The organism is Pseudomonas sp. 29, assembly GCF_002754355.1.
Taxonomy (GTDB): domain Bacteria; phylum Pseudomonadota; class Gammaproteobacteria; order Pseudomonadales; family Pseudomonadaceae; genus Aquipseudomonas; species Aquipseudomonas neuropathica.
This window is the reverse complement of record NZ_PEEY01000001.1, coordinates 4,468,010-4,522,987: the sequence shown is the minus strand read 5'-3', so window position 1 is coordinate 4,522,987 and position 54,978 is coordinate 4,468,010. Positions and strand designations below refer to the sequence as shown.

58 protein-coding genes and 1 tRNA gene (2 of these 59 only partly in view) are annotated in these 54,978 nt (G+C 59.1%); 21 read left to right on the top strand and 38 right to left on the bottom strand.

The genetic code is table 11. From position 1 onward, the window contains the following. Window positions 1–403: the beginning of a cysteine synthase A gene (gene cysK / locus CLU80_RS20990; protein WP_007911289.1), read on the bottom strand. It extends 572 nt beyond the left edge of the window; the window shows 403 of its 975 coding nt (coding positions 1–403); the start codon lies at window positions 401–403; the stop codon falls past the left edge of the window. A 127-nt stretch (window positions 404–530) separates the two neighbouring features. Here cysK and CLU80_RS20985 point away from each other — a divergent pair, with 127 nt between their 5' ends. Beyond that, the gene (locus CLU80_RS20985; protein ID WP_099758280.1) at window positions 531–1,607 is read left to right on the top strand and encodes a DUF748 domain-containing protein; all 1,077 of its coding nucleotides are present in this window, start codon (window positions 531–533) and stop codon (window positions 1,605–1,607) included. Here CLU80_RS20985 and CLU80_RS20980 read toward each other — a convergent pair. Next, window positions 1,567–1,863 carry a DUF2442 domain-containing protein gene (locus CLU80_RS20980; RefSeq protein ID WP_286079754.1) on the bottom strand — a complete coding sequence of 99 codons (297 nt, stop codon included), beginning with the start codon at window positions 1,861–1,863 and terminating at the stop codon, window positions 1,567–1,569. The genes CLU80_RS20985 and CLU80_RS20980 overlap by 41 nt on opposite strands. Window positions 1,864–2,151: 288 nt before the next feature. Between CLU80_RS20980 and CLU80_RS20975 the strand changes: the two genes are divergently transcribed. Continuing rightward, a complete protein-coding gene (locus CLU80_RS20975) occupies window positions 2,152–2,997 on the top strand; it encodes an AAA family ATPase (RefSeq protein ID WP_025110627.1) in 846 nt (281 codons plus the stop codon). 25 nt (window positions 2,998–3,022) lie between these two features. Then, a complete protein-coding gene (locus CLU80_RS20970; RefSeq protein ID WP_016771218.1) occupies window positions 3,023–4,201 on the top strand; it encodes a vWA domain-containing protein in 1,179 nt (392 codons plus the stop codon). Window positions 4,202–4,264: 63 nt separating this feature from the next. On the opposite strand, the gene CLU80_RS20965 is transcribed toward CLU80_RS20970, so the two are convergent. The 5 genes from CLU80_RS20965 to CLU80_RS20945 form a co-directional block, all read right to left on the bottom strand. Continuing rightward, entirely contained in the window at window positions 4,265–4,813 is a 549-nt protein-coding gene (locus tag CLU80_RS20965; RefSeq protein ID WP_099758278.1) for a hypothetical protein, read from the bottom strand. A gap of 118 nt (window positions 4,814–4,931) precedes the next feature. Beyond that, window positions 4,932–5,849, bottom strand: a complete 918-nt coding sequence (locus tag CLU80_RS20960; protein WP_093438188.1) for a 5-oxoprolinase subunit C family protein — start codon at window positions 5,847–5,849, stop codon at window positions 4,932–4,934. Then, window positions 5,846–6,550 (bottom strand): 5-oxoprolinase subunit B family protein, encoded by a 705-nt coding sequence (locus CLU80_RS20955; protein WP_099758277.1) that lies wholly within the window; start codon window positions 6,548–6,550, stop codon window positions 5,846–5,848. The genes CLU80_RS20960 and CLU80_RS20955 overlap by 4 nt, the downstream gene beginning before the upstream one ends. Beyond that, on the bottom strand, window positions 6,547–7,299 hold the full coding sequence (locus tag CLU80_RS20950; RefSeq protein ID WP_099758276.1) for a 5-oxoprolinase subunit PxpA: 753 nt from the start codon (window positions 7,297–7,299) through the stop codon (window positions 6,547–6,549). The genes CLU80_RS20955 and CLU80_RS20950 overlap by 4 nt, the downstream gene beginning before the upstream one ends. Before the next feature lie 62 nt (window positions 7,300–7,361). Then, window positions 7,362–8,648 carry an MFS transporter gene (locus tag CLU80_RS20945; RefSeq protein WP_099758275.1) on the bottom strand — a complete coding sequence of 429 codons (1,287 nt, stop codon included), beginning with the start codon at window positions 8,646–8,648 and terminating at the stop codon, window positions 7,362–7,364. Window positions 8,649–8,807: 159 nt separating this feature from the next. On the opposite strand from CLU80_RS20945, the gene CLU80_RS20940 reads away from it, so the two are divergent. After that, complete coding sequence (locus CLU80_RS20940) at window positions 8,808–9,722, top strand: LysR family transcriptional regulator (RefSeq protein WP_099758274.1); 915 nt, start codon at window positions 8,808–8,810, stop codon at window positions 9,720–9,722. 107 nt (window positions 9,723–9,829) lie between these two features. Here CLU80_RS20940 and CLU80_RS20935 read toward each other — a convergent pair whose 3' ends face one another. The 3 genes from CLU80_RS20935 to CLU80_RS20925 are packed head-to-tail and all read right to left on the bottom strand — an operon-like array spanning window position 9,830 to window position 11,674. Next, on the bottom strand, window positions 9,830–10,372 hold the full coding sequence (locus CLU80_RS20935; protein WP_007911321.1) for a DUF2937 family protein: 543 nt from the start codon (window positions 10,370–10,372) through the stop codon (window positions 9,830–9,832). 12 nt (window positions 10,373–10,384) lie between these two features. Continuing rightward, window positions 10,385–11,161, bottom strand: coding sequence for a class II glutamine amidotransferase (locus tag CLU80_RS20930; RefSeq protein WP_008085906.1), 777 nt, complete (start codon window positions 11,159–11,161; stop codon window positions 10,385–10,387). A 15-nt stretch (window positions 11,162–11,176) separates the two neighbouring features. After that, the gene (locus CLU80_RS20925; protein WP_034153176.1) at window positions 11,177–11,674 is read right to left on the bottom strand and encodes a hypothetical protein; all 498 of its coding nucleotides are present in this window, start codon (window positions 11,672–11,674) and stop codon (window positions 11,177–11,179) included. Between the two features lie 237 nt (window positions 11,675–11,911). Here CLU80_RS20925 and CLU80_RS20920 point away from each other — a divergent pair, with 237 nt between their 5' ends. Continuing rightward, window positions 11,912–13,966: a S9 family peptidase gene (locus CLU80_RS20920; protein ID WP_099758273.1), complete on the top strand. Its 2,055-nt coding sequence runs from the start codon at window positions 11,912–11,914 to the stop codon at window positions 13,964–13,966. Between the two features lie 202 nt (window positions 13,967–14,168). Continuing rightward, window positions 14,169–14,642 (top strand): Crp/Fnr family transcriptional regulator, encoded by a 474-nt coding sequence (locus CLU80_RS20915; protein WP_099758271.1) that lies wholly within the window; start codon window positions 14,169–14,171, stop codon window positions 14,640–14,642. On the opposite strand, the gene CLU80_RS20910 is transcribed toward CLU80_RS20915, so the two are convergent. Further along, the gene (locus CLU80_RS20910) at window positions 14,639–14,923 is read right to left on the bottom strand and encodes a hypothetical protein (protein ID WP_099758270.1); all 285 of its coding nucleotides are present in this window, start codon (window positions 14,921–14,923) and stop codon (window positions 14,639–14,641) included. The two genes, CLU80_RS20915 and CLU80_RS20910, sit on opposite strands and share 4 nt — an antisense overlap. A 79-nt stretch (window positions 14,924–15,002) precedes the next feature. On the opposite strand from CLU80_RS20910, the gene CLU80_RS20905 reads away from it, so the two are divergent. From CLU80_RS20905 to CLU80_RS20890, 4 genes are all read left to right on the top strand, one after another. After that, the gene (locus CLU80_RS20905) at window positions 15,003–15,689 is read left to right on the top strand and encodes a spermidine synthase (protein WP_099758268.1); all 687 of its coding nucleotides are present in this window, start codon (window positions 15,003–15,005) and stop codon (window positions 15,687–15,689) included. Window positions 15,690–15,737: 48 nt separating this feature from the next. Beyond that, a complete protein-coding gene (locus CLU80_RS20900) occupies window positions 15,738–16,109 on the top strand; it encodes a YajD family HNH nuclease (protein WP_007911336.1) in 372 nt (123 codons plus the stop codon). A gap of 192 nt (window positions 16,110–16,301) precedes the next feature. Next, entirely contained in the window at window positions 16,302–16,772 is a 471-nt protein-coding gene (locus tag CLU80_RS20895; RefSeq protein WP_007911337.1) for an RNA methyltransferase, read from the top strand. Window positions 16,773–16,853: 81 nt separating this feature from the next. Beyond that, on the top strand, window positions 16,854–17,231 hold the full coding sequence (locus CLU80_RS20890) for a YgaP family membrane protein (protein ID WP_093438222.1): 378 nt from the start codon (window positions 16,854–16,856) through the stop codon (window positions 17,229–17,231). A gap of 103 nt (window positions 17,232–17,334) precedes the next feature. Here CLU80_RS20890 and CLU80_RS20885 read toward each other — a convergent pair whose 3' ends face one another. Both CLU80_RS20885 and CLU80_RS20880 read right to left on the bottom strand, forming a co-directional pair. Then, window positions 17,335–18,564 carry a hypothetical protein gene (locus CLU80_RS20885; protein ID WP_099758267.1) on the bottom strand — a complete coding sequence of 410 codons (1,230 nt, stop codon included), beginning with the start codon at window positions 18,562–18,564 and terminating at the stop codon, window positions 17,335–17,337. Window positions 18,565–18,598: 34 nt separating this feature from the next. Continuing rightward, entirely contained in the window at window positions 18,599–19,048 is a 450-nt protein-coding gene (locus tag CLU80_RS20880; RefSeq protein ID WP_099758266.1) for a YcgN family cysteine cluster protein, read from the bottom strand. A gap of 279 nt (window positions 19,049–19,327) precedes the next feature. Between CLU80_RS20880 and CLU80_RS20875 the strand changes: the two genes are divergently transcribed. Beyond that, window positions 19,328–19,921 (top strand): nitroreductase family protein, encoded by a 594-nt coding sequence (locus tag CLU80_RS20875; RefSeq protein WP_093438234.1) that lies wholly within the window; start codon window positions 19,328–19,330, stop codon window positions 19,919–19,921. Between the two features lie 123 nt (window positions 19,922–20,044). On the opposite strand, the gene CLU80_RS20870 is transcribed toward CLU80_RS20875, so the two are convergent. The 4 genes from CLU80_RS20870 to CLU80_RS20855 all read right to left on the bottom strand — a co-directional run bounded on the left by CLU80_RS20870 (window position 20,045) and on the right by CLU80_RS20855 (window position 24,318). Continuing rightward, the gene (locus CLU80_RS20870) at window positions 20,045–20,977 is read right to left on the bottom strand and encodes a D-2-hydroxyacid dehydrogenase (RefSeq protein WP_034153168.1); all 933 of its coding nucleotides are present in this window, start codon (window positions 20,975–20,977) and stop codon (window positions 20,045–20,047) included. Between the two features lie 104 nt (window positions 20,978–21,081). Continuing rightward, window positions 21,082–21,375: a YcgL domain-containing protein gene (locus CLU80_RS20865; protein ID WP_093438239.1), complete on the bottom strand. Its 294-nt coding sequence runs from the start codon at window positions 21,373–21,375 to the stop codon at window positions 21,082–21,084. Beyond that, entirely contained in the window at window positions 21,372–22,505 is a 1,134-nt protein-coding gene (gene rnd, locus CLU80_RS20860; protein WP_093438244.1) for a ribonuclease D, read from the bottom strand. The genes CLU80_RS20865 and rnd overlap by 4 nt, the downstream gene beginning before the upstream one ends. 163 nt (window positions 22,506–22,668) lie before the next feature. Continuing rightward, window positions 22,669–24,318: a phosphoethanolamine transferase gene (locus tag CLU80_RS20855; protein ID WP_099758265.1), complete on the bottom strand. Its 1,650-nt coding sequence runs from the start codon at window positions 24,316–24,318 to the stop codon at window positions 22,669–22,671. Window positions 24,319–24,730: 412 nt separating this feature from the next. On the opposite strand from CLU80_RS20855, the gene CLU80_RS20845 reads away from it, so the two are divergent. Further along, window positions 24,731–25,915, top strand: a complete 1,185-nt coding sequence (locus CLU80_RS20845; RefSeq protein ID WP_099758263.1) for a cyanate transporter — start codon at window positions 24,731–24,733, stop codon at window positions 25,913–25,915. Between the two features lie 185 nt (window positions 25,916–26,100). Then, window positions 26,101–27,036, top strand: coding sequence for a LysR family transcriptional regulator (locus tag CLU80_RS20840; protein WP_093438259.1), 936 nt, complete (start codon window positions 26,101–26,103; stop codon window positions 27,034–27,036). Window positions 27,037–27,039: 3 nt separating this feature from the next. Here the strand turns inward: CLU80_RS20840 and CLU80_RS20835 are convergent, their stop codons facing one another. From CLU80_RS20835 to CLU80_RS20810, 6 genes are all read right to left on the bottom strand, one after another. Continuing rightward, window positions 27,040–27,405, bottom strand: a complete 366-nt coding sequence (locus CLU80_RS20835) for a 5-carboxymethyl-2-hydroxymuconate Delta-isomerase (protein ID WP_093438263.1) — start codon at window positions 27,403–27,405, stop codon at window positions 27,040–27,042. Window positions 27,406–27,592: 187 nt separating this feature from the next. After that, window positions 27,593–28,513 carry a LysR substrate-binding domain-containing protein gene (locus CLU80_RS20830; protein ID WP_093438267.1) on the bottom strand — a complete coding sequence of 307 codons (921 nt, stop codon included), beginning with the start codon at window positions 28,511–28,513 and terminating at the stop codon, window positions 27,593–27,595. A 73-nt stretch (window positions 28,514–28,586) separates the two neighbouring features. Beyond that, complete coding sequence (locus CLU80_RS20825) at window positions 28,587–30,683, bottom strand: DUF6311 domain-containing protein (protein WP_099758261.1); 2,097 nt, start codon at window positions 30,681–30,683, stop codon at window positions 28,587–28,589. Further along, on the bottom strand, window positions 30,680–31,066 hold the full coding sequence (locus tag CLU80_RS20820) for a GtrA family protein (RefSeq protein WP_093438275.1): 387 nt from the start codon (window positions 31,064–31,066) through the stop codon (window positions 30,680–30,682). The genes CLU80_RS20825 and CLU80_RS20820 overlap by 4 nt, the downstream gene beginning before the upstream one ends. Then, on the bottom strand, window positions 31,063–31,773 hold the full coding sequence (locus CLU80_RS20815) for a class I SAM-dependent methyltransferase (protein WP_093438280.1): 711 nt from the start codon (window positions 31,771–31,773) through the stop codon (window positions 31,063–31,065). The genes CLU80_RS20820 and CLU80_RS20815 overlap by 4 nt, the downstream gene beginning before the upstream one ends. 3 nt (window positions 31,774–31,776) lie before the next feature. After that, complete coding sequence (locus tag CLU80_RS20810) at window positions 31,777–32,742, bottom strand: glycosyltransferase family 2 protein (protein ID WP_099758260.1); 966 nt, start codon at window positions 32,740–32,742, stop codon at window positions 31,777–31,779. A 276-nt stretch (window positions 32,743–33,018) separates the two neighbouring features. On the opposite strand from CLU80_RS20810, the gene CLU80_RS20805 reads away from it, so the two are divergent. Beyond that, a complete protein-coding gene (locus CLU80_RS20805) occupies window positions 33,019–33,210 on the top strand; it encodes a YegP family protein (RefSeq protein ID WP_093438287.1) in 192 nt (63 codons plus the stop codon). Window positions 33,211–33,319: 109 nt separating this feature from the next. On the opposite strand, the gene CLU80_RS20800 is transcribed toward CLU80_RS20805, so the two are convergent. From CLU80_RS20800 to dapA, 6 genes are all read right to left on the bottom strand, one after another. Next, window positions 33,320–36,820: a glycosyltransferase gene (locus CLU80_RS20800; RefSeq protein ID WP_099758258.1), complete on the bottom strand. Its 3,501-nt coding sequence runs from the start codon at window positions 36,818–36,820 to the stop codon at window positions 33,320–33,322. A gap of 377 nt (window positions 36,821–37,197) precedes the next feature. Continuing rightward, window positions 37,198–37,287 (bottom strand) — tRNA-Ser (locus CLU80_RS20795). 83 nt (window positions 37,288–37,370) lie between these two features. Next, a complete protein-coding gene (gene purC / locus CLU80_RS20790) occupies window positions 37,371–38,084 on the bottom strand; it encodes a phosphoribosylaminoimidazolesuccinocarboxamide synthase (protein ID WP_093438296.1) in 714 nt (237 codons plus the stop codon). 28 nt (window positions 38,085–38,112) lie between these two features. Beyond that, the gene (locus CLU80_RS20785; protein ID WP_099758257.1) at window positions 38,113–38,874 is read right to left on the bottom strand and encodes an MBL fold metallo-hydrolase; all 762 of its coding nucleotides are present in this window, start codon (window positions 38,872–38,874) and stop codon (window positions 38,113–38,115) included. A 6-nt stretch (window positions 38,875–38,880) separates the two neighbouring features. Beyond that, window positions 38,881–39,996 carry an NlpB/DapX family lipoprotein gene (bamC, locus tag CLU80_RS20780; protein WP_093438304.1) on the bottom strand — a complete coding sequence of 372 codons (1,116 nt, stop codon included), beginning with the start codon at window positions 39,994–39,996 and terminating at the stop codon, window positions 38,881–38,883. Window positions 39,997–40,013: 17 nt separating this feature from the next. Continuing rightward, window positions 40,014–40,892 (bottom strand): 4-hydroxy-tetrahydrodipicolinate synthase, encoded by an 879-nt coding sequence (gene dapA, locus CLU80_RS20775; RefSeq protein ID WP_093438308.1) that lies wholly within the window; start codon window positions 40,890–40,892, stop codon window positions 40,014–40,016. A gap of 330 nt (window positions 40,893–41,222) precedes the next feature. On the opposite strand from dapA, the gene CLU80_RS20765 reads away from it, so the two are divergent. Both CLU80_RS20765 and CLU80_RS20760 read left to right on the top strand, forming a co-directional pair. Further along, window positions 41,223–41,783 (top strand): glycine cleavage system transcriptional repressor, encoded by a 561-nt coding sequence (locus CLU80_RS20765; RefSeq protein WP_034153153.1) that lies wholly within the window; start codon window positions 41,223–41,225, stop codon window positions 41,781–41,783. Window positions 41,784–41,793: 10 nt separating this feature from the next. Then, window positions 41,794–42,267, top strand: coding sequence for a peroxiredoxin (locus CLU80_RS20760; RefSeq protein ID WP_093438315.1), 474 nt, complete (start codon window positions 41,794–41,796; stop codon window positions 42,265–42,267). Between the two features lie 138 nt (window positions 42,268–42,405). On the opposite strand, the gene CLU80_RS20755 is transcribed toward CLU80_RS20760, so the two are convergent. Next, window positions 42,406–43,476: an AI-2E family transporter gene (locus tag CLU80_RS20755; protein ID WP_093438320.1), complete on the bottom strand. Its 1,071-nt coding sequence runs from the start codon at window positions 43,474–43,476 to the stop codon at window positions 42,406–42,408. 31 nt (window positions 43,477–43,507) lie between these two features. Then, window positions 43,508–43,747 carry a sulfurtransferase TusA family protein gene (locus CLU80_RS20750; RefSeq protein ID WP_007911399.1) on the bottom strand — a complete coding sequence of 80 codons (240 nt, stop codon included), beginning with the start codon at window positions 43,745–43,747 and terminating at the stop codon, window positions 43,508–43,510. Between the two features lie 98 nt (window positions 43,748–43,845). On the opposite strand from CLU80_RS20750, the gene CLU80_RS20745 reads away from it, so the two are divergent. Next, a complete protein-coding gene (locus CLU80_RS20745) occupies window positions 43,846–45,279 on the top strand; it encodes a M48 family metalloprotease (protein ID WP_034153149.1) in 1,434 nt (477 codons plus the stop codon). A gap of 82 nt (window positions 45,280–45,361) precedes the next feature. Here the strand turns inward: CLU80_RS20745 and CLU80_RS20740 are convergent, their stop codons facing one another. After that, window positions 45,362–46,795 (bottom strand): DegQ family serine endoprotease, encoded by a 1,434-nt coding sequence (locus CLU80_RS20740; RefSeq protein ID WP_034153148.1) that lies wholly within the window; start codon window positions 46,793–46,795, stop codon window positions 45,362–45,364. Between the two features lie 34 nt (window positions 46,796–46,829). Between CLU80_RS20740 and CLU80_RS30300 the strand changes: the two genes are divergently transcribed. Then, entirely contained in the window at window positions 46,830–46,991 is a 162-nt protein-coding gene (locus CLU80_RS30300; protein WP_175559653.1) for a hypothetical protein, read from the top strand. Window positions 46,992–47,005: 14 nt separating this feature from the next. Here the strand turns inward: CLU80_RS30300 and CLU80_RS20735 are convergent, their stop codons facing one another. Genes CLU80_RS20735 through rpoE form a run of 3 tightly spaced genes read right to left on the bottom strand, consistent with a single transcriptional unit; the run spans window position 47,006 to window position 49,179 of the window. Next, a complete protein-coding gene (locus CLU80_RS20735; protein WP_093438329.1) occupies window positions 47,006–47,971 on the bottom strand; it encodes a MucB/RseB C-terminal domain-containing protein in 966 nt (321 codons plus the stop codon). 8 nt (window positions 47,972–47,979) lie between these two features. Next, the gene (locus CLU80_RS20730; protein ID WP_034153146.1) at window positions 47,980–48,567 is read right to left on the bottom strand and encodes a sigma-E factor negative regulatory protein; all 588 of its coding nucleotides are present in this window, start codon (window positions 48,565–48,567) and stop codon (window positions 47,980–47,982) included. 30 nt (window positions 48,568–48,597) lie between these two features. Beyond that, entirely contained in the window at window positions 48,598–49,179 is a 582-nt protein-coding gene (gene rpoE, locus CLU80_RS20725) for an RNA polymerase sigma factor RpoE/AlgU (protein ID WP_003172477.1), read from the bottom strand. A 558-nt stretch (window positions 49,180–49,737) separates the two neighbouring features. On the opposite strand from rpoE, the gene nadB reads away from it, so the two are divergent. Beyond that, window positions 49,738–51,354, top strand: coding sequence for an L-aspartate oxidase (nadB, locus tag CLU80_RS20720; protein WP_099758256.1), 1,617 nt, complete (start codon window positions 49,738–49,740; stop codon window positions 51,352–51,354). Here nadB and CLU80_RS20715 read toward each other — a convergent pair. Both CLU80_RS20715 and CLU80_RS20710 read right to left on the bottom strand, forming a co-directional pair. Further along, on the bottom strand, window positions 51,323–51,775 hold the full coding sequence (locus CLU80_RS20715) for a protein YgfX (RefSeq protein ID WP_093438367.1): 453 nt from the start codon (window positions 51,773–51,775) through the stop codon (window positions 51,323–51,325). The genes nadB and CLU80_RS20715 overlap by 32 nt on opposite strands. After that, window positions 51,759–52,013, bottom strand: a complete 255-nt coding sequence (locus tag CLU80_RS20710) for an FAD assembly factor SdhE (protein ID WP_093438371.1) — start codon at window positions 52,011–52,013, stop codon at window positions 51,759–51,761. The genes CLU80_RS20715 and CLU80_RS20710 overlap by 17 nt, the downstream gene beginning before the upstream one ends. 150 nt (window positions 52,014–52,163) lie before the next feature. Here CLU80_RS20710 and ygfZ point away from each other — a divergent pair, with 150 nt between their 5' ends. After that, entirely contained in the window at window positions 52,164–53,105 is a 942-nt protein-coding gene (ygfZ, locus tag CLU80_RS20705) for a CAF17-like 4Fe-4S cluster assembly/insertion protein YgfZ (RefSeq protein WP_093438376.1), read from the top strand. A 35-nt stretch (window positions 53,106–53,140) separates the two neighbouring features. Beyond that, a complete protein-coding gene (locus CLU80_RS20700) occupies window positions 53,141–53,962 on the top strand; it encodes an HDOD domain-containing protein (protein WP_093438380.1) in 822 nt (273 codons plus the stop codon). A gap of 105 nt (window positions 53,963–54,067) precedes the next feature. Here the strand turns inward: CLU80_RS20700 and tctE are convergent, their stop codons facing one another. After that, a protein-coding gene (tctE, locus tag CLU80_RS20695) for a two-component system sensor histidine kinase TctE (RefSeq protein WP_093438385.1) crosses the window boundary here: on the bottom strand, window positions 54,068–54,978 show its 3' portion. Its footprint extends 475 nt past the window's final position; the window shows 911 of its 1,386 coding nt (coding positions 476–1,386); its start codon lies off the right edge, out of view — the gene reads right to left on this strand; it ends in the stop codon at window positions 54,068–54,070.

Sequence of the window (54,978 nt, the reverse complement as noted above, 5' to 3'; positions counted from 1 at the left end):
TGGCAACGATTTCGGCCGCCTTCTCGATTGCGCCTTTCATGCCCTTGGCCGGCTCGGTCAACACCAGTTCGGCGCCCAGAGCCTTGAGGACTTTACGGCGTTCGATGCTCATCGAGGCCGGCATGGTCAGCATCAACTTGTACCCACGGGCCGCGGCAACAAAGGCCAGACCGATCCCCGTGTTGCCCGACGTCGGTTCGACAATGGTCATGCCCGGCTTCAGTTTGCCGCTGCTTTCGGCGTCCCAGATCATGTTGGCGCCGATCCGGCACTTGACCGAATAACCGGGGTTGCGCCCCTCGATCTTGGCCAGAATGGTCACGCCACGCGGTGCGATGCGGTTGATCTGCACCAGCGGCGTATTACCGATGGAATGGGCGTTGTCAGCAAAAATACGGCTCATGGCTGGGTCCTTATGCAGCGTTGAATTCAGCCTTCCAAGGTATGCCTGTTGCCCATCACAGTCCAGTCGGGTCGAACGTCTGCGCGACGTAACAGTCAATCGCTTACATCGTCAGGGAATTGCCGTCATGAAGCGTCGCTACAGTTGGCCACTAGGGATTTTCGCCGTCGTCGTTGTGCTGCTGATCGCACTGCACATCGCCCTGCCTTACATGGTGCGCGACTACCTGAACGGCAAACTGGCGGACATGGGTGACTATCGGGGCCAGATCACTGATGTCGACCTCGCCCTATGGCGCGGCGCCTACAAGATCAATGGACTGAAGATCGTCAAGGTCGACGGCAAGGTACCGGTGCCGTTCGTCAATGCACCGCTGATCGATCTGGCGGTCAGCTGGCATTCGCTGTGGTATGACCATGCCGTCGTAGCCCAGGTGAAATTCGTCAAACCTGAGGTTAACTTCGTCGACGGCGGTGCCAACAAGCAGAACTCTCAAACCGGTCAAGGCACCGACTGGCGCGCACAACTGGGCAAATTGCTGCCGATTACCCTCGACGAGGTCCAGATTCACGAAGGCAAAATCACTTTCCGCAATTTCAACTCCAAGCCACCGGTCAATATGAACGCCACCAACGTCGAGGCCAGCATCTACAACCTGACCAACGTGGTCGACAATCAGGGCAAACGTGACGCGCGTTTCGAAGGCAAAGCGCTTTTGCTCGGGCATGCGCCACTGGAAACCACTGCCACCTTCGACCCGCTGAGCAATTTTGAAGACTTCCAGTTCCGCCTGCGCGCCAAAGACATCGAACTCAAGAGCATGAACGACTTCGCCTCGGCCTACGGCAAGTTCGACTTCAACGCAGGCCACGGTGACGTGGTGATCGAAGCCCAAGCCAAAAAAGCCCAGGTCAACGGCTACATCAAACCGCTGCTGCGCGATGTCGAAGTGTTCAACTGGCAGCAGGACGTGGAAAACAGGAACAAAAGCATCTTCCGCTCGGTCTGGGAAGCCATCGTCGGTGGCTCGGAAACCGTGCTGAAGAATCAGGCGAAAAACCAGTTCGCCACCAAGGTCGAACTCAGCGGTAACGTGCATCAGCAAAACATCAGCGCGTTCGAAGCGTTTTTGCAGATTTTGCGCAATGGATTCATACAGGCGCTCAACGCCCGGTATGAGCGGCCGAAGCCGGATGCGGGTTAGAGTTCATTTCTGGAAAAGCATCCAGATATAGAGTATCGGCGCCAATCTGAATATCCGGGGCCGGCCATTCAACGGTCCAACCTTTATCGCCCAAGATGGCAGTCGCAAAGACTTGGGGATCAAGCAAGGGCTGCAACTGCTTACACGTTTGAATATCTCGACTTAAATCGAGTGTCAGCGCTCGACCATCAACAAAGTCCAGTGCAAGCCGGCAATCAGAGACTGCAGTAACTGCCGCCAAGCGTGGTCGTTTCATGGATAGCATCAATTCAGCGCCTCCAGGCATATGGGGACTGCTTCGCAGCCCGGCGGGAACAAGCTCCCTCGCCACAGATTCAGTGGACATCCTGAAGGCTATCGCCAAATCGGCGATACCTGAATACTGGCCATCGGCCGAGACTGAGTCAACATGTGACGCCCCATTCAGAGACTGAATAAGCCGTCTGCGTTCACAGTCGACCGGGCTGCGCGTTATAGTCGGGCATCCGATTATTTCGCCCCCGCCCTGCCCGTCAGGTCGGCGTTACCGTTCGAGGATTAGCAGATGAAGTTCGAAGGCACCCAGGCCTACGTCGCCACCGATGACCTGAAGCTGGCAGTCAACGCCGCCATCACCCTGGAACGGCCACTGCTGGTCAAGGGCGAGCCGGGCACCGGCAAGACCATGCTCGCCGAGCAACTGGCCGAATCGTTCGGCGCCAAGTTGATCACCTGGCACATCAAGTCCACCACCAAGGCCCATCAGGGTCTCTACGAATACGATGCGGTCAGCCGTCTGCGCGACTCGCAATTGGGCAACGAAAAAGTCCACGACGTGCGCAATTACTTGAAGAAGGGCAAGCTCTGGGAGGCTTTCGAGTCCGAGGAGCGGGTCATTTTGCTGATCGACGAAATCGACAAGGCCGACATCGAATTCCCCAACGACCTGCTGCAAGAACTCGACAAGATGGAGTTCTACGTTTACGAAATCGACGAGACCATCAAGGCGAAAAAACGCCCGATCATCATCATTACCTCCAACAACGAGAAAGAGCTGCCGGACGCCTTCCTGCGCCGCTGCTTCTTCCATTACATTGCTTTCCCCGACCGCACTACCCTGCAAAAAATCGTCGACGTGCACTACCCGGACATCAAGAAGGATCTGGTCAGCGAAGCGCTGGACGTGTTCTTCGACGTGCGCAAGGTGCCGGGCCTGAAGAAGAAGCCATCGACCTCGGAGCTGGTGGACTGGCTGAAACTGCTGATGGCCGACAACATCGGCGAAGCGGTGTTGCGCGAGCGCGATCCAACCAAGGCGATTCCGCCACTGGCCGGTGCTTTGGTGAAGAACGAACAGGACGTGCAATTGCTTGAGCGCCTGGCGTTCATGAGCCGTCGCGGCTCTCGCTAAGCACTTGTAAGCAGGGGCCATCGTTATGCTGCTCAACCTCTTCAATGAAATGCGTGCAGCCAAGGTGCCGGTGTCGGTGCGTGAGCTGCTCGACCTGATCAACGCGCTGAAACAGCGCGTGACCTTCGCCGACATGGACGAGTTCTATTACTTGTCGCGGGCGATTCTGGTGAAGGACGAACGCCATTTCGACAAGTTCGACCGCGCGTTCGGCGCCTACTTCAATGGCCTGGAAAAGCTCGACGATCACTTGCAGGCATTGATTCCCGAAGACTGGCTGCGTAAGGAGTTCGAGCGCTCATTAAGCGACGAAGAACGCGCGCAGATCCAGTCCCTCGGCGGCCTCGACAAACTGATCGAAGAGTTCAAGAAGCGTCTGGAAGAACAGAAGGAACGCCACGCCGGCGGCAACAAATGGATTGGTACCGGCGGCACCAGCCCGTTCGGTTCCGGTGGTTTCAACCCGGAAGGCATTCGTGTCGGCGATGCTGGCAAGCGCCAGGGCAAAGCCGTGAAAGTCTGGGATCAGCGCGAGTACAAGAACCTCGATGATTCGGTGGAATTGGGCACGCGCAACATCAAAGTCGCCCTGCGCCGACTGCGCAAATTCGCCCGCCAAGGCGCAGCAGAAGAGCTGGACATCGACGGCACCATCGACCACACCGCCAAGGACGCCGGTCTGCTGAATATTCAGATGCGCCCGGAACGGCGCAACACGGTGAAGTTGTTGTTGCTGTTCGACATCGGCGGCTCGATGGACGCCCACGTGAAGATCTGCGAGGAACTGTTCTCGGCCTGCAAGACCGAGTTCAAGCATCTGGAGTATTTCTACTTCCACAACTTCATTTATGAATCGGTGTGGAAGAACAATATGCGCCGCACCTCGGAGCGCACTTCGACCCAGGACCTGCTGCACAAGTACGGCGCCGACTACAAAGTGATCTTCATCGGTGACGCCGCCATGGCGCCATATGAAATTACCCAGGCCGGCGGCAGTGTCGAGCACTGGAACGAAGAGCCGGGTTACGTGTGGATGCAGCGCTTCATGGAGAAGTACAAAAAGCTCATCTGGATCAATCCGTACCCGAAAGACACCTGGGGCTATACCTCGTCGACCAATATCGTGCGGGATCTGATCGAGGATCAGATGTATCCGTTGACGTTGCGCGGGCTTGAGGAAGGGATGCGGTTTTTGTCGAAATAACGGCCAGAGGGGTTCCCACGTGAGCGTGGGAACCCTCAATTCCGTACGGAATCGGTGGCCGTTTTACCAACCTGATGCGAGATAGGTCTTGCAGAGCCTGTCCATAAAAACGGTGTCCTGAATCGCCGGCCCGACTGAGGCAGTTTTTTGCCCGCGACGTTTTTTCTTCCCTTTGGCGACCACTTTCACCCCACCGCTTTCCAACTCTACCCTGCGAGTTTTTTCAATATCCGTTTCAGAACTCAGGGTCATTTCACTCTTCATCTCGCCCTCTGGCGACAGAAAACGAAACCTGACCCGGGTCGCCTCCGTTTCGCAGCTTTTCCCCTCGGCAATCAGTTCCATGGATTGACCGCGTGCCTCTGTGCGGTGATTCCAGTGAAACATTCGCATCATGTCGACCGTTGCGGTGGACATGAATGTCTCGATACGCGCAACGATGTCCTGATTACCGGCATGTTCGGCGTCCAGTCGTTGCACATTGTAGAAACGATCGATGCTCGCCCGATAAACCGGCACGCTGCCCACATCCTCATAAAAACCGACAATGTGCCCATCGACACGGTTCGCACACTCGCCCTCTGACTGGGCCATCACTTTCATAAAACGCATCTGTAACTTCCTTGTAAAAGATGAAGACCGATAGTTCCACACCCTCTCGACGCGTGATGTAGGGCGACTTACCAAAGTGTCAGGAAACGTCTCGGTCTTCAGTCCGAAATACGGACAATTACAAGTAGGACTTCAGGTAGTTGATATGGTCGTGCCATGCACGTTCCTGCATGACCGGGGTGAACCTAACCTTGTCACCCGGCAGACGCTGCGCCAGCCGCGCCAGCGCCAACGGCGTCAACGCCCCCAAGCGTGGATATCCACCAATGGTCTGGCGATCATTGAGCAAGACGATCGGCTGCCCGTCCGGCGGCACTTGCACCGCACCGAGCGGAATGCCTTCGGAAATCATCGGTTGTCCCTGATAGTGCAAGGCGCTGCCCAACAAGCGAATGCCCATGCGATCAGCGCGACTGTCCACAGCCCAGGTCGTGTTAAACACATCAAACAGGCTCTGTCCGCTGAACTGGCCGATCTGCGCGCCGAGTACCAGATCCAGCGGTGCATTCGATTTCAGATCAGGCTGCAACGGCAAAGGCACTTCCCGCAGCAGCCGCGATTCACCGCAATAACTCAGCACCGCCCCTTTCGCCAACGGTAAGCCCATGCCATCAAGTCCACCGAGTTCTTCGCGGACAACCGTGGCGCTACTGCCCAAGACCTGCGGTGCTTGAAAACCGCCGGGCGCGGCCAGATAAGCCCGGGCACCAAGCAACGGTTGAGTGAGTTGCAACGTCTGCCCTTTGCCCAACTTGAAACTGCGCCACGGCGCCAGCGGCTGCCCGTCGATCCGTGCGGCAAGATCCGCACCGGCCAAGGCCAGCCAACACTCCTCTTCGGCCACCACGGCCAGGCCGCCGAGGGTGATTTCGATCACCGCTGCGTCCAGTTCATTGCCGAGCAGCCAGTTGGCCCAACTCATCGAACACCAGTCTGCCGCGCCGCCCTGGGTCACGCCCAGATGCCGCACGCCGAAACGGCCCGCGTCCTGCAACAGGCACAGCGGTGTACTCGCTTCAATCCTCAGTCGGCTCATGCCAGCGCCTCCAGTGGTGTGTCATCGCCGCCCAGATTGATGAACTCGGCATGACCGACCGCTTCGAATTGCACCGTGTCGCCCGGTTGCATCAGGCTGTAGCCATCCCGTGTGCGATCGAACAGTTTCGCCGGAGTGCGGCCGATCAGGTTCCAGCCACCGGGCGAGACCACGGGATACGCAGCGGTTTGGCGCTCGGCAATGCCGACACTGCCCGCGGCGACTTTCTTGCGCGGCGTGTTAAGACGTGGCGCCGCCAGAACCTCTTCGACCAGCCCCATAAAGGCGAACCCCGGTGCGAAACCCAGGGCGAATACCTGATATTCACGTCCGCTGTGACGACGGATCACCTCCTCCACTGCCAGCCCACTACGCTCGGCGAGCAGGCTCAATTCTGGCCCGACGCTGAGGTCATACCAGACCGGCAACACATGACATTGACCGCCAGTTCGCGCATTCGGCGACAGGTCGATCAACGCCTCGGCAATCAATTCCCGCGCCTGACTCGGGCTCAGTGCAGTCAGATCGTAATGCACCATCAACGTCGTATAGGACGGCACCAGATCGATCAGTTGCGCGCCGAATGCCCCGCGCAAACGCTCACTGGCAGCGAGCATCCACGGCATGTTGGCTTCGGCAATTTCATCGAACAGACGCAGCATCAGGCAATCCAGTGCCACCACTTCAATCCTTGGGTTCATGACGCACGCTGCTGATTCAAGGCCTCGCGAATGCGCTGCACGGCGGCCACCGAACTGGCGTTATCACCGTGCACGCAGAGGGTATTGGCGTGCAGGCGCAAGGCGCTGCCATCGCTGGCGGCGAGGTTGTCACCACGGGCAATGGTCAGGGCTTGTTCGATGATTACCTCGGGGTCATGATGCACCGCGCCCGGCAATTGTCGTGAAACCAGTTTGCCAGCACTGTCGTAAGCACGGTCAGCGAAGGCTTCGAACCACAGGTTCACGCCATACTCATCGCCGATCTGCTGCGCGGCGGCGTTGTCGCGGGTGGCCATCAGCATCAGCGGCAGGCCGCGGTCGTAAGCGGCCACCGCCTGAATCACCGCACGCAATTGTGCCGGGTTGGCCATCATGTCGTTGTACATCGCGCCATGAGGTTTGACGTAACTGACACGGCCACCCTGGGCTTTGCAAATGCCGTCAAGAGCGCCGATCTGGTAATGCAGGATGTCCTGCAGCTCTTGCGCGGAGTACGCCATGGAGCGACGGCCGAAACCGACCAGATCCTGATAGGCCGGGTGTGCACCGATTTGCACACCGTGGCTCAGGGCCAGACTGACGGTCTTGCGCATGATGCTCGGATCGCCGGCGTGGAAACCACAGGCCACGTTGGCGCAATCGATGAAGGGCATGATTTCGGCGTCCAGACCCATGGTCCAGCTGCCGAAGCTCTCGCCTATGTCGCAATTCAATAGCAGGCGGCTCACGGTGAACACTCCTGTAGGTGCTTGTCTTTTTATCTGTAGGACTTTGCTTTGCAGGTTATCAGTTACTGCGCATCGAGTTGCTTGCCACGGGTTTCCGGCAGACTCAGTGCCGCGATAATCACCACGCCGTAGGACACCGCCGCGAAGGCGCCAATGCCGACGCTCAACGGCACCTTCTGGCTGAGCAGGCCGATCAGCAGCGGAAACAGGGCCGCCAGCGCCCGACCGATGTTGTAGCAGAAGCCCTGCCCCGAACCGCGAATTCGCGTAGGGAACAGCTCGGTCAGAAATGCGCCCATGCCGCTGAAAATCCCCGAGGCAAAGAAGCCCAGCGGGAAGCCCAGCCATAGCATCACGCCGTTGCTCACCGGCAGTTGCGTATAGAGCAGAACGATGGTGAACGAACCGACAGCGAAGAGGATGAAGTTCTTTTTCCGCCCCAACAGATCAGTCAGATAGGCGCTGATCACATAGCCGACGTAGGAACCGACAATCACCATGGCCAGATAGCCGCCGGTGCCGAGTACGCTCAAGCCGCGTTCGTTTTTCAGGAAGGTCGGCAGCCAGGAAGTGATCGCGTAATAGCCGCCCAGCGCGCCGGTGGTCAGCAGTGAAGCGCGAAACGTGGTGAAGAGCATGCCGGGGGCGAAGATCTCGTAGAACTTCGACTGAGTCTCCGGCGTTTGTTGGGCCTTGGCCTCGCGATATATCTCCGGATCCTTGACCAGACGACGGACAAAAATCACAAAAATCGCCGGCACGATGCCGAGGATGAACAAGGCGCGCCAGGCGTCTTCCGGCGGCAACACCGAGAACAGCAGCGCATACAAAATCGCCGTCAGCCCCCAACCCAGCGCCCAACCGGATTGCACCATGCCCACCGCTTTGCCTCGGTCCTTGGCGCGGATCACCTCGCCGATCAGCACTGCACCGGCCGTCCACTCGCCGCCGAAACCGAAGCCCATCAAGGTACGTGCGATCAACAGTTGTTCGTAGTTTTGCGCGAAGCCGCAGAGAAAGGTGAAGAAGGCGAACCACAGCACGGTGAGTTGCAAGGTGCGTACACGGCCGATGCGGTCAGAGAGAATCCCCGCAACCCAGCCGCCGATGGCCGAAGCGATCAATGTGCTGGTGTGAATCAGTCCTGCTTCGCCGGTGGTGATGCCCCACATCGCGATCAGTGTCGGCACGACGAAGCTGAGCATCTGCGTGTCCATGCCGTCCAGACCGTAGCCGATCTTGCAGCTCCAGAACGTGCGACGCTCCTGCTGATTGATGTTGCGATACCAGTCGAACGGCCCCGGACGCGCCGATGCCGTGGATGTTTCTAGGGTGTCGGGAGCACGCATGGCTTATCTCCGCAGGTTTTTTATTGGTCTTGTTCGTAGCCCCGACGACGCCTATCGTGGGAACCGGATGCGTCGATTTTTCGTCGCGCGGCCCTGCTGCGTCCAACGAATAAAAACCCGCCCTAGCCATAAGAAAAATTTGTCACCCGAGCCTTGCCCATGAACCTGAAGTTTCTCGAGACCTTTGTCTGGGTCGCCCGACTGAAGAGTTTTCGCCTGACCGCCGACAAGCTGTTCACCACTCAGGCGTCGATCTCCAGCCGCATTGCGGTGCTGGAAGGCGAGCTGGGGGTGAAGCTGTTTCTGCGCGATTCGCGCGGTGTCAGCCTGACGCCCGAAGGCTTGAAAGTGCTGGAATATGCCGAGCAAATGCTCGACACGATGTCGGCGCTCAAGCAATCGATCGAAACCCGCTCGAGCAAAGTCGGCCGGGTGCGCATCGGCGTGATGGACACGGTAATTCACACTTGGCTCAGCCCGTTGGTGGCGCAGATGACCGATCTGTATCCGCGGGTGGAAATCGAGCTGGTGGCGGATACCTCGCTGAACCTCTGCGATCAACTGCAAAAAGGCTTTCTCGACATCGTTCTGCAAACCGATCTGATCCGTCATGAAAGCGTGCGCAGCCTGGAGCTGGCCAGCCATCCGCTGGGCTGGATTGTCGCCAGTAATTCGATCTACAACCGCGACTACGCCGACCTCGCCGAACTGGCCCAGGAACGGATCATTACCTACTCGAAAAACTCCCGGCCGCATCAGGATCTTCTGGCGCTGATGCAGACCAATGGCGTGCCGGCGCCGCGCTTGAATTGCGTGAATTCGGTGTCGGCGATCACGCGGTTGTTGCGCGATGGATTCGGGATTGGTGTGCTGCCGCCCGTGTTGGTGGCCGAGGAACTGGCGCGGGGCGAGTTGACCTTGCTCGACATCGATCAGCGACCGCCGAATCTGCAAGTGGTGGTGTCGTGGCGGGTAGGCGTGGAATGGGTCGAGGAGATTGTGACGTTGTGTCAGCAGGTGCTGGAGGGGTATGCCCAGAAAATGGGTGAAGGGTATGTGGTTTTAAATCCCTGAAAAGCAAAAGATCGTCCGATCGCGGCCCGAACCTTCGGCAGTTCCTACAGAGATCAAGGAGCTGCCGAAGGTTCGGGCCGCGATCGGACGATCTTTGCTCTTGGTTTTTACAACCCGCGCACGTCGCGGTCTTCGATCGGTCGGCTCTGGCGCAGACGCCGGCCACCGAGTACGACCCAGTCGATCAAGCGGAACAGGCATTCAATGCCGAACGACAGCAGCAACGCGCCGCTCATGCCCCAGATCATCGCTTCCGGCGTCAGCAGGATCTGGTAGCTGTAGCCATTCCAGGTTTCCTTGCGAATGTCCGGGTCGGCGGCCAGCACCACTTGCAGAAAGCGGATGTACCACGGGCCTTGCATCGCCTGGAACTGCTTGTCCAGCGCGATCTGACGGCTGAGCAAGGTGCTCAGGCTGTCGGCATCGCTACGAAACACCGGGTCTTCACTGGCGCGGTAATGCGCGACCAGCGCCTGCATATCGCCCTTGAAAAACTGCTCGGCGGTGCCCTGAAAACCGCGCAGGCCGGTCTGCGCCTCGATCAGGTGCGCCTCCACGCGTTTCGCGTAATCGTTGATGAAGCCTGGCACCTGGACACCGATCAACAGGCCCGCCGCAAACAACACCAGCCGTACATAACTGAGCAACATGGGGTGCAATCCTTATTCGGTCTTGCCCTGACTGACGCATTCGCCGCGTCGCCACAGGCTCCATTGGCCCGGTTCGTAGCGGGTCCAGGTTTCGTTTTCGGTCAAAGGCTCGGTGGCGATCACGGTGACCACGTCGTTGGGCGTGGTTTCCGCCTGGAAATCGACGATCACGTCGACATCTTTCAGGCGCGCCGGGCCGAACGGGGCACGGCGGGTGATCTGTGCGAGTTTGGTCGAGCAATAGCAGAACAGCCAGTCGCCATCGCTGAGCAGGCAGTTGAACACGCCTTTGCTGCGGTATTCGGCGCACGCGGCGACCAGATCCGGCAACAGCGCTTCTATATCGACCGGCTCCGGGAATGCTGCACGCACGCGGTTAAGCAAATCGCAGAACGCCGCTTCGCTGTCGGTATCGCCGACCGGCCGGTAGAAGCTTTTGATCGGGGTGAAATCGGCGAGCTGGCCGTTATGCGCGAAGCACCAGTTGCGTCCCCACAGTTCACGGACGAACGGGTGGGTGTTGGACAGGCAGACCTTGCCGACATTGGCCTGGCGGATGTGGCCGATGACCACTTCACTCTTGATCGGATAGCGCTGCACCAGATTGGCGACTTCCGACTCGCAACTCGCCGCCGGGTCCTGAAACAGGCGCAAGCCACGGCCTTCATAGAAGGCAATGCCCCAGCCGTCGCGGTGCGGGCCGGTGCGACCGCCGCGCTGCATCAGGCCGGTGAAGCTGAACACGATATCGGTCGGCACGTTGGCACTCATGCCCAGTAATTCACACATGTGCGGACTCTCGGGTTACAGGCGCGGCTCGACCCGCATACGCTGCGGATTGTTTGGCAGAGGTGGACGGCCATAGCGGTCATCGCCGGCGCCGCCAAACGGCTGATCGTCGTCGCGGTCATCAGCGCGGGCAGCTGCTTTGGCGGCCTCTGCCTGTTCACGACGCGCACGGGAAGCCCGTTCGATCGGAAAGCGGATCAGCACAAAGATCAGGTAGATGCCGAAAGCGATCATGCTGTACATGAACAGATCGGAGATCGCTCGCCAGGCGTTGTTGCCGACCTTGAAGGCCAGATCCAGCGCAGTAATGGCGATGGACGGCGCAACTTTGGCTTTCACCGGATCAATGATGGTCGGGCTGAACAGCAACACGGCCATCAAGACGCGCAGCGGTTCGCGCAACCAGCGCCACATCCAGGTGGTCAGGCGCATCCATACCAACAGGCAGCCCACAGCAGCAAAGGCGTAGAGGCCCCAGGCGATCAGATAGTCGTTCTCGGTCATGGTGTCCATGGCAAGGCAGGCAAAGAGGCGCTTATAGTAACGACTTTTCGCCCGTGCGGCTTGTCCCAATACCAGACGGCCAGCAGCAAACCCTGTGGGAGCGAGCTTGCTCGCGAAAGCGGTGGGTCAGTGAAACAAATGTCATCTGACACGACGCCTTCGCGAGCAAGCTCGCTCCCACAGGGGTCTGCGGCGGTTTCAAGATCCGCGAAAACCCTTATTCCGTAAATTGTCCGAGAACCTTTCATGCCCGAATCCGCCAACGTCCTCAGTGCCCCGATTGCCCACAAGGCGCCCGGTGCCGACCCGTATGCCTGGCTGCAGGAGCGCGACACCGACGCGGTACTCGATTACCTCAAGGCCGAAAACGCCTACCAGGAAGCGCAAACCGCCGATCAGGCCGAGCTGCGTGAAAGTCTGTTCGAAGAGATCAAGGGCAGGATTCTGGAAACCGACCTGTCCCTGCCCTCGCCTTGGGGTCCGTACCTGTATTACACGCGCACCACAGCGGGCGATGAATACGCCCGGCATTACCGCTGCCCGCGTCCGGCGGACGACAGCCTGAGCCTCGATGAAAGTCGCGAACAACTGCTGCTCGACCCGAATGTACTGGCCAACGGCGGTTTCTTCTCGCTGGGTGCATTCAGTATCAGCCCGGATCACCAGCGTCTGGCCTACAGCGTCGACGCTTCGGGCGATGAGATTTACACGTTGTTTGTCAAGGAACTGGCCAACGACAAAGTCAGCGAACTGGAATTCGAAGACTGCGACGGCAGCATGACCTGGGCCAATGACAGCCTGACCCTGTTCTTCGGCGTACTCGACGACACGCACCGCCCGCACAAACTCTTCCGCTACCGCCTCGACGGCACCGCCGCCGAAGAGGTGTTCCACGAGCCGGACGGGCGCTTCTTCCTGCATTGCTACCGCTCCAGCTCCGAACAGCAGTTGCTCCTGTCGCTGGGCAGCAAGACCACCAGCGAAGTCTGGGCGCTCGACGCCCACCAGCCGCACCTGCCGTTCACCTGCCTGGCGCCACGGGTCGAGGATCATGAATATGATGTCGATCACGGCCTGCTCAATGGCGTGTGGACATGGTTTATCCGCACCAACCGTGACGGCATCAACTACGCGCTGTATCAGGCACCGGACAGCGGCACCGCGCCGACCGAAGCCGACTGGCAGAACCTGATCCCCCACAGCGATACGGTGATGCTCGATGGCGTCAGCCTCAACACCGAGGCCATAACCCTGAGCCTGCGCGAGGGCGGCCTGCCGATCATAGAAGTTCACCCACACGGTCTGGCGCCGTATCGCGTGCAATTGCCGGACGCGGCCTACAATCTCTATGTGCAAAACAGCCTGGAGTTCGAGAGCGACCGCATTCGCCTGCGCTACGAGGCGTTGAACCGTCCGGCGCAAGTTCGCCAACTGATCCTCGCCAGCGGCGAACAAGCAGTGTTGAAAGAAACCCCGGTGCTCGGCCCGTTCGACGCCGATGCCTACGTCAGCCAGCGCTTGTGGGCGACTGCGCCGGACGGTACGCAAGTACCGATCAGCCTGGTGATGAAGCGCGACATGGTTGGCAAAGCCGTGCCGCTGTATCTCTACGGTTATGGCGCTTACGGTTCGAGTCTTGATCCGTGGTTCTCCCACGCCCGCCTGAGTCTGCTGGATCGTGGCATGGCCTTCGCGATTGCGCATGTGCGCGGCGGCGGTGAATTGGGCGAGGCCTGGTATCGCGCCGGTAAGCAGGAACACAAACACAACACCTTCAGCGACTTCATTGCCTGCGCCGAATTTCTGATCCTCAACGGCATTACCACGGCCGATAAACTGGCGATCAGCGGCGGCAGCGCGGGTGGTTTGCTGATTGGCGCGGTGCTCAACCAGCGTCCGGATCTGTTCGGCGTGGCGATTGCTGAAGTGCCGTTCGTCGACGTGCTCAATACCATGCTCGACCCGGAACTGCCGCTGACCGTTACCGAGTACGACGAGTGGGGCAATCCCGAAGAGCCGGAGGTTTACGAGCGGATCAAGGCTTATGCGCCGTACGAAAACGTCAGTGCGCAGGATTATCCAGCGACGCTGGTGATCGCCGGTTACAACGACAGCCGCGTGCAGTACTGGGAAGCGGCCAAGTGGGTGGCGAAACTGCGCGCATCCAAAACCGACGACAACGTGCTGCTGCTCAAAACTGAACTGGGCGCCGGGCATGGCGGGATGAGCGGGCGTTATCAGGGATTACGTGACGTAGCACTCGAATACGCATTTGTTTTCAAGGTTCTGGGTCTGGCCTGAGGAACTCCGTCGGTCACTTGGGTCTTAATTGCAGACCCAAGAGGCCGATACCCCACAGATCCCCAGTAGGAGTGAGCCTGCTCGCGATAACGGTATGTCAGTTAAAGATGATTTGAATGACCGACCGCTATCGCGAGCAGGCTCACTCCTACAAGGGATCGTGTGAAGCCTGAAACAGTGAAAACAAAAAGACCGTGACGACATGTCAGAACCGACCTTCCTGAACAACGAAATCCGCGACTGGCTGATGGACTGCGGCCTGTTCGATCAATTGCAGCTGGCCGACTTTGCGGCCGCCTCCGGCTACTTCAGCATCAGTACCGTGGCCGAAGGCGAAGCGATTTTCCGCGAGGGCGATGCCGGCAGTTTCATGTGCATCCTCCACACCGGCCAAGTGGCCGTGCAGAAAACCGGCCCCGATGGCCAGGTAATCACCATGGCCGCCCTGCGCAGCGGTAGGGCCTTCGGCGAAATGGCCGTGCTCGATGGCGAACGACGCTCGGCAACGTGCGTGGCGGCGACAAACTGTCAGCTATTGAACCTCGGCAAAGACTCGCTGGAAAAAATGCTCAACGACGCGCCGAAGATCGCCGCGAAAATCATCCGCGCCCTCGCCGTCTCTCTGTCGAAACGCCTGCGCATGGCCGACGGCCAACTGGCGGCGCAACAGGTTTAACCGCCGGGGGGCTTCGCCTTGGTGCCACTCGGCTCGATGCCCGGCACCGGTTGATCCTTGCTCGGCGGACTGGGCATTTCAATCGGCACCAGCGGCGGGCTGCCACTGCCGGCACCCGACTTGGGAATGTTGATCGGCGTGATCTGCGGATACGGTGTCGGTGTAGCGGTGCCAGGCGAGCCGGGTTGCGGCGCCGGGCTGACTGGAACGACCTGCTGCGCCTGCACTGCAGTAATCGAGAGCGCGGCCAGGGCAATGACCGTTAGAATGGTGCGCTTCATCAAGGGCTCCGTTTGGCCTTAGTCTGCGCTCAGGCTACTCCCAACGGGCCTGCTTGCCTTCCCCCTTGTAGAGATTTCCATGAAACGTTTCGTTCTGCTCGACACCACCCCGATCCCTGAAAGCGGCGGTGCCCTGTGCCTGTTCGAGTATGGCGAGGATTTTGTCATCAAGATCCAGGGCGGCGACGGCGGACAATTGATGAACACGCGCATGCACGGTTCCGAAGATGCGCTGGCCGAAATTCCGTGCCGCAAGGTCGCTGGCCGGCCGAATTCGCGGGTGCTGATCGGCGGTCTGGGCATGGGTTTCACCCTCGCCTCCGCGCTCAAGCATCTGGGCAAGACTGCCGAAGTGGTGGTCGCGGAGCTGGTCCCCGGCGTGGTCGAGTGGAACCGTGGCCCGCTCGGCGAAAAGTCCGGCCGTCCGCTGCTGGATCCGCGCACGCTGATCCGTCAGGAAGACGTGGCCAAGGTGCTGCAAAGTGAGCCGAACGGTTTCGACGCAATCATGCTCGACGTCGACAACGGCCCCGAAGGCCTGACCCAGAAAGCCAACAGCTGGCTGTACTCCGCCGCTGGTCTGAATGCCTGCGCCAAAGCCCTGCGCCCGAAAGGCGTGCTCGCAGTGTGGTCGGCCAGCGCCGACCGGCTGTTTTCCGACAAATTGAAGAAGGCCGGTTTCAAGGCCGAAGAAGTCCAGGTCTTCGCCCACGGCAACAAGGGCACGCGCCACACGATCTGGATTGCCGAGAAGCTCAAGGGCTGAGCTAAACTCTGCGTATAACCGTCATCAGTCTTTTACAAAGGTGAACCCATGAGTTCGTCCACCCCAACCAACACGTCAAAGCTGGATCGCATCCTCGCCGACAACCAGCGCGACAAGGAAATGGGCTACCGCGACAAAGCCCTGAAGATGTACCCGCACGTCTGTGGCCGCTGTACCCGTGAGTTTTCCGGCAAGCGCCTGAGCGAACTGACCGTGCACCACCGCGACCACAACCACGACAACAACCCGCAGGACGGCTCGAACTGGGAGCTGTTGTGCCTGTATTGCCACGACAACGAACACTCGCGCTATACCGACCAGCAGTATTTCAGCGAAGGCTCGCTGAGCACGCCGAAGATCGCCAAGGCGACGCATAACCCGTTTGCTGCCCTCGCCGGCCTCATGAAGAAAGAAGATTAAAGTTCTTCATTGGCCTGACTGGCCCCTTCGCGAGCAAGCTCGCTCCCACAGTGGTTTTGTGTATGACACCGATCCAGTGTGGGAGCGAGCTTGCTCGCGAAGGCGGCCGCTCAGGCACCGCCATTCCATGATCTGACCACAACCGTTCAATCCCCGTATAATCGCGCTCTTTTTCCCGAAGGCACCCCGCTCGTGGCAGACAAACGGTACAGCTGCATTGGTTTGTATAACCCCAAATCACCGGAAAACGTCGGTTCGGTGATGCGCGCCGCAGGCTGCTACGGCGTGGCGTCGGTGTTCTACACCGGCAAGCGTTATGAACGCGCCGCCGACTTCGTCACCGACACCAAACGCGTGCACTACGACATCCCGCTGATCGGCATCGATGACCTGAAAAAGATCCTCCCGCTCAACTGCGTGCCCGTCGCCGTGGAACTGGTCGAAGGCGCCCGCCCGCTGCCGGAATACACCCACCCGGATCGCGCCCTGTACATCTTCGGCCCCGAAGACGGTTCGCTGGACAAAGAGATCCGCGACTGGTGCGAAGACGTCGTGTACATCCCGACCACCGGCTGCATGAACCTCGCCGCCACGGTCAACGTCGTGCTTTACGACCGCATGGCCAAGGGCTTGAACACCCGCTCCGGGCCCAAATTCCGCTGAAACATCGCAGATCCGATGGAACGAGCTGACCGCTCCGGCAGTCAGCTTGTTTATCCATTACTCATTGCCTGGAGAAAGATCATGACCGAGCTCAAACGTGTCGAACGTATCGAATCCACCCCGTTCCAGAGCCGTTCCGAGCAGAACGTCGAAGGCTGGGAGCGCATCGGCTCGCTGGCGGGCGGCGTGATCATGGTCGGCAAGGGCCTGCGCCGTGGCGGTGTGTTCGGTTTAATTCAGGTGGCGATTGGCGGCGTGGCCATGGCGCGCGGGATTACCGGGCACAGTTCGATGAAAAGCCTGATCGAGAAGAGTCGTCAGGACATGAACAATGTGCGGGCGAAGATCGAACGGGCCGGGGAAGAGTTGAGCAAGCTGAAAGCCAATGCCGAGGCGGCGACCAGCACCGCCACCGTGACCGGCAATGATTCGGTGAAGTCGCCGAAAGCCGGGGTTTGATCCAAGAGTTGCGGTGGGGCTAATGACCCCTTCGCGAGCAGGCTCGCTCCCACCTTTTGAAATGCATTTCCCTGTGGGAGCGAGCCTGCTCGCGAAAGCGGTATTACTGAAGCAACACGGTATCAAGGACTTTGGATGACTCGCCAAGAACGCTCTCGGCCAGCTGCACAAACTCCTTGGTACTCACCGTCCCCAGATGCATCGCCCCACGCAACACATCATCCAGCGAACGCTTGTTGCGCGTCTTCAGGCGAATCTCGCCATCCAGCTCCTGCAACACCACCACCGCTTTCGCCACTTGCGCCGGGCTGATCTGCTCGCCGCGCAACGTCGTGACTTTCTGGCCGTCCCTGGCCAGCTTCGTCTGTAGCGCCTGATAACGTTCATCGCTCATGCCGCCGGCACGGCGCACCAGTTCAATGGCGTAATACTCGGCAAAACCCTCGCTGATCCAGTCGCTGCGCTGCTCGTCGTTAATCCGCCCGAACACCTGCGCCAGCTCGCGCACCAGCGCACTGCTGCCGCTTTCGCTGACCAGCGGCAATCGCGTGTTCACGTAGATGGATTCATGTGCGCCGAGGCTGCCGCGCCACATCGGGTCATTGGCACCGACGATCAACAGTTTAGCCGGATGGCGTGGATAAACCGCCTGCACCTGCGGCCAGACGAACGTAAGCAGGGTCAGCACGTCCATCCGGCGCATGCCCTGCCCTTGCGGCGAGGCCACGGTGACTTCGGTTTCGCCTAGGCGCGTACGGCGGCTGCCGAGATGGCCGGCGAGCATCCAGCCCGTCGGACGATCAAACAGGCGTGACGGGTTGTCGATGCGGAATTTGTTCTTGCCGATACGCGGCCAGGCGGTTTCGATACTTTTCCAGCCATCGGGCAATTCGAATTGCAGGCGCGCGACCAGTTCGGTGCCGTCCTGCTGATCAAGTTTGGCTGGCGGCACCAGTTCATCGCCACGCATCAATGCCCAGCTGGGGGTCATGCGGGTGTCGAAACTGCCGTTCTTGCGTCCGTGGCTGATGCGCACGCGGTAAGTCAGGCTGGCCTTGTCACTGGTCGGGCGCCAGACGCCCCGGGCGTTTTTGCCGGGGGTCAGCAGCCATTGGCCGTCTGCCTTGAAGTCGCTGTAATGGCTGCCGTCGCCAAGGTCGAAATCGAGACTGCGCACCGCCTCGCCTTTGCCCAGGGTCAGGCGCACCTCGGCCTGATCGCTTTGCGGCAACAGGCGCACGTGATAATCCAGATCGACTTTCTTCGCCGCCCACACCGGGGCGCTTAGCGCCAGCAGCGCCATCATCAACGCTCGCTGCAATCCGACAGCCATACGCACTCCTTGGTAAAGCTTGAATCAGCAGGTATCAGCCCGCGCGGAAAATCAGGTGATCTTCCCAGTCATCCTCCGGCACGCTGCCTTCGGCGAGCATGCGCCCGGACTGGGAAATCCGCTCGTGGTGCACCGCGTCGCGATCGCCGCAGACCAGGTGGTGCCACAACGGTAGATCCTTGCCCTCGCTGACCAGTCGATAACCGCAGGTCGGCGGCAGCCATTTGAATTCTTCGGCCTGCCCCGGGGTGAGCTGGATGCAGTCCGGGACAAACTTGATGCGGTTCGGATAATCGCTGCACTGGCAGGTTTTCAGGTCCAGCAGTTTGCAGGCAATGCGCGTGTAATAAACGCTGTTGTCTTCCTCATCCTCAAGCTTTTGCAGGCAGCACAGACCACAGCCGTCGCACAGCGATTCCCATTCCTGGTGATCGAGTTGATCGAGGGTTTTGCGTTTCCAGAACGGTTCGACTTCGGCGGCCATGGCTCAAGCATCAACATCAGGTGGTGAAAAGGCCGCCAGTCTAGTGCCCAAGGCCTTGCGGGCCAAGCGCTGGCGACTGCCGGTTGCGCGGGGCTTGTCAGTTTTTGTGGCGGCGCGTAGCTTTGCCAGTCGCAAGGAGCCTTGCCCGCAAGCCATTAACGCTCGACCGCGTTGCATTGTGGTGAACCCTCAGGCTCGGAAAACCCCATCGCTCAGCGCAACTGATCCCGCCGGGTTTTCATTCAAATCCCTGACTCAAACGTAGCAAGGAATCTCTTGATGAGTGCCAACCCACGCGTTGCCGATTACGCCATTCACCCGCAATTCACCGACCGCTGGTCGCCGCGCGCCTTCACAGGCGAAGCGATCCCGGAAGAAACCCTGCTGAGCTTCTTCGAAGCCGCACGCTGGGCGCCCTCGGCGTACAACTCGCAGCCTTGGCGTTTCCTCTATGCGCGTCGCGATACGCCAAACTGGGAGCGTTATCTGGGTCTGCTCAACGAATTCAACCGTAGCTGGGCGCAGCATGCCTCGGCATTGGTAATCGTGATTTCGAAAACCACCTTCACTGCACCAGGCGCCACTGAAGAAACCCCGGCGCTGTGGCATACCTTCGACACCGGCTCGGCGTGGGGCCATCTGGCGCTGCAAGCAAGCCTCAGTGGCTGGCACACCCACGGCATGGCCGGGTTCGATCAGGAGCTGACGCGCAAAGAGCTGAACATTCCTGATGGTTATGCGCTGCATGCGGCCGTTGCCGTCGGCAAGCTCGGTGACAAGGCAACGCTGGCTGAATACCTGCAGGCCCGTGAAGAGCCGAGCCCGCGCCGCCCGCTGAATGAACTGGCGGCGGAAGGCGACTTCACCCTCTAAGCCACAGCGCAAAACCAAGTGTAGGAGTGAGCCTGCTCGCGATGAGGCCGTGTCAGTCGACATTAATGCTGTCTGACACACCGCCATCGCGAGCAGGCTCACTCCTACATTGATTGTGGTGTGTCAGTAGCCGCGGTTGAAATCCACTTCCCCGCGCAACGCTTCACCCGCTTGATACGCCTTCAGGTTCTCGACAAACAGCTGCACCATCAACGCCGGTGACGTCGGCGCCGAACTGTGCCCGGTCAGCAGCAAGCCCCAAGCGGTCCAGAATGGATGGCGTTGCGGCAGTGGCTCCTGACGGCAAACGTCGATCACCGCCCCCGCCAGATGGCCTTCCTTCAACGCTTCCACCAGGTCGGCATCGACCACCGCGACACCGCGCCCGGCGTTGATGAACAACCCGGTTGGCTTGAATTGCTTGAACAGCGCCGCGTCGTAGATATCGTGGGTGTGTTCGGTGTTCGGCAGCAGATTGACCACGTAATCCACTTCACCCACCAGTCGCGGCAGATCAGCCATCGAACCGACCTCGACAAACGGCGCCTGCTCACGGGCGCTGCTGGCAATCCCGTACAGCTCTATGCCGAACGGCAGCAGGAACTGCGCGACACTCTGGCCGATATCGCCGGTGCCGACGATCAGCACTTTGCGCCCGACCAGGCTCTGGCCGCTGCGGTTGTCCCATTTACGCTCGACCTGGCTGACCAGTCGCGCCAGCACTTCGCGCTCATGGCCAAGAATGTAGGTCAGCACATACTCGGCCATCACCTGACCGAAAATCCCCACTGCACGGGTCAAACGGTAATCGCGGCGCAAGCCGTCAGCGAGCAAAGGTGTGATACCGGCCCAGGTCGATTGCAGCCATTGTGGCTGGTGCCCCTGGCGCAACAGAGTCGCGAGCAAATCCGGCTGCCCCAGCCACACCGGACAATCGGCGGCCTGACGGGCCAGCTCGGCGGAGTCGCCGCTGGTCAGTACTTCAAGCTCGGGTGCTGCCTGACGCAGCAGCCGGGCGTATATCGCGTGGTCGTGTTCGGCAATCAGAACGCGCATCTTCAAACCTTTCGCAAACCGTGCAGACGGCCGCCGGATTAAGCCGGCCATCGCGGTAAAAACAGTTCCAGGGTAAACCGAGACTCAGAACAGAGCCGCGCAGATCAGACCGGGTCGTTGCGTCGCAGCAACTCTTCGGGCAAGTGCTCGATGTACTCGTCCTCGGCCGGCGGCATTTGCAGGTGGTAGCCCTGCTTGTCGAGGTTTTCCAGGACCACGACGATGTCCTCGCTGGCCAGTTTGCGCTCAGGCGTCAACACCAGACTGAAGGCAAATATGGCTTTGCCGAAAGCCGCCATCAGGGCCTCGGGCACGCGTTCCAGCTCATCGCTCTTGAGCACATAGAGATACATGCCCTTGCGCTTCGAGCTTTGGTAAATAGAGCAAATACGTTTCAAGGCTGTTCTCCGGCGGTGGCCAGGCTGTCGAGCAGCTTCTGGCCCATGAGTTCGCGGCGCCAGCCACGCAACGACTCAGGCAATTGGTAAGGACCCTCGGGATAGCCGCTTTTGACCAGGGCTTCGAGGGTTTTCTTGCGCAGCATCAGTTCCGGGGCAATGCCCAGGCGCTCGGCCTCAGCCTGGCCCAATGCGCGCAATTGTTTGATCAACGCGGCGGCTTCGATCGGCAAGGGCTCCGCTACGGCGGGCGGCCATTGATCAGGCCCCACACTGCCAGAGCGCTTGATCAGATCAAGCAGAAATTGGCCGTCCTGACGCACGGTACGCGGGTGCATGTCTTCGATTTTGCCCAGCGCCGCGAGGTTGTCCGGTTGCGTGCGGGCCAGTGGCCACAGCGAATGCTCGCGGACGATGCGGTTGCGCGGCAGATCGCGGGCGCGGGCTTCCTTTTCCCGCCAGGCGCACAGTTCACGCAGAACCGCCAGTTGCGCACGGGAGAGTTTCCACGCCAGTTTGGCCTCGCGATAGACCTCGTACGGGTCGGTTTCACGGCGCAGGTTGGCGACCAGCTCAGCGCCGTCCTCCAGCACCCAGGCGAATTTGTCGTCAGACAGTTTCGGTCGCAGCTGTACGAAAACCTCCGCCAGATGCACCGCATCTTCGGCGGCGTAGCTGATTTGCGTCTCGGACAACGGACGCTGCAACCAGTCGGAACGGGTCTCGCCCTTCGGCAGTTCAATGCCGAGCACTTCCTGCACCAGTCGCGAATAACCCATCGAGAAACCGAGGTTCAGGTAAGCGGCGGCCAGTTGCGTGTCGAACATCGGGGCCGGCAGGCTGCCGGTCAGGCGCAACAGCACTTCGAGGTCTTCGCTGCAGGCGTGCAGGACTTTGAGTACCGCCGGGTTCTCCAGCAACGCAGCCAGCGGTTGCCAGGCATTGATGGTCAGCGGATCGATCAGGTAGGCGCGTTTGCCGTCGCCCACCTGCAACAGGCCGGCAATCGGGTAGAAGGTGTCGACCCGCATGAATTCGGTGTCGAGGGCAACGAACGGCAGCTGCTGCCACTCGGCGCAAAACTGCGCGAGGCTTTCGTTGTCGCGAATCCAGTGAATATCGATGGCCACACGGCTCTCCCTTGAAGAATGGCGCGCAGTATATATCGCCACTGGCGATTTACGCGCCTGTGAAGGGCAAGAGCTGTAACGAAATGTCCTGCCAGAGAGCAAGAATAGTCTGACAAAAGAAGCAGAAAGCCCCGTCGTATCAGAACGACGGAGCCGATTGGCCTCAGTCCTTGGCGAGTACGCCGTCGATCACCGCACCACGGCAACCGGCAAACATGTCCAGACCCGGCTGATAGACCTTGCTCCTGACCTCGAGCAGGCCAAGCATCGAGTGGAACAGGTTGTCCTGGCTCAGTGGTTTGTCGCGGCTCATTTGCAGGCAATGCGTGTCGACCGAATAAGCCTTCTGATAGTTATCGGAGAACCACGCCAGCATCGCTACATGCTTTTGTTGCTCTGGCGCCAACATGTAAGGCGTACCGTGCAGGAACAAGTTGTACTCGCCAAGCGACTCACCGTGGTCCGACAGGTACAACATCGCGGTATCAACTTTGTCCTGATTAATGCGCAATACATCGATCAGGCTCGACAGCACGTGATCGGTATACACCAGCGTGTTGTCGTAACCGTTGACGATACTTTCGCGGCTGCAATTGTTCAGCGCGTTACTTTCACACACCGGGGTGAAGTGCTCGTATTCCTTGGGATAACGCTTGAAGTATTCCGGGCCGTGACTGCCCATCTGGTGCAAAACCAGCACGGTGTCCTTGTCCAGATGGTCGATAAAACTTTGCAGACCTTGCAGGAGGATTTCGTCGCGGCACTCGCTGTTGGCACACAGCGCCGGGTCTTTCAGGTTGCTGACATCTTGCAGGGTGACCCGGTCGCAAGTGCCTTTGCAGCCGGACTGGTTGTCACGCCAGATCACATCGATACCGGCACGTTTGAGCACATCGAGCAGGCCTTCCTCATTCTTCGCCTTGCTGGCGTCATAATCCTTGCGGCCCATGTTGGAGAACATGCACGGCACCGATACCGCCGTTTCCGTCCCGCAGGAATGCACGTCAGTGAAAGCGATCAGGCCGGCTTCCTTATCGAGTGTCGGCGTGGTGTCACGGTGGTAACCGAGGATGCCGAAGTTCTCCGCCCGGGCACTTTCACCCACCACCAGCACGGTCAGCGATTTACGCGGTTGAAGCTTCACATCCGGATTGCGCTCGGCGTCCTCGCCGATCTTGATGAATGGCTGCCGCGCCGAGACCACTTGCTCACGTAGATAACCCGCCGAAGCACCGATGTAATTACTGGGCACCAGCATCAAGCGAATTTCGTGGTGATTGCGAAACAGCGATGACAAGCCCTGATAGTTGGCCAGCGCCACCCCACCAATCACCGCCACAGAAGCAACACCGACAATAACTTTGCTGATTAACTCACGGTGCCATCGACGATAGTTGACTGGCACTTTCCACAACAACCAGGACGGTAATACACCGAGCAACAGGATATAAGCAAACAACTTCAACGAGAGCAGATCACGCACTTCCGTTGCATTTGTTTCGGCAAAGTTGCGAAACATGCCGGCATCGATCATGACGCCATATTGACTCATGAAATAAGCCACGCCGGCGCTGATCAGAAATATCAGGGTCAACAGCGGCTTGAGCAACGGACGGAATGCCAGAAGCGTCAGCACGATGTTGAATGCCGCAAGGATCATCACCCCGAACGCCACGCGCATGGCGATGCCCTTGCCATCGGCGGCGGTGATCTCGAACAGGTGCTGCCAAAGGACAAAATTGCAGCCAATTAAAAGAAAGGCGCTGGCAATCAACGTCACCCATTCCGGGCGCACGGCTTTTAACTTCAACATAGAAATGGGCGATTCCTGAAAAGAAGAGCCTCGGTCAATGACAGAAATTTCGATTGTGAAAATTTCATTAACCAAGGCACGAGAAACTTTAAGCAGGCAACCATCAATTTTTTGTGAAAAAGACGCCAACGATTAGTTGGCTTTCGGCAAAGCGATGAAACGTGTGACGTATTTGAGAATGGTTCGGGTCTTATTCAGAAAAACAGCACGGCTGTCCATTGTGGGAGCGAGTCTGCTCGCGAAGAGGCCGGCACATTCAACACTTTTGCCGACAGACAATCCGCTTTCGCGAGCAGGCTCGCTCCCACAGAGAGTGGGAATATCGACTTTTTAAATACGGCTGTGGGTTTTCTGGTTTGCCCGGACCAGACCGCTCCGCGCTTAATCATCTGCCCCACCCAAAGGTCTGATGATGGAAAACGTCCGCGCTACCGCTCGCCCCGCTGTCTGGTTGATGCTCGCGATCATGCTCGTCGCCCTCAATCTGCGTCCATCGATGGCGGCGCTCGGTCCGTTACTGTCGGCCATTCGCACTGACATCCCGCTGAGTTTCAGCGTCGCGTCACTGCTGACCATGCTGCCAGTGATGGCGATGGGTCTGGCGATGTTTTTCGGCATTGGCATCAGTCAGCGGCTGGGCGAACAACGGACGGTGTTGCTGTCCTTGCTGATCATTGGCCTGGCGACGCTGTCGCGGCTGTTTATCGAATCGGCAGCCGAAATGATCGTCAGCGCGGTGCTGGCTGGCGTCGGCATTGCGTTGATTCAGGCATTGATGCCGACGCTGATCAAATCGCGCTTCGCCGACAATGTCGCGCTGTGCATGGGTTTATATGTCACGTCGATCATGGGTGGAGCGGCCATTGCGGCCTCGTTCGCACCGCTGGTGATGCTGCAAACCGGGAGCTGGCGCGGCGGTTTGGCGATCTGGGCGATCCTGGCATTCATCGCGCTGCTGTTCTGGTGGTCGCAACGCAACCAGCTGTCCTCCACGGTGACGGCGACAGCCGGCAAGGATTCGTTCTTCAAGTATTCCCGTGCCTGGTTGCTGGCCCTCTTCTTTGGTCTGGGGACAGCGTCCTATACCTGCGTGCTGGCCTGGCTCGCGCCGTACTACGTGGAAAACGGCTGGAGCGAACAGAACGCCGGGCTGCTGTTGGGTTTGCTGACGGCCATGGAGGTGATTTCCGGTCTGGTGGTTCCGGCTATCGCCAATCGCAGCCGGGATCGGCGTGTGATTCTGCTGACGCTACTGGCTCTGATCATCGGCGGATTTTGCGGCCTGATCCTCAGCCCGCAACAATTCAGCCTGCTGTGGCCATGCCTGTTGGGGCTGGGCATTGGCGGGTTGTTCCCGATGAGCCTGATTGTCTCGCTTGATCATCTCGACAACCCGCAACGTGCCGGTGGCTTGACTGCATTTGTGCAAGGCATTGGCTATCTGATTGCTGGTCTCTCGCCGCTGCTGGCTGGAATGATCCGCGATCAACTGGGCAGCTTCGAGTGGGCGTGGTGGTCATTGACCGCGGTAATGGTGGTGATGCTGTTGATGGTATGGCGCTTCGATCCCCGGCATTACGCGAGGCACTTTTCCTGATCGGGCTAAAGGCCTCTGGCCATCTTTCTGCGGTTTGCCCCGAGACGTCGTGTTACTAAAACTTTCTGTCCCACAACTGACTGTGAAACGTCCTACAGGGCTTTGTCCTGGCACCATCGTTCCGTTAGGATCATTCGCACACGTTTGCGCGGATTCAGCGCAAGGAGCACAGCGAGACGGAACGGATGCTGAACAGTAACTTGCTTAGAAAGCTCGACATGCAGGATCTCATGGTGTTTGTCGCTGTTTATGAGCAGAGCAGCGTCACCGATGTGTCAGAAACCCTGTTCGTCAGCCAGTCCACGGTCAGCTACTGTTTGAAAAAACTGCGCACCAGTTTCGAAGACGAACTGTTTATCAACACCCGCACCGGCATGCGTCCGACCTACAAGGCCAGCACCATGTACGGGCATGTGCAGAAGATCCTCGAAAGCATCAACCTGTGCCACGCCGGTGCCCCCACGTTCGACCCGACCCGACAAGCCGTCACCTTCAACATCTGCGCCCCGGAATACTTCGAGCAACTGATTCTGCCGCGCCTGCTGAAGCGTTTCGATTTCGATGATTTGCCGGTGATGGTCAACATGCACAAGTTCGAGACCGATGTCCCGGCGGATGAGCTGCGCGACGGCAGCCTCGATCTGGTGATCAGCTTCGGCCCCAACTTCCACCGTCATCACGCTGACCTGAAATCACAAATGCTGCTGGAGGACGATCTGGTCTGCGTCTTCGACAAACGCGCCACGCCACTGGAGCCACGCCTGAGCCTGCAGGCTTTTACCGAACGCCGGCACGTGTTCCCGACGCCATGGACGTCAACCACCAACATGGTCGATGGCTGGCTGGCGCGGCAGGCGCAGAAGCGTCAGATCGTCGCGCGCTCGAACAGCTACAGCGCGGCATTGAAAATGATCACCGGGACCGACTTCATCCTCACCCTGCCGCGCCGTATCCAGCGTTTACTGACCAACGAGGCGGTGTTCAATCACTGCGAGGCGCCAAATGGCTTGCCGGGCTTTACCCTCGACATGCAATGGAGCCAGAGCGTTGATCAGGACAGCGCCAACCTGTGGTTGCGCGAGCAGGTGGTCAAGGTGTGCAGCGAACTCGAAGCGGCCTGAGTCCTACACACCAATCGCGGTTTTGCTGTAGGACTCGCGATCCATGTCGACCAGTTCGACACACAGCTGCACCTCGACACCGGCCGGCCATTCGCACAGGTCCTGCAAGACTGCCAACAGGCTCTCTGACAACTGCTTCTTGATCTGCGGCGAACGCCCGCTGAGCAGCGCCAGCTTCACATAGACGAAGGCGCGCTCGGCCATGGCGGTTCCGACCTTGAAGGTCTCGACTTTCACCGCACGACTTTTGATATCGAACTCCGCCGCGAACTGACCAGAGCCCACCAGGGTGTTGTTGAGCCGCATCAACGCGACATCGGCGTTCAACTGCGGCAGGTTGGCGGTGTATTCCATGTGCAGGTGTGGCATTGCAGGTCCCCAGTCAGTTGGCAGAAAGGTCGTACATATAGCACAGCTCTGCCCTACCTTCCCGGGGACTTTCACATATCAATGTGGGAGCGAGCTTGCTCGCGAATGCGATCGTTCAGCGACACTTAAGGTGCCTGATACACCGCTTTCGCGAGCAAGCTCGCTCCCACAAAGTGTGTGTTATGGCTCAGGATGGCGTCAGTGGCCGCTCGCTCATGAACTGCTCCAGCCTGGAGCGCAACCAGCGCTCCGCCGGATCGCTGTCGACGTGGCTGAGCCAGACCATCGACAAATCCAGCGTCGGTGTTTTAAACGGAAACGGCTCCTTAAACAGCAATCCGGAAGTGGCCATGGCTGCCGCCGCGTAATCCGGCAGACTGGCAATCAAGTCAGTGCCCGCCAGCAGCGCCGGCAACGCGCTGTATTGCGGCACCGACAGCACCACTTGGCGAGTACGACCGAGTTCGGCCAGCCACTCATCAGCAAAACCACTGACGTTGGCCGTGTGCGAAACCAGTACATGGGGGCGCGCGCAATATTCATCCAGCGTCAGCGGTGTATCACTGGCGTCGGCGCGCAGGATGCTCGGCTGGATGTGCCGCAGCAATTTGCGCTTGGCATTGGCCGGCAAGCCTCGGGTCTGGCTGATGCCGACCGTGATGTCGCCCGCCGCGAGCAGATCGGGGATGCGCCAGTAATCGACGTGTTGCACCACAAACACCACGTTCGGCGCTTCCTGGCGCAGCGCACGCAACAGCGGCGGCAACAGGCCGAATTCGACGTCATCGGACAGACCGATGCGAAACGTCATGGTGCTCACGGCCGGATCGAAATCGCGGGTCAGGCTCAGCGCCACCGACAGCGAATCCAGCGCAGGTTTGAGATGGCGGAAAATATCTTCGGCGCGGGCGGTCGGTTCCATGCGGTGACCGACGCGGATGAACAGCGGATCATTGAGCATGGTGCGCAAGCGATTGAGCGCCGAGCTGATGGTCGGCTGGCCGAGAAACAGCTTCTCGGCCGCCCGGGTCACGTTGCGTTCGAGCATCAAGGTCTCGAACACCACCATCAGGTTGATGTCAGCCTTGCGTAGTTCATTGCGGTTCATCCATTGCCCCCTGCCCCCCGGAATACCGGCAGTGTAGAAAGGCCGGGGCCCCGGCGTCCATCGCCACGCTGCGTCAGTTCACCGTCAGGCGTTTCAAGCCCAGCGCCATGACCCGTGAATCGTCATTGATGCCCAGTTGTTCAGGGCTGATGGCGTCGGGCAATTGCAGCTCGATCGTCAGGCGATCATTGTCTGCCAGATGCTGACGGATCGCAGGACTGATAGGGATCTCCAGATGATTATCCTGATGTTGCACCAGCCGCGTGCTCAGTACCTGCTCGCCATTCAAACTGACAATCACTCGCTGCGCCGGGTGCTGCGGCAAAACGAATGCCATGACCTCCAGCGCAATCGAACGCGCCTCGGGTGACACCCGCAAGTCGACCTGCGCCTGCTGCCCCGCCGACCATGTACCCCAGTTTTCCGGGGTCGACCAACCGCTGGTCAACTGCCGGGCGGAGTAGTTGAAGATCAGCGCCTGACCGGGACGCATCAGTGCCAGCGATGACATTCGGCGTCCTTCATCAGGCACGCTCAGGCACTGCGAACAACGCTTCCAGCCCGGCGCCAGCACCACCAGGCCATCCACTCGGGTCAGCAGATCCGTTTCACTGTTGACGTATCTGGCGGCATCGGCCAGCACGGAGTCGTCGAGGATGTACAACGAGTCGGCATCGTATTGCCCTGATTCGAGCATGTGCTGCGTTTTCTGCCGAGCCTGATCCAGCGCTGTTGAACTCATGCGTCCCAGATAGACCGCGTCGGTTTTCAGACCATGGGTCGCAGCGAAATCGGCAATCACTTGCCAGCGTTCGGACTGATTCTGTGGCATCAGACTGCGCACGTTCGGGTAATGCGCCGCCGCACTCACCCAGAATGGATCACGCATCGGCGTTGGCCATTCTGCGGCGGGCGTCATCATTTTGCTGTTGCGCAAGCCCATCCAGCCGTTGCGCGTGTCGACAATCTGTATCGTCAATGCCAGTGCCAACAACGCGACGACGATACGTGGCCGGTAACCGCGTACCAGCAGGAACATCACCATCAGGATGAGCGCGTACAACACGGGCCAGAACATCCGCCCCGACGCGCGAAAAATATTGGCCAGTTTGAGGGCGATTTTCGGCAGCGGATAGCTGAACGTGTGCGCGCCGACACCGATCTGGTTCGATAGCGCAAACAACGATAAACCGATCAACGCCAGCAACAGCCAAGGGCGAACGCGAAGCTCATCCTTCAGCGGCTGGCGATTTCTCAGCAAGGCAATCAGCGCCAACGGCACCAGCAACAGCACACCCAGCCCCGGATAATTAAAGCCTTCGTAATCGCCGCTGGCTTTTGGCAGATCCGGCAAGATGAACGACCAGCCCGCTGGGTCGAGTGGCGACAACAGGTTCATCCGGTACAACCCGAAACCGCCGGATTGCCCGCCGTCGGCAATGGCGAAGTAACCGGCCTGCCAGCAACACACACTCACCACGGCAAACAGCGAAACGCCTTCAAGCAGCCCCTGACGCCGAGTCAGTTGTTGGCTGAAAGTTTTGCCGAGCAGATCTGCTACCCAGATCAGCGCCACCATCGCCAGCAGGTACGCATGCACCATCGCCGTCACCGCGAGTAACGCGCCCCAGGCCAGGCGTCGTCGAGACAGGTTCGGCAAGAACGCGAGGTACAGCGCCGCCAGAATCAGAAAATGCCCGGACAGGGAAAGGTGTCCGCCCATGCGTAGAAACATCGGCGGTGAAACCACCAGCAAACCGGTACCCAGCAAACGAATCAGCGGATTGCCGGTCATCAGCCCCAGCAGTTTCCAGGCGAACCAGGCTTGCAGCACGAAACACGCCAGCAGCCACAGACCGAAATACTGGAAAGTCGCCGGCAACCACGCATTGAACGGTTTGAACAGCAACGCCAGCAGCGGATTGGAGTCGGAAAAGATGATTGAACTGCCCAGCTCCAGACCATAGGAAGGGTTGAGTCCGAGCGGAAAGGTCCAGGGTGAATGGCGAAAATATTCCCAGCCCAGATAATGCGTCGCCGGATCGCCCTGCTCCAGCCAGGCAATGTTTTGCGGATCCAGCGCTTGCGGCCCGATCACACAGAAAAATGCCAGAACGCCGAGCAGTAAAGGCAACACGCCCAGCGCAGGATGGTTTGGTGAAGCCTTCATCGATAAGTCCAGAAATTGTGCAAGACAAAGGTGAACGCTGGAATCGTCAGTGCCACCGCAACGATGCCCAGCAGATAGTGCAGCCCGGCCATCTGCGCCACCCAGGCGACCAGCATCGCCAATAGAAACCCGCACGCCGACACCAGCAGAAAACGCAGTAACGTTCTGCCATGCAAACGTGCCGAGAAACTCCAGGTGGTATTGATCACGTAGGACATCACCGTCGCCACGATGAACGCCACGCCGTTGGCCAGCGGCGGTTGCGCAGTAATGAAGTTGATGAACAGCACCGCCACCAGCGCATGCAGAGCCGTGACAAACAAACCGGTCACAGCAAAGCGCAAACCGCGCTGGAGCAGCGCTGACTTTTCGGTTGAGGTCACGGTTTTTGCGCCAACACGAACACACTCAACCCGGCCAGACGGTTGATGCCCATCAACGGCAGTTCAAGACTGCATAGCGTCTTGAGAACACCGTTCACTAGCGGATGATGACGCTTGAGTTGCGAACGCGGCGGCTGGGCTTGCGCGCCTTGCGGCAGCAAGCGCAACGCCGCCGCAATCGGAAACACCGCGCCGAAATAATAGGCACCGCGCTGCACCGTCAAACCAGCATCACGCGCCAGGGTTTCGAACTGCGCCAGGGTGTAACGGCGCTTGTGCTCAAGAAAGTCATCGTGGCCACTCCACAAGAACTGGAATGCCGGTACCGTCATCAGAAACCGGCTGCCCGATGGCACTTTGTCGACGTACATCTTGAGCAGACCGAGGTCATCATCGACATGCTCCAGCACGTCCATCAGCAACACCAGATCGGCCTCGATGGTTTCGATCCCGCGACGGTAGTGCACCGGTTTGCCGGCGGTGGTCGCGCTGGAGTCGGCGGGGTAGCTGATATCCACGCACCATGCTTCGCGTGCATCGGTGTGCGTCAGCAAATGGTGGGAGAAAAATCCCGAGCCGGCACCGACATCGAGGATTCGGCTGATGGGTGCATTTCCCAGCAAACGCCGGGTGGCGGCGGCTTTGGAGCAGTAATACCAGTGCTCGTTGATGGCGTCGCCGAGGATGTCGGTTTCCTTGAGATCCATGTGTCAGTCCTTGGGGTCATAGACGCGACGCACCAGAAAAACCGGCCGGCGTTTGGATTCGATATACGTGCGGCCCAGGTACTCACCGAGCACACCGATGCCGATCAATTGCAGTCCTCCGAGAAAGGTCACGGCCACCATCAGCGAGGCATAACCGGGCATGTCGATACCGTGAATCAGCGTGCGTAGGACAATGAATATGGCGAAGGCAAATGACACCAGCGACACCAGTGCGCCGACATACGTCCAGATCCGCAACGGTTCAGTGCTGAAACTGGTGATGCCTTCCAGCGCGAAGTTCCACAGGCGCCAGCCATTGAACTTGCTCTGCCCCGCCACGCGCTCCGGGCGCTCGTAATCGACGTGAGTGGTGCGAAAGCCGACCCAGGCGAACAAGCCTTTCATGAAGCGCCGGGACTCCGGCAGGGTCAGCAAGGCATCAACCACGCAGCGATCCATCAGACGAAAATCGCCGACATTCTCGGGCAAAGGCTGTTCAGCGATCTTGTTGTGCAGGCAGTAGAACCAGTGCGCTGATGTCTGCTTGGCCCAGGTGTCGCTGCGACGGCTGATGCGGTGACCGAGCACCACTTCAAAACCTTCTCGCCAACGCTCGATCATCTGCACAATGACCTCGGGCGGGTCCTGCAGATCAGCGTCGATCGGCACCACGATTTGCCCGGTCGCGATCTGCAAACCGGCGGACAACGCTGCTTCTTTACCGAAGTTGCGACTCAAATCGACGATACGCAGACGCGCATCGTCCCGCTGATGTTCGAGCAGGCGCTCAAGCGTGGCATCGGTACTGCCGTCGTTGACGAATACCAGTTCAAGGTCGATCAACGCCTGCGTCTGAAAGACTTCATTGATGCGCCGCAGAAACGTGTCGAGGCTGTCCTCTTCGTTAAAAACGGGGACCACCAGCGATAACGTCACCCGCCCGGCCTGTTGCGTTCCGTGCTCAGTCAAAGGAGTGCTCTTCTTATAGTGTTTGTCGGTCGCCGAACGATATTCGACGCCATGAGCCGTCCCGTATTAAGCAGCAGCGTCGACGGTGTTGCAAGGATCAGACGGCGTCATTTTGGCCAATCCACAGGCCTATTGCTGCGCTCTAGCCCGCGTCCTTCAGAAACATCCGCGAACGATTGGAAACAAATGTCCGATAGCCAAAAAAACCGTCTGCGCTAGGCTTGCGACCATGCGCCACAGCGGCTGTCGCACAATGAATCGCATGGAGCGAACTGAATGTATTTCGAGATTTACAGGCAATCCAGAGGCACCCCGAGCACCGGCAAAGGACAATGGCGCTGGAGACTGAGAGCGGGTAACCACGAGACCATCGCCAGTGGCGAGTCGTATGTGAACAAGGCGGATTGCATGCATGTGATCGGGCTGATCAAGGCTGTGCGGGGGGAGACGCCGGTCAAGGAGATCTAGCCGCTCTGCACGATCCTGCGGAAATGGAAAAGCCCCACAGTTTAGAGACTGTGAGGCTTTTCTCGGGCTGGTATCGAACAAGCTTGGGCGCTTTGCGCGGGCTTGTTGTTCAGTCCGCCAGCCAGGCGTTTCGCCATGCCAACAGATGTTCGTCCTTGAGCATCCACTGATTGAGTACAACGCTGCGCAGGGCGTCTCCAGCCTTGGCGCTGGCATCGGGCTCAGCCAGATGTTCGCGAATAGCGGCAATCCAGTCTTGCGAACGGTTCCTGACCCTCGTCACCGGGAAATCACCCCGATAACAAGGGATGTCCGAACAGATCACGGGGAAACCACAGGCGCCATATTCCAACAAGCGCAAATTGCTTTTGCAGGCGTTGAAAAAGTTGTCTTTCAGAGGTGCCAAAGCCAGGTCGAGGTTCAGCTCAGCCAGTCTTTGCGGGTATTTTTCGATACTCACCCCCCTATGGAACTCATGGACATAGGGACGCAGTGCTGGTGGGCACATCCCCATGAATACCCATTCAACTTCTCCTTCCAGCGCACGAACCACTTCGGCAAGGACTTGCAGGTCGGCGCTGTGACTCGAGCCGCCGGCCCAGCCAACCCGAGGCTTGCGGCCTTGTTGGCGCTGGCTGGTCAGGTCGCTCCACCAATGGCTCGGCAGACGGTTTTCCATCACCCGGATGTCGGCATTGAAGCCCTTCAGCGCATTGGCCAGCGGCTCGGTAGACACCACCAACCGATCGCACAGCCCTACGGCTTTCTTCAAGCGTTTGGTGATGTCTTTGGGCAGCAATTCGTGGTTCAAGTTGCCAGCGGGCACGTCAAGAATATAGTCATCCAGCTCGTAAATCTTGAACGCCCTGGAGAATGCCTTGGTGTCCTGCATGTACTCCAGATGAGGCGTTGTGTGCTGTCCCTGGAAAATGATCGTGTTCGGCGCAATGCGCTCCAGTTCTGTCGGTTGCAGTCCCTCGTCGCTCACCGTTCCGCCGATCAGTTGCGCAGCTTTCAGGGCAGCGAAAGGCTGACGCACGCGGTAGTGTCCGCTGCCGAAAGAGTCGAGAGGGTGGCACAGCACATGAGGCAACTCACGACTGGCAAACGGGTGCCAATCAGTGTCGGTACGGTATTTGGAGGAAAAGCCACTGCCCTCCAGGGTCAGGTTGCGGTTGTAGGCCGGATCGTTGGCGATTTGCGCAAGCCAACGCTGGTACATCACCGACTGTTCGCCCTTGAACCGTTTGCGCTTGGCTTCTTCCTTGGTCGTGTCGACGTTGTTCTGGCTCACACTGGCTTCGTGAACGAGCAGCGCATAGGGCGTCCAGACAATCAGCCGTCCAGCCTGGCCGACTTTCAGGCACAGATCCACATCGTTAAAGGAAACGGCCAGGCCGACCTCGTCCATCCCCCCCACTTGCTGGTACAGCTCGGTGCTGATCATCAGGCAGGCGGCGGTGACCGCGCTGTAATTCTGATCAAGATGCAAGCGGTGAAGGTAGCCGTTGGACTGCATTGAATCGCCGATAAACGGGTGGTCTGCAACACCACGCAACCCGAGTACCACACCTGCATGCTGAACAGTCCCGTCGAGGAATAACAGTTTGGCGCCCACTATCCCCACTTCCGGCCGCTGGGCGTGATGGAGCAGTGCACCAAGCCAGTCGCCATCAATGATCGCCGTGTCATTGTTGAGCAGCACCAGGTAATCGCCGCGGGCATGACTGGCCGCAAAATTATTGATCGCCGAATAGTTGAACGGGTGCGGATAACGCAGGATGCGCACCTTGGGATTGTTCAACAGCTCCATACCGTTGAACCAGTCTCGGGCCTCGGCTGTTTCGCTGTTGTTGTCGACGATGATCAGTTCGTAATTCGTGTAGCTGGTTTTCTCCATGATGCTTTCGATGCAGCGCAGCAGCATCGGCAGGCAGTCCTTGGTGGGAATGAGGATCGACACCAGCGGCTGTTCCGCATGTTGGTAGACCACACGATTCGCCATTGGCAAAGGTCCGGCCAGCAGCACATGCGCCACGCCCAGACGCTGCAAGTGCGCCCCGACGATGGCTGCCGAGTTCGCGATGACTTGCGGTTCACCGAGCCACTGAGGGAAATTGATGGCCTGATGCACCAGCACATCCGCGAGGTGCCCGACAGTGCCCAGACCGTGAGTTTCAATCAGCCGAAAAAGCAAATCATGGGGCGCCAGTTCGCTGAAGGCTGGATCAAAGCCGTCGGCAGACAGCGCGGCCTCGCGACTGAAAGCCAGTGCGCGGCCGACATAGGGATAACTGCGCAACATATCCAGATTCAAATCCGGCTTGAATACCGGACTCTGGCAGCCTTCAGCGGTCAGTGAGTCTTCATCGCTGTAGCATGCGCTGACACCGGGATTGAGCGCGATGCCTTCGGCGAGCAAAAGCAGCGCGTGGGGATCCAGTTCGTCTCCGCCACGCAACAGGTACCACCAGTCAACGTCGATCTCCTGCAACAGTTCATTGAGCTGGCTCGGCCACGATTCGGCCAACGGCAGCCAGACCAGATTATCGGCCGGCGTCACGCCTACAGGTTCGGCATTGGAGAGCACCACGATGGCCGCCGCCCGATAAAGCTGGCGGTCAATGCTTTCCAGGCTCGAACGCAACAGTCCGATATCACCCGTAGTGTCGGTCAACACCAACAACACATCCGGTTGCCGCGGCCAGCTCGCCAGTCGCGCGGGCAAACCTTCGACCTCGACGGCGGCCAGTTGCCGACTCGCCAGCCAGCGCTGATAAAGGTCGATATTGCGCTGCTGCCGGCCAACATTCGCCAGAACGCCGAAAAAACGCTCTAACGTGTGTGCCAGGGTGCCGTCGAGCTGGCCACTTTCAACTTCGAAATCGCTGCCCGTCAGTTGAATCCGCTCCAAAGGCGCAAACACTTCAATGCGCGCAAAGAACATGGTACCGGCAAAATAATCCGCTTCGTTGATGCCCTGCGGCTCAATACCGCCACGCTCGGCCAGGGTGACAAGCAACGCGCGGTTGCGTTCGCTGAGGAATCGGGTGACTGGCACCAGGTATCGCTGAGGACCCAGCATCGGCACATGCACCGGGTCGGCCAGGTGTTCCAGCGCTCGACTGAATCGTACCGGGTCCAGCAGATCATCGAATAGTTCAACGCCCCAATCGATCTCCCCGCCCAAGTGCAGCGAACGCTTGGTGTGCAGCTTGACCAGCATGCGGATGTTATCGGCACGCAAGAACGGCAGCACCCGCAGAAACGGCAAAACATCCCTGCCGTGATTCGGCACCCGGTATAGCGAAAAACTCAGTGTGCTGGCCGTCAGTTGAGCACAGATCTCATCTTCACGACCGGCTACGCAGGTTACGTAGAGGTGCAGGCGTTCAGTCTGTTTAATCAAACGACGCAGAATATCTTTCAGCACTTCGGGGTAATACGCATGGATAACCACGCCGACTGGCGGCTCGCCATCCTCGAACGCTGGCGGCTGCGCAACCAGCACTTCGCAGGCTTCGACGTGGGGTGCGGCGCTGCTGCCTGACTTGACGGACTGACGTTCAGAAACGCGGTGAGCACCTTGGGCTGATGGTGGAATTTTCATATTCAAACCAATTCAAATAGGGAGCGAGGCTGGAACTCGCTGGATGCGCCTTTCACGGCCGAGGTGAGCAAGTATCCACTTTAGTGAGAGCGCTGGCCTCATGACTGGACAGAGGATAAACGACGACAGGTGTGATTTGGCGGCCGATCGCTGGCCAATAATGACAGCCCCTACTCTGCGAGCGCGGCTTTAAATGGGTCGGTGAGTCCTGTGAACGTTGTGTCTCTAATGTCGGCAGAGGCTGTGTTTACTTAAATTGCCTCTCTGCGTAGGACCTCACCATGCACGACGCGCTTCAGCGCTATCGCCACGAATACTGGATTCGCAGAAACGAAAAAGCCCCGTAGATTTTCATCTACGGGGCTTTTTCTATGTAATGGCGGAGAGATAGGGATTCGAACCCTAGGTACCGGTGAAGGTACAACGGATTTCGAATCCGTCCCATTCGGCCACTCTGGCATCTCTCCAACGGCGCGCATCATAACAACACTTTTACCGAAAGCAAACCCTCTTTCGAAATTTTCTTCGTGCTATCAGATGCTTGCGTCGATTAAAGCGGTACACCCAGACGATTGGCGACTTCTTCGTAGGCTTCGATAACGTCACCGAGGCCCTGACGGAAGCGGTCTTTGTCCATCTTCTTCTTGGTGTCCTTGTCCCACAGACGGCAGCCGTCCGGGCTGAACTCGTCACCGAGGACGATGGAGCCGTCGCTGAACACGCCGAATTCAAGCTTGAAGTCGACCAGCAGCAGGCCGGCGTCATCGAACAGCTTGGTCAGGACTTCGTTGACCTTGAGCGACAGTTCTTTCATGCGCGCCAGTTGCTCGGCGGTGCCCCAACCGAAGGCCACGACGTGGGATTCGTTGATGAACGGGTCGCCCTTGGCGTCGTCCTTCAGGAACAGCTCGAAGGTGTACGGGTTGAGCTTCAGGCCTTCTTCAACGCCCAGACGCTTGACCAGGCTGCCAGCGGCGTAGTTACGCACGACGCACTCGACCGGGATCATGTCCAGCTTCTTGACCAGCACTTCGTTGTCGGCCAGCAGTTTGTCGAATTGGGTCGGTACGCCGGCCGCTTCGAGTTTCTGCATGATGAAGGCATTGAACTTGTTGTTGACCATGCCTTTGCGGTCGAGCTGCTCGATGCGCTTGCCGTCGAACGCCGAGGTGTCGTTGCGAAACAGCAGGATCAAGCGGTCAGCGTCGTCGGTCTTGTAAACCGATTTGGCTTTGCCGCGGTAGAGTTCTTCACGTTTTTCCATGATGGGCTCCGCTTGCTAAGTAGGTGGGCTAGGCGATGTGGCGCCAGTCGAGCCCTGAATCTTGATCGGCCAGTTGCAGCCAGTCCGGGTCGCACCCGAGGGTGTCGACAAAACATTGCCGGGCCAGCTGCGGCAGGTTGTTCTTGCTGCTCAGATGGGCCAGGACCAGGTGTTGCAAGCCCTGCCAGCCCAACTCGGACACCAGGAATGCCGCCTGATGGTTGTTCAAATGTCCCAGCTCGCCGCCCACCCGCTGCTTGAGAAAGTACGGGTAATGACCACGGGCCAGCATGTCGCGACAATGGTTGGACTCGATCATCAACGCATCGAGGTCCCGATAACCATCCAGCACCCGCTCGCAGTAGGAACCCAGGTCGGTCAGCAGGCCGAAGCGCCGCTGCTGGTGATCACTGAAGACGTACTGGGTCGGTTCCTGCGCATCATGGGCCACGGCAATGACCCCGATGCTCAGTGCACCGATCTGCAGTTGCTCGCCGCCGGCCAGAAAGCCTGCGGGTTCAATCGGTTTGCGCATCCCGCGCAGTGTGCCGCGACTGAGGTAGACCGGTAGATTGTAGCGCCGAGACAGTAAACCCACGCCATGCACGTGGTCGGCATGTTCGTGGGTTACGAGTATCGCGCTCAGTTGCGCCGGGTTCACACCCAGGCGCAACAGGCGTTTTTCGGTTTCCCGCAGGGAAAAACCACAATCCACCAGCACATACGTATCAGCACTGGCGATCAGCGTGCCGTTCCCTTGGCTACCGCTGCCGAGAACGGCAAAACGCATGGTTGATCAGCCCAGGTTGTCCTGAATCACGCTCAACACTTTGCGTGCCACTTCAGCCGGCGCGACGGTGTTGATGTTTTTCTCGACGGTCACCTGAATGTTCTCGCCAACCTTGCTCAGGCGAACCTGATAACGCTCGGCACGGGCTTCAACTTCTTCCTTGCTCGGCGCACTGCCAAACAGGCTGCTGAAGAAACCAGGCTTGTCGTCTTTCTTCTCGGCTTTTTCGGCCAGGTTGATGTAGTACAGGCCCAGGCTACGGTTGATGTCTTCAACGCGCCATTCGCCTTGTTCCAGTGCACGGCCAACGCTCGACCAGGCACGATCCAGATCGTTACCGACGTTCAACACCGGGTTGCCGCTGCCGTCTTCGCTGAGGCTGACACGGCTTGGCGTATCGAAATCACGCGAGGCCAGCATCGACACCGAACCGCCCTTCTCGGAGATCCGGCTCATGCTCGCGAGCATGTCGTCGACCAGCGCTGCGTCCAGGCCAGTGTTGACCGAACGGTTGGTGAAGGCCACGTCGGCCGTGCTGCCGGCAGGACGCTCGGCGCTGACCACGTAGATTTCACTGGTGTTGCGCTGCACGCCCGGCTCGATCCGCACACGCACACGGGTTTCGCTGTCGCTGGCGATGCCGGCTGCACTCAGGCGCTTGGCCATGGCCGCGGACAGTTCGTCGGAATGCTGCCAGGTGGTTGTGAACTCGCCGGTCTGCGGGCGCTGTTCATCCAGACGGAAACCGTTGTCCTGGAAGAATTGCACCGCCACTGGCCAGACTTCGGCCGGTGGGTGCTGGGCCACGACCCAGCGGGAGTCACCGCTCTTCTGCAGCGAGTAATCGCTGGCATCGGCAACGGCCGACAGCGGCTGAGGACGCGGCACAATGTATTCGCCCTTCTCGGTGTCATCAGCAACGTTACGCGGGATCGGCAACAGCGGATCCAGACGCTTGGAAGTGCTGACTTCCGGTGGCAGTTGCATTGGTGCAGTCTGTTGCGCTTGCAGGTAATCGCTACCACGGTCGCGGAAATAACCTTCCGGCCCCCAGACCCATCCGCAGCCGCTGGTGCTGGAGATAATCAAGGCAAGTGCGGAAAGTCCGGCCATTCGCTTCATGCGTTGTACTTCCTCAATTAAACCAGGACGCTGCACTGGCGCAGGGCCGAGCGGAGCGTTTCGTGACAAGGTGTGCTCAGCCAGGTCAGTGGCAAGCGGATGCCTTCGTGCATCAGGCCCATTTCCACCAAAGCCCACTTCACCGGAATCGGGTTGGCTTCGATGAACAGGTCTTTGTGCAGTGGCATCAGTTTTTCGTTGATCGCCCGTGCGGTGTCGGCGTCGCCTTTGAGCGCAGCCTCGCACAGATCGGCCATTTCGCGCGGCGCGACGTTCGCCGTCACCGAGATGTTGCCTTTGCCGCCCAGCAGGATCAGCTCAACGGCGGTCGGATCATCACCGGACAGCACGATGAAATCCTTGCTCACACCATCGATGATTGCTTTGGCACGCTTCAGGTCGCCGGTGGCTTCCTTGATACCGATGATGTTCGGCACGGTGGACAGGCGGATCACGGTCTCGGCTTGCATGTCGCAAGAGGTGCGGCCAGGAACGTTGTAGAGAATCTGCGGAATGTCGACCGCTTCAGCGATGTGCTTGAAGTGCTGGTACAGACCTTCCTGAGTCGGCTTGTTGTAGTACGGAACCACCAGCAGGCAGGCGTCGGCACCGGCTTCCTTGGCGTTGCGGGTCAGCTCGACAGCTTCGCGGGTCGAGTTGGCGCCAGTGCCGGCGATGACCGGAATGCGCCCGGCAACCTGTTTGACTACGGCTTTGATGACGGCGATGTGTTCTTCTACATCAAGGGTTGCCGACTCGCCGGTAGTACCGACCGCGACAATGGCATGGGTGCCGTTCTTGAGATGGAAGTCCACGAGTTTGCTGAGGCTGTCCCAGTCAAGACGCCCTTGTGCATCCATGGGAGTGACCAGTGCCACCATACTGCCCGCAATCATGAAACCGCTCCTGCCGGAAAAAGAGAGCGGTAATGGTACTGGCGCCAAGATGCTTGCACAAGCGAAGTACTGCGCTGCCGCCATTCCCCTTGGCGCCGCTTTTCGCTACCCTTCAGACTTTGATCGGTACTGATCAGCTTGTACGCCGGGTTCCAGCCTCCCTTTACGGCCTCCCAGACCCCGTTCCTGCGTCGCATCGACGCGCTCCCGCTATAGTGGAGCGAGCCGCGAGCGCTTGCCGGGCCTCTTTGTACGGACAGCCAGAACAGGCACTCCCCGGTGGCCAACGCCCTTAAACCTACCGACCGCTCATCGCTTTAGGAATGCTGCATGTCCACCCCCACAGTTCGCGAACAATTCCTTGTCATCAGTGCCCTCGGCGCCAACCCCATGGAGCTGACTAACGTCCTGTGCCGCGCCAGCCATGAAAATCGCTGCGCCGTGGTTACTTCACGCCTGACTCGCCACGGCGAGTGCAGCGCTTTGGTCCTCGAGGTCTCCGGCAGTTGGGATGCCCTCGCCCGCCTGGAAGGCAGCTTGCCGGGCCTGGCCAAGAAACACGCTTTCACCGCCAACGTGGTGCGCAGCGCGCCGCTGGAAAATCGTCCGCAGGCCCTGCCGTACGTGGCGTATGTCAGCTCGGCGTATCGCCCGGACATCATCAATGAGCTGTGCCAGTTCTTCATGGATCACAACGTCGAACTGGAAAACCTGACCTGCGACACGTATCAGGCGCCGCAGACCGGCGGCACCATGCTCAACGCCACATTTACCGTGACCCTGCCCGCCGGCACCCAGATCAGCTGGCTGCGCGACCAGTTCCTCGACTTCTCCGACGCGATGAACCTGGACGCACTGATCGAGCCTTGGCGCCCACAGAACCCAATGTAAGGAAACTTTCATGGCCGTTGTCATCGACCAACCGGTTGCCGATTTCGCAGCACCTGCCACCAGCGGGCAGACTGTCAGCCTGTCTGCCCTCAAGGGCAAGCAAGTGGTGATCTATTTCTATCCGAAGGACAGCACCCCGGGTTGCACCACAGAAGGCCAGGGCTTTCGTGATCAATACGCCGCATTCAAGGCCGCCAATACCGAGATTTTCGGTATCTCCCGCGACAGCCTGAAGTCCCACGAGAACTTCAAGTGCAAGCAGGAGTTTCCGTTCGAGCTGATCAGCGACAAGGACGAAGCCGTCTGCCAATTGTTCGACGTGATCAAGCTGAAGAAGCTGTACGGCAAGGAATACCTGGGCGTAGATCGCAGCACGTTTCTGATTGATAAGGACGGTGTGCTGCGTCAGGAATGGCGTGGCGTGAAAGTGCCGGGGCATGTGGATGCTGTTTTGGCAGCTGCTCAGGATCTGAACAAGGCCTGATGTTTTTCCGGCGTCTTTACTGACGCCTTCGCGAGCAGGCTCGCTCCCACATTGGATCTGTGGCGTTCACAAGTCCCGTGTGGGAGCGAGCTTGCTCGCGAATGGGCCCTGACTTCACCGAATAATCGGGATCAACCACTAGAGCAGTGGCGCCACCACCGGTTCCTTGCGCGGCCACGCATCCAGCACTGCCTTGAACAGGGTCGCCAGCGGGATCGCAAAGAACACGCCCCAAAATCCCCACAACCCGCCAAACAACAGCACCGCACAGATGATTGCCACCGGGTGCAAATTGACCGCCTCCGAGAACAACAGCGGCACCAGCACATTGCCATCCAGTGTCTGAATGATCCCGTAGACCGCCATCAGATAAATGAACTGATCGCTCCAGCCCCACTGGAACAGCGCAATCAGCAGCACCGGCACGGTCACCACCACCGCGCCCACATACGGCACCACCACCGACACACCGACCAGCAACGCCAGCAGCGCCGCATAGTTGAGTCCGAGGGCGACAAACGCGATGTAGGTCACGCCGCCGCAAATCACGATTTCGATGACCTTGCCGCGAATATAGTTGGCGATCTGCCGGTTCATCTCCTGCGCAACCCGAGTGATCAGCGCGCGCTCACGCGGCAAGTAGCCACGCACCCACTCGCCGATCATGACCCGGTCCTTGAGGAAGAAGAACACCAGAATCGGCACCAGCACCAGGTAGATCATGATGTTCACCAGCAGCGGCAGACTCGACAGCGAGAACGTCAGCGCCCACTGGCCGAACTTGCCGATCTCGCCACGCGCCGCCTCGATCGCCTGCAACACTTGCTCATCGGACACCAGGTGCGGATAGCGTTCCGGCAGCAGCAACAGCAGCGACTGCCATTTGGCGAGCATGCCCGGCAACTCATTGAACAGGGTGATCAACTGATGCCAGAGCAACGGCAACACCACAAGGATAAACAGCATCAGCACGCCCATGAACAGCGCAAACACCAATCCTACCGCCACACCACCCGGCACGCGCAGACGCTCGATCGTGACCACCAGGCCCTGCATGAGATACGCCAGCACCATCCCCGCCAACACCGGCGCGAGCATGCCGCCGAGGGTGAGCACGGCCGTGAAGGCGAGAACCAGCAGCACCGCCAGCACCACCGCTTCCTCATCGGAGAAATAGCGCTGAATCCAGTCGCGTAACACTTTGAACATCAATAATCCTTAGATTGTAACGCTGTCGATTTCAGGCCTTTTTCAACCAGTAACGGTAAACACCTGCTTCGTCTTCTTCGCGCAGCAGCGTATGACCGGCCAATTTGGCAAAGGTGCGAAAGTCGCGTTGCGAGCCCGCATCGGTGGCGATCACCTTGAGGACGGCGCCACTCTGAAGCTTGTTCAGCTCCATTTTCGCCTTGAGCAACGGCAACGGACAATTCAGGCCACTGGCGTCCAGTTCCACGTCATGGGCTACAGCGTCAGTCATTGCGTCACTCCGGTTCAGGTCTTCGAGCTGCCTAGAATATCTGGTCGCAGCTTCGGTGTCCGGCTACAGTAAGGTCTTTGTCTTCTAAGGCTTTGTGCATGACTTTTCTGCGCCCTACCCTGCTGACGCTCGCTTGCCTGCTCGCCTCACCAGGCTTTGCCGACGATCTGCCGTCACTCGGCGACGCCAGTTCTGCCATTGTCTCGCCGCAACAGGAATACCAGCTTGGCCGCGCTTGGCTGGCGATGTTGCGCAGCCAGGTTTCACAGCTCAACGATCCGCAGCTCAAGGACTACGTCGAGTCCAGCGTCTATAAGCTGGTGGAGACCAGTCAAGTCACTGACCGACGTCTTGAATTCATTCTGATCAACAGCCCGCAGCTCAACGCCTTTGCGGCGCCGGGCGGCGTGGTCGGGGTCAACGGCGGTTTGTTCCTCAATGCGCAGACCGAAGGTGAATACGCTTCGGTACTGGCGCACGAACTGGCGCACTTGTCGCAACGCCACTTTGCGCGTGGCGTCGAGGCATCGCAACGAATGCAGGTGCCGATGATGGCCGCGCTGCTGGCCGGGATCGTCATCGCCGCAGCCGGTGGCGGTGACGCTGGTATTGCGACCATCGCCGGTACGCAGGCAGCGGCGATTCAGTCGCAGCGCACGTTCTCCCGGCAGAACGAACAGGAAGCCGACCGCATCGGCATCCTCAATCTGGAAAAGGCCGGGTATGACCCGCGCTCGATGCCGACCATGTTCGAACGCCTGATGCGTCAATACCGTTTCGACGCCAAGCCACCGGAATTCCTGCTGACTCACCCGGTGACCGAATCGCGTATTGCCGACACCCGCAACCGCGCCGAACAAGCCAAACCGGGCGGCATTGAAGACTCCAAGCGCTATCAATTGATCCGCGCGCGCGTGCAGTTGATCTACGAAGAAACCCCGGGTCTGGGCGCCAAGCGTTTCCGTGCGCAGCTGGATGAAAACCCGAAGAACGATGTGGCGCGCTACGGTCTGGCGATTGCGCAGATCAAGGGTGGCCAGTTGAATGAAGCGCGCGAGAATCTCAAGCAATTGCTGGCGACATCGCCGAACGAAATCATCTACAACCTTGCCCAAGTCGATCTGGACATCACCAATAATCGTTTGCCGGATGCACAGTCCCGTGTGGACCGGATGCTTACACAATATCCGGGCAACTATCCGCTGAATCAGGTTCGAGTGGATCTGCTGCTGAAACAGAATCGCGCGCCGGATGCCGAGAAGGCGCTGGAAGCATTACTCAAATCCCGCCCGGATGATCCGGATGTCTGGTATCAGGTCGCAGAAACCCGTGGCTTGTCGGGGAACATCATTGGCCTGCACCAGGCGCGGGCCGAGTATTTCGCGCTGGTTGGCGATTATCGCCAGGCGATCCAGCAACTCGATTTTGCCAAGCGCAAGGCGGGCAGCAACTTCCCGCTGTCTTCACGCATCGATGCCCGCCAGCGTGAGCTGATGGAACAGGAGCGGATGGTCAAGGACATGATGGGCTAAGCCTCCTGCCGTCCAGACAAAAGCTTCAGGCATAAAAAAACCGCCTCTTTCGAGGCGGTTTCTTTTTTACCTTAGCGCTGGATTATTCAGCCAGTTTGAAGGTGATGAAGCTGGCACGACCTTGACGCAGAACGCGCATCGACACCGAACGGTTCTTCGGCAGTGCCTTGGCGATCTCGCCGAACTCCTTGGTGGAGCCGATGGCTTGGTTGTTCAGGTGCGTGATCACGTCACCTGGCTGCAGACCAATCAGCGCCGCAGGACCGTCCTGCACTTCCTTGATCACCACACCACCTTTGAGGTCGTAGGTTTTCTTCTGCTCGGCGGTCAGCTCGCCCACCGACACACCGAGGCGGTTGCTGGTGCTTTCAGTGCCGGACTTCGGCAGTGCATCCAGCTCTTTGTCTTCGTCAGGGATCGCGCCAACGGTCAGCTCGACATTCTTGCGCTTGCCTTCACGAATCACTTCCAGATTGGCTTTGGCGCCAGCTTTCAGTGCGCCGACCAGATGCGGCAGATCAGCAGACATGACGATCGGCTGACCGTTCATGCTCAGGATCACGTCGCCGACTTGCAGGCCGCCCTTGGCTGCCGGGCCGTCATCCTGAATCTGGGCAACCAGCGCGCCGGCCGGTTTATCCAGACCGAACGACTCGGCCAGATCCTTGTTCACTTCCTGAATGACCACGCCGAGCCAGCCACGGCTGACCTTGCCGCCGCTCTTCAGTTGGTTGGACACATCCATTGCCACGTCGATCGGGATCGCGAACGACACGCCCATGAAACCACCCGAACGGGTGTAGATCTGCGAGTTGATGCCGACCACTTCACCGTTCAGGTTGAACAGCGGACCACCGGAGTTGCCCGGGTTGATCGGCACGTCGGTCTGAATGAACGGCACGTAGTTTTCGTTCGGCAGGCTGCGGCCAACGGCGCTGACGATGCCTTGAGTCACGGTATGGTCGAAGCCAAACGGCGAACCGATTGCCACGACCCACTGACCGGCTTTCAAGTCCTGGGATTTGCCGAGTTTGAGCACCGGCAGATCCTTGCCTTCGATTTTCAGCAAGGCCACGTCGGAGCGTGGATCGGTGCCGATCAGCTTGGCTTTCATTTCACTGCGGTCGGCGAGGCGGACGAGGATCTCGTCGGCATCGGCGATTACGTGGTTATTGGTCAGGATGTAGCCATCCGGGGAGATAATGAAGCCCGAACCCAGCGACTGCGCTTCACGCTGACGACCACCACCACCCGGCGAACGCTGCTGAGGCGGCATGCCGCGCTCGAAGAACTCGCGCAGCATCGGCGGCAGGCCTTCCAGATCAGGCATCTGCTGGTTCACTTTGCGATCCGGCAGTTTCTGCGTGGTACTGATGTTCACCACGGCTGGCGAAGCTTGTTCGACCAATTGGGTGAAGTCAGGCAGATCGGCCGCTTGCGCCGCAGGCACCGCCTGACCGAGCAACAGCACAGTGGCGAAAATGGAGAGATAGGATTTCAAACTTGGTATCGACATACAGCTCCCGTTACGACGAGCAGGGTTAAGCGATATGGAGCAAGGAACGCCGGAAACCACCGACCGGCATTTTTGTTCCGGCAACAACAAACAAGGCCAGAGCCGTGAGGCTCTGACCTATAAAAAATTTTCGGGGTATTTGCAAATGAAAATGCTCAGCAAACATTTCATCTACGTCTCGATGAAGACGTGGTAATGACTGAAATCAGCTCACTGCTTACTGGTTGCAGTGCCATCGGTATTTCGCATCGACAGAGCAATTCGTTCGGCAGTGCCAATTGGAATTTCACCAACCACAGTGACCATCATCTCGCCTTCAGGCGTTGTCAGGCGACGTGAAACGGCAACGGTTGGACCCAGTTGCGTGCGGGTGTCAGTGACGGTTGCGCCGTTCAAAGGCTCAAGGAAAACCGAAAAACGTGCCAAGCCGTCGTCGTACAGCAAACTGTTGACCTGAGTCTTGGTTTCCGGGTCCTTGTGCGAGGTGCTGCTGGTCAGTTCAAAACCCGGCGGCAGCCAGTCCGAATGCCAGACCTGAGCGGTCTTGACCGCCGAAGCCTTGTCGCTGTCGAGCGTTATCGCTTTACAGTCGGCATCAGCCTGCAAATCTTTGTCCGACGGGACTTCGTCAGTATCGAGACTGGTGAACTGGAAGCGTTCGAGCAACTGCCCCTTGTCGTTCAGCAGCAACGACTTCAACGGCAAACCCGTTTTCTTGTCCAGATGCAATTCAAAACCGTAACGATGCTGATCGCGAGGCGTCAGCGATACAATCACTGCGTCTCGCCCAGCCACGCGCGATTTGCCGATGACGGCAAGGTCATACCAGTTTTTCAGCTTTTGCGGATCGAGAGGACGAGCGGCTGAGTTGGGGGAATCCCCCAGACCGGCAATCAGGGTGCCGCTGACGCATTGAGTGTGTCCATCAATGCGCACGACTTCCTGCGCCGAACCGTCGAGCTGGAGTAAACGCTCGCGAACCTGGCCATTCTGGACGCGATGCCAGATGTTATGGGTAGAAAAGCTACCGTTACGCTCGTATACGAAAGTGCCGTGAAAGCTTTGCTGCTGCTCGGCTTGGCCCAGACGGGTCAGCCAGTCCTGGGCCTCATCAGCGTGGGCTGGAACTATGAACCAGCCACTGAGCAGAAGCGAAAGTAGAGGTATGGCGCGCATGATCCTCCTTAACGGTTTTCCAGACTTGCTGCACGTGCGTATGGCAACGCGCTTTCAGTGCCTTTCAGTGCGGCCTGTTGTGCGTGCTGACGCAGGTAGCCTGGCAGACGCTGATCATGCCAGCCTGGCTGACCTTGCAGTACGCCGTTGGCCATAGGGCCAGTGGCTTCCGAACTTTCACTATAGCCTGCCAGAACAGCCGGACCTTTGACCTGTGGGGTGGCCAGGGTTGGCTGATTGGATTGCTGAGCCAGTTCGACACCAGCGATTTCGTCCTGGTTGTACAGACGAACACCGGCCAGAACGGCAACAGTCACCGAGGCTGCAACAGCCAGACGGCCAAGATTGCGCCATGGGCTGCGAGATACTTTGGCCGGAGCCGTTTCGTCTTCCAGTGCAGCAGACACTGCCGCAGCGATATCCAGACGTGGAAGCAGCAGATCCTTGTGCATGGCTGCCCGAGCGATCTGGTAACGAGCCCAGGTCTCACGGGTATCAACATCATCCAGTGCATTGAGCACTCGACGCAATTCCAGTTCGTCCGCTTCGTTATCCATCACTGCGGACAGCGATTCCTGCAGGGCTTCACGACTCATGGCGTTCCTCTCTTGGCTGTCGCCGCTGTCTCAGTTTTCCTGCAACAACGGCTGCAGGGCTTTATCGATGGCCTCCCGGGCGCGGAAAATCCGGGAGCGCACGGTACCCACCGGACATTGCATGACGCTCGCAATGTCCTCGTAACTCAGACCATCGAATTCACGTAAAGTTAACGCCGTACGCAAATCCTCTGGCAGTTGCTGAATGGTTCGATGGACAGTGCCTTCGATCTCATCCCGCAGCAGTGCACGTTCTGGTGACTCGAGATCCTTGAGGCCATGATCGCCATCGTAGAACTCTGCATCTTCGGAACTTACATCGCTATCCGGCGGCCGGCGGCCGCGTGAAACCAGGTAATTCTTTGCCGTGTTAATGGCAATACGGTACAGCCACGTATAAAACGCACTGTCGCCGCGAAAGTTTCCAAGCGCTCGATATGCCTTGATAAAGGCTTCCTGAGCCACGTCCTGGGCTTCATGGGTGTCGTGCACGAAACGCACGATCAACCCGAGAATCTTGTGCTGATACTTCAGCACCAACAGATCGAAAGCTCGCTTGTCGCCGCGTTGAACGCGCTCGACCAGCTGCTGATCCTCTTCCTGGGTTAGCATGAACACTCCTCGATAAGCCCGAAGGAGACTTGCATAACTAAACGACCAGACTTGCAAACATAGACTCGGGCTTTTCGCAAAAGTTCTCCCCCTCCAGGCAAGTTTCCTGCGGGCTCTGATTTGGCACGCACGAAAAGCGCAGCTCGGGATAAACCGGCTGCGCGAATAATCTTGTCATCGGTTTCGCCGGCAGGAATCCAACCGCAGATTCCGCACTGAAGCCGACACTGTCCCTTATCTCTGGCACCGACTATTGATCTTGGGCCTTTGGCAAAAGTTCCAATTATTTATAGCCGTCACCACCTGACATTGGGCGACCCTGTGCAGAAAAAGGCTGTTTCAGCACCGATACAGTCGTCTTTTCCCCAAACGGGTGAGAAAAACTTCCGACGAAGCACACGGTTTTTTCGGTCACAGTAGTTTCACAATGCCATATCGGCCCGGCTATTGTGCCGCTCCCCCCCTCTATATACTAGTGGGCTGTGTGGCTGTCTTGACTCGCCGATCCGGCAGTCCTGCACCACCCCCGACCCGGGTCGCTTTGAGCGGAATCCTGTAATGAGCCAACAATTCCAACATGATGTTCTGGTCATTGGCAGCGGTGCTGCCGGTTTGAGTCTCGCGCTGACCCTGCCGGGTCATTTGCGCATTGCCGTATTGAGCAAAGGCGATCTCGCCAACGGATCCACCTATTGGGCCCAGGGCGGCGTCGCAGCTGTGCTGGATGACACCGACACTGTCGAATCCCACGTCGACGACACCCTGAACGCCGGCGGCGGTCTGTGCCACGAAGACGCAGTGCGTTTCACCGTCGAGCACAGCCGAGAGGCCATCCAGTGGCTGATCGACCAAGGCGTGCCCTTCACCCGCGACGATCAGTCCGGCACTGAAGACGGCGGATTCGAATTTCACCTGACCCGCGAAGGTGGCCACAGTCACCGCCGCATCATCCATGCGGCCGATGCCACCGGCGCTGCCATCTTCAAAACCCTGCTGGCCCAGGCCAAAGAGCGTTCGAATATCGAACTGCTGGAGCAGCGGGTCGCCGTCGACCTGATCACCGAACGACGCCTGGGCATGGAAGGCGAACGCTGCCTCGGCGCCTACGTACTCAACCGCAAGACTGGCGAAGTCGACACCTACGGTGCACGCTTCGTGATTCTGGCCTCGGGCGGTGCTGCCAAGGTCTATCTCTATACCAGTAACCCCGACGGCGCCTGCGGTGACGGCATCGCCATGGCCTGGCGTTCGGGTTGCCGGGTGGCGAACCTGGAGTTCAACCAGTTCCACCCGACCTGCCTGTATCACCCGCAGGCCAAGAGTTTTCTGATCACCGAAGCCCTGCGCGGCGAAGGCGCCCATTTGAAGCTGCCCAATGGCGAACGCTTCATGTCCCGCTTCGACAAGCGCGCCGAGCTGGCACCGCGTGACATCGTCGCCCGGGCCATCGACCATGAAATGAAGCGTTTGGGCGTTGACTGCGTGTATCTCGACATCAGCCACAAACCCGAAGCGTTCATTAAAAGTCACTTCCCGACTGTTTATGAGCGCTGCCTGGGATTCGGCATCGACATCACCAAACAGCCGATACCGGTCGTCCCGGCCGCGCATTACACCTGTGGCGGCGTGATGGTCGATCAGAACGGTCGCACCGATGTGCCGGGCCTGTATGCCATCGGCGAAACCAGCTTCACCGGCCTGCATGGCGCCAACCGCATGGCCAGTAATTCGCTGCTGGAATGTTTCGTCTATGCCCGTTCGGCGGCGGCGGACATTCTCGCGCAACTGGACGATGTCGCCGCGCCAAGCGCCCTGCCCGTCTGGGACGCCAGCCAGGTCACCGACTCCGACGAGGACGTGATCATCGCGCACAACTGGGATGAACTGCGGCGGTTCATGTGGGACTACGTCGGCATCGTGCGCACCAACAAGCGCCTGCAACGGGCGCAGCACCGTGTGCGCCTGCTGCTGGACGAAATCGACGAGTTCTACAGCAACTATAAGGTCAGTCGCGATCTGATCGAACTGCGCAACCTGGCACAAGTCGCCGAACTGATGATTTGCTCAGCCATGGAGCGCAAGGAAAGTCGCGGCCTGCATTACACCCTCGACTATCCCGACCTGTTGCCTGAGGCACTCGACACTATTCTGGTGCCGCCCACCTACGCCGGCTGAACTTGAGTCTTACTCGCAGGCGTCGGTGCAGATCCGCCGCCTGCGAGTCCCGTGGTACACAGATTGATCTGACCCGCCATTCCCCGCGCAGACGAAAACGCAACACCACGATCAACGGCAGCGCCAGGCTGTCCGGCCTCAACTGCACGGCTTGCCAGCCATCCGCCTGATTCCATAACTGCCAGCCATCGGCGTCCCGGCGCAATCCGCGAAACGCCTGAGGGTGATTTAGCAGAATCTGCCGAGGCAACACCCAATATCCGTGAAGCAGACAGCCAAAAGCCCCGAGCAAACTTGCCCAGAGTGGAATAGAAAGCAGGAACAACGAACCCAGTGCGAACGCCTGGGCCAACAGATACGCCGCCAGCAACTGCCGTGAGGCATGCCAGCGGCATTCGAACGTGTTACTTGGGCTGGACACGGTCCAGGATCATGCGAACCATGCGCTGCAGCTCCGGATCTTCAGACTCGCTGCGCTCCATGAACCAACCGAACATGTCCTGATCCTCACACGTCAACAGACGGACATACAGATCGCGATCCACCTGATTCAGGTCTGCATAGACCTCCTTCACGAACGGCACCAGCAACACGTCAAGCTCAAGCATGCCGCGACGGCTGTGCCAAAAGAGGCGATTCAGTTCAACTTGTTCGACCATGGAGCCCTCCTCAAATTTGGCGGCAAGTATACAGCGCCGAGGCGGGTCGCACAGTCGGCTTTGGTCGGGCACCACCGATCCTTTATCAACTACCCATTTCACCAACGCGCCCTTATGATGTGCCCCAGTCTATTTACCCTGCGAAGACCCATGGCCGATTCTGCTTTTTTCTGCACCCTGTCTCATGAAGGCGTTCTCGCGGTTCGCGGCGCGGATGCCGGAAAATTCCTGCAAGGCCAGTTGACCTGCAATCTCAATTACCTGAGCGACAGCCGCGCCAGCCTCGGTGCTCGTTGCACACAGAAAGGCCGGATGCAGTCGAGCTTCCGCATTCTGCTCGAAGGTGACGGCGTGGTCCTGGCGATGGCCAGCGAGCTGCTGGAGCCGCAACTGGCGGACCTGAAAAAGTACGCGGTGTTCTCCAAATCGAAACTGACCGACGAAAGCGCCGCCTGGGTACGCTTCGGCCTGGAGCACGGCGACAGTGCCTTGATCGGTCTTGGTCTGGACCTGCCGGCGGAAACCGACAGCGTTGTGCGTCACGATGACCTGATCGCGATCCGCGTCTCGCCCGACCGCGCCGAACTCTGGGCACCGGCCGATCAGGCTGACGCGATCAAAGCCAAATTGTCCGAAGCCCTGCCTGAAGCCGAGCTGAATCAATGGCTGCTGGGCCAGATCCGCGCCGGTATCGGTCAGGTCATGCCAAGCACTCGCGAGCTGTTCATCCCGCAGATGCTCAACCTGCAGGCCGTCGGCGGCGTGAGTTTCAAAAAAGGCTGCTACACCGGCCAGGAAATCGTCGCGCGCATGCAGTACCTGGGCAAACTCAAGCGTCGTCTGTACCGCTTGAGCCTGGACGCTGCTGATTTGCCGGAACCTGGCACACAACTGTTTGCGCCGAGCCACAACAGCGCCATCGGCGAAGTGGTGCTGGCCGCCAAGGCCGGGCAAAACATTGAACTCCTGGCGGTGCTGCAGGCCGAAGCTGCCGAAGCCGGTGATTTGCATCTGGGCACCCTCGAAGGTCCCGCGCTGCATCTGCTCGACCTGCCTTACGAACTGGATCGCGACCGCGAAATCCAGCGCTGATCGCAGCATTTGTTGCAACACCCTAGAGAGTTTAAATGAGCGAACTGGCGGAAAAAGTCCAACAGGATTTGGTTGCGGCCATCGATAACGATGACCTGGTTCTGCCCACGTTGCCGGAAGTGGCCCTGCAGATTCGCAAGGCCGCTGAAGACCCGGAAATCAGCGTCAGCGACCTGAGCAAAGTGATCGGCCGTGACACGGCACTGTCGGCGCGCCTGATCAAAGTGGTCAACAGCCCGCTGCTGCGCGCCGCGCAGGAAGTCACCGACCTGCACACAGCCATCACCCGGTTGGGCATCAATTACAGCAGCAACCTGGCCATCGGCCTGGTGATGGAGCAGATCTTTCACGCCCGCTCGGAAGTGGTCGAACAGAAGATGCGCGAAGTCTGGCGCAAGAGCCTGGAAATTGCCGGGGTCAGTTACGCGTTGTGCCGCCGCTACACGCAACTCAAGCCCGATCAGGCAGCCCTTGGCGGGCTGGTGCATCAGATCGGGGTACTGCCGATTCTGACTTACGCCGAAGATCATTATGAGCTGCTGTCGGATCCGGTCAGCCTCAACCATGTGATCGACCATATTCACCCGTTGCTCGGCGACAAGTTGCTGCGCGTGTGGGAGTTTCCGGAACGATTGGTGGAGTTGCCGGGGCGCTATCAGGACTTCAAGCGCGACTCGACTGCTATTGACTATGTCGATCTGGTGCAGGTGGCGAGCCTGTATTGCCACAAGGGCACTGACCACCCGTTTGCGCGGATTGATCCACTGAGCGTGCCGGCGTTCAGAAAGCTTGGGATTGATCCGGAAAACAAAGCGCTGTGTGAAGATCTGGAAGAGTCGCGGACGATGTTTTATTGATCCGGAACCGAGGCGCGACCTTCGCGAGCAAGCTCGCTCCCACATTGGAATGCATTCCAGAGTGGGAGCGAGCTTGCTCGCGAAGGGGCCAGCAAACCACCACAATCAGCCGGCGATAAAACTGACCCGCACCTTCAACCCCGCCTGCTCGCCATCATGCAAGGTGATCTGCGCCAGATGCGCCCGGCAGATCTCGCCAACAATCGCCAGGCCCAAGCCTGAACCCGCCACCTGCTGATTGCGCCGATAGAAGCGCTCGAACACCCGATCGCGCTCTTCCAGCGGAATCCCCGGGCCGTCATCTTCAACCTCCAGCACCGCCGGCGCCGTCACCCGCAAAATCACGTTGCCGCCCGATGGCGTGTGCGCCAAAGCGTTGTCCACCAGATTGCTCAGCAACTCATTCAACAACGTCGGTTCACCGCGCAGCCACACCGGTTCGTCCGCCTCGAGCGCCAGGGCCACCCCGCGCTTGTGCGCCAGTGGCGCCATGGCCATGCCCAGTTCTCGGGCCAACTGACTCAGATCGAGCAACTGCGCGCCGCCCTCGGCAATCGCCCGGGCGCCGTTTTCGACCCGCGCCAGCGACAGCAACTGATTGGCCAGATGCGTCAGGCGATCAGTGCTTTGTGCGGAGGACTCCAGCGTCGAACGCCAGACCTCGGCATCATTGGAACGCAGGCCCAGCTCAAGCCGCGCCTTCAGCGCTGCCAAAGGCGTACGCAACTCATGGGCGGCATCGGCAATGAACTGCGCCTGTCGCTCAAACTGGCCACGCAAGCGCTCGGTGAAGTGGTTAAGCCCGCGCACCAGCGGCCACAGTTCATGTTGCACTTCAACCAATGGCAACGGGCGCAAGTCGTCGGGCTGACGCTCTTCCACCGCCGTGCGCAAGCGCTCCAATGGGCGCAGTGCCGCACTGACCGCGAACCAGACCAGCAACAACGCGCCAATCGCCAGCATGCCCAAACGCAGCAAGGTATCGGCGGCCAGACTGCGCGCCATGCTCACCCGCG

Excerpts from the sequence above, each read along its gene's own strand:
- CLU80_RS20985 (WP_099758280.1), top strand. The coding sequence starts at position 531 with ATGAAGCGTCGCTACAGTTGGCCACTAGGGATTTTCGCCGTCGTCGTT.
- CLU80_RS20980 (WP_286079754.1), bottom strand. The coding sequence starts at position 1,863 with ATGAAACGACCACGCTTGGCGGCAGTTACTGCAGTCTCTGATTGCCGG.
- CLU80_RS20975 (WP_025110627.1), top strand. The coding sequence starts at position 2,152 with ATGAAGTTCGAAGGCACCCAGGCCTACGTCGCCACCGATGACCTGAAG.
- CLU80_RS20970 (WP_016771218.1), top strand. The coding sequence starts at position 3,023 with ATGCTGCTCAACCTCTTCAATGAAATGCGTGCAGCCAAGGTGCCGGTG.
- CLU80_RS20965 (WP_099758278.1), bottom strand. The coding sequence starts at position 4,813 with ATGCGTTTTATGAAAGTGATGGCCCAGTCAGAGGGCGAGTGTGCGAAC.
- CLU80_RS20960 (WP_093438188.1), bottom strand. The coding sequence starts at position 5,849 with ATGAGCCGACTGAGGATTGAAGCGAGTACACCGCTGTGCCTGTTGCAG.
- CLU80_RS20955 (WP_099758277.1), bottom strand. The coding sequence starts at position 6,550 with ATGAACCCAAGGATTGAAGTGGTGGCACTGGATTGCCTGATGCTGCGT.
- CLU80_RS20945 (WP_099758275.1), bottom strand. The coding sequence starts at position 8,648 with ATGCGTGCTCCCGACACCCTAGAAACATCCACGGCATCGGCGCGTCCG.
- CLU80_RS20940 (WP_099758274.1), top strand. The coding sequence starts at position 8,808 with ATGAACCTGAAGTTTCTCGAGACCTTTGTCTGGGTCGCCCGACTGAAG.
- CLU80_RS20935 (WP_007911321.1), bottom strand. The coding sequence starts at position 10,372 with ATGTTGCTCAGTTATGTACGGCTGGTGTTGTTTGCGGCGGGCCTGTTG.
- CLU80_RS20930 (WP_008085906.1), bottom strand. The coding sequence starts at position 11,161 with ATGTGTGAATTACTGGGCATGAGTGCCAACGTGCCGACCGATATCGTG.
- CLU80_RS20925 (WP_034153176.1), bottom strand. The coding sequence starts at position 11,674 with ATGGACACCATGACCGAGAACGACTATCTGATCGCCTGGGGCCTCTAC.
- CLU80_RS20920 (WP_099758273.1), top strand. The coding sequence starts at position 11,912 with ATGCCCGAATCCGCCAACGTCCTCAGTGCCCCGATTGCCCACAAGGCG.
- CLU80_RS20915 (WP_099758271.1), top strand. The coding sequence starts at position 14,169 with ATGTCAGAACCGACCTTCCTGAACAACGAAATCCGCGACTGGCTGATG.
- CLU80_RS20910 (WP_099758270.1), bottom strand. The coding sequence starts at position 14,923 with ATGAAGCGCACCATTCTAACGGTCATTGCCCTGGCCGCGCTCTCGATT.
- CLU80_RS20905 (WP_099758268.1), top strand. The coding sequence starts at position 15,003 with ATGAAACGTTTCGTTCTGCTCGACACCACCCCGATCCCTGAAAGCGGC.
- CLU80_RS20900 (WP_007911336.1), top strand. The coding sequence starts at position 15,738 with ATGAGTTCGTCCACCCCAACCAACACGTCAAAGCTGGATCGCATCCTC.
- CLU80_RS20890 (WP_093438222.1), top strand. The coding sequence starts at position 16,854 with ATGACCGAGCTCAAACGTGTCGAACGTATCGAATCCACCCCGTTCCAG.
- CLU80_RS20885 (WP_099758267.1), bottom strand. The coding sequence starts at position 18,564 with ATGGCTGTCGGATTGCAGCGAGCGTTGATGATGGCGCTGCTGGCGCTA.
- CLU80_RS20880 (WP_099758266.1), bottom strand. The coding sequence starts at position 19,048 with ATGGCCGCCGAAGTCGAACCGTTCTGGAAACGCAAAACCCTCGATCAA.
- CLU80_RS20875 (WP_093438234.1), top strand. The coding sequence starts at position 19,328 with ATGAGTGCCAACCCACGCGTTGCCGATTACGCCATTCACCCGCAATTC.
- CLU80_RS20870 (WP_034153168.1), bottom strand. The coding sequence starts at position 20,977 with ATGCGCGTTCTGATTGCCGAACACGACCACGCGATATACGCCCGGCTG.
- CLU80_RS20855 (WP_099758265.1), bottom strand. The coding sequence starts at position 24,318 with ATGTTGAAGTTAAAAGCCGTGCGCCCGGAATGGGTGACGTTGATTGCC.
- CLU80_RS20845 (WP_099758263.1), top strand. The coding sequence starts at position 24,731 with ATGGAAAACGTCCGCGCTACCGCTCGCCCCGCTGTCTGGTTGATGCTC.
- CLU80_RS20840 (WP_093438259.1), top strand. The coding sequence starts at position 26,101 with ATGCTGAACAGTAACTTGCTTAGAAAGCTCGACATGCAGGATCTCATG.
- CLU80_RS20835 (WP_093438263.1), bottom strand. The coding sequence starts at position 27,405 with ATGCCACACCTGCACATGGAATACACCGCCAACCTGCCGCAGTTGAAC.
- CLU80_RS20830 (WP_093438267.1), bottom strand. The coding sequence starts at position 28,513 with ATGAACCGCAATGAACTACGCAAGGCTGACATCAACCTGATGGTGGTG.
- CLU80_RS20825 (WP_099758261.1), bottom strand. The coding sequence starts at position 30,683 with ATGAAGGCTTCACCAAACCATCCTGCGCTGGGCGTGTTGCCTTTACTG.
- CLU80_RS20815 (WP_093438280.1), bottom strand. The coding sequence starts at position 31,773 with ATGGATCTCAAGGAAACCGACATCCTCGGCGACGCCATCAACGAGCAC.
- CLU80_RS20805 (WP_093438287.1), top strand. The coding sequence starts at position 33,019 with ATGTATTTCGAGATTTACAGGCAATCCAGAGGCACCCCGAGCACCGGC.
- CLU80_RS20800 (WP_099758258.1), bottom strand. The coding sequence starts at position 36,820 with ATGAAAATTCCACCATCAGCCCAAGGTGCTCACCGCGTTTCTGAACGT.
- purC (WP_093438296.1), bottom strand. The coding sequence starts at position 38,084 with ATGGAAAAACGTGAAGAACTCTACCGCGGCAAAGCCAAATCGGTTTAC.
- CLU80_RS20785 (WP_099758257.1), bottom strand. The coding sequence starts at position 38,874 with ATGCGTTTTGCCGTTCTCGGCAGCGGTAGCCAAGGGAACGGCACGCTG.
- bamC (WP_093438304.1), bottom strand. The coding sequence starts at position 39,996 with ATGAAGCGAATGGCCGGACTTTCCGCACTTGCCTTGATTATCTCCAGC.
- dapA (WP_093438308.1), bottom strand. The coding sequence starts at position 40,892 with ATGATTGCGGGCAGTATGGTGGCACTGGTCACTCCCATGGATGCACAA.
- CLU80_RS20765 (WP_034153153.1), top strand. The coding sequence starts at position 41,223 with ATGTCCACCCCCACAGTTCGCGAACAATTCCTTGTCATCAGTGCCCTC.
- CLU80_RS20760 (WP_093438315.1), top strand. The coding sequence starts at position 41,794 with ATGGCCGTTGTCATCGACCAACCGGTTGCCGATTTCGCAGCACCTGCC.
- CLU80_RS20755 (WP_093438320.1), bottom strand. The coding sequence starts at position 43,476 with ATGTTCAAAGTGTTACGCGACTGGATTCAGCGCTATTTCTCCGATGAG.
- CLU80_RS20750 (WP_007911399.1), bottom strand. The coding sequence starts at position 43,747 with ATGACTGACGCTGTAGCCCATGACGTGGAACTGGACGCCAGTGGCCTG.
- CLU80_RS20745 (WP_034153149.1), top strand. The coding sequence starts at position 43,846 with ATGACTTTTCTGCGCCCTACCCTGCTGACGCTCGCTTGCCTGCTCGCC.
- CLU80_RS20740 (WP_034153148.1), bottom strand. The coding sequence starts at position 46,795 with ATGTCGATACCAAGTTTGAAATCCTATCTCTCCATTTTCGCCACTGTG.
- CLU80_RS30300 (WP_175559653.1), top strand. The coding sequence starts at position 46,830 with ATGGAGCAAGGAACGCCGGAAACCACCGACCGGCATTTTTGTTCCGGC.
- CLU80_RS20735 (WP_093438329.1), bottom strand. The coding sequence starts at position 47,971 with ATGCGCGCCATACCTCTACTTTCGCTTCTGCTCAGTGGCTGGTTCATA.
- CLU80_RS20730 (WP_034153146.1), bottom strand. The coding sequence starts at position 48,567 with ATGAGTCGTGAAGCCCTGCAGGAATCGCTGTCCGCAGTGATGGATAAC.
- rpoE (WP_003172477.1), bottom strand. The coding sequence starts at position 49,179 with ATGCTAACCCAGGAAGAGGATCAGCAGCTGGTCGAGCGCGTTCAACGC.
- nadB (WP_099758256.1), top strand. The coding sequence starts at position 49,738 with ATGAGCCAACAATTCCAACATGATGTTCTGGTCATTGGCAGCGGTGCT.
- CLU80_RS20710 (WP_093438371.1), bottom strand. The coding sequence starts at position 52,013 with ATGGTCGAACAAGTTGAACTGAATCGCCTCTTTTGGCACAGCCGTCGC.
- ygfZ (WP_093438376.1), top strand. The coding sequence starts at position 52,164 with ATGGCCGATTCTGCTTTTTTCTGCACCCTGTCTCATGAAGGCGTTCTC.
- CLU80_RS20700 (WP_093438380.1), top strand. The coding sequence starts at position 53,141 with ATGAGCGAACTGGCGGAAAAAGTCCAACAGGATTTGGTTGCGGCCATC.